Origin of the sequence: Citrobacter sp. Cb028 (assembly GCF_030336705.1) — a bacterium.
GTDB classification, from domain to species: domain Bacteria; phylum Pseudomonadota; class Gammaproteobacteria; order Enterobacterales; family Enterobacteriaceae; genus Citrobacter; species Citrobacter braakii.
Window position 1 is genome coordinate 634,387 of sequence record NZ_JAOWCZ010000034.1, and the last position, 56,365, is coordinate 690,751.

Consider the following 56,365-nt stretch of genomic DNA (forward strand, 5'->3'; position numbering starts at 1 on the left):
GGCGAAGCAGCCAGAAAAAACCGAACACTGACGCCGCCAGCATTAAAAAATGGGTCAGGGCATTGGTGAACGTTTGCGGGTTGAAGGTCTTGTGTGGTGCATCGGTAATATTGCGGTAAAGCTGAGCAAAGCGGCTGGAGAGCGCCTCACCGTAGTGGCGGGTGACATCCGTGACGTTTTCCAGCACCGTTTTTTCTTCCGTTAACGTGGGCGGAACAATGGTTGGCACCGGTTCGGCAGGGGGCGCTGTCGCCACTTTGCGTAACTGACCGATCAGTTCCTGGCGCGAGGCGTCATTTTCCAGCACATCAGCCAGTGCGCCGTAGGCCGCTTTCTTCTGTTCAACATTCGGCTCTTTCGCCGGCGCGGTTTGCGCGTTGGTTGACGTTGGCGTAGTGACGCCAGGTATCGTCACCGCCTGAGTCGGGAGACTCACCAGACAAACAAAGATGAACAGGATCCAGCGCATGACTCCTCCCATGAGAAAATAAATTCAAAAGGATAAGTATAGATGTCAGGGCGGGGGAGAAATGAAATGAGAGGATTCTGGTGAAAAACCTCCCTTCAGGCGAAGGGAGGGAGAGCTATCAGGAAACGTGCTGCAAGAATTCCTGTAAACGTTGGCTGGGCGGATTTTCAATCAGGGCCTGCGGATTACCGTCTTCGGCAATACGTCCCTTATCAATGAAAATCAGGCGTGAAGCCACTTTTTCGGCAAAGCCGATTTCGTGGGTCACAATGACCATGGTCATCCCTTCCTCCGCCAGATCCTGCATAACTTTCAGAACTTCGTGGCGCAGTTCCGGGTCCAGCGCTGAGGTTGGCTCATCAAACAGCATCATTTTCGGCTTCACCGCTAGCGCACGGGCGATCGCCACACGCTGCTGTTGACCGCCAGACAGCTCAGAAGGGTAGTGATGCGCACGCTCGGCCAGACCTACTTTCGCCAGCAGCTCTTTAGCCAGTTTCTCGGCCTGTTCTTTATTCGCCCCGCGTACGCGCTGTGGTCCGAACATGACGTTTTCCAGCGCCGTCAGATGCGGGAACAGGTAGAACTGCTGAAACACCATCCCGGCTTCCTGGCGGATTAACCGCTCGTCTACCTTTGGATCGTTTACCTTCAGACCGTCGACGATCAGATCGCCAGAGGTTATCTCTTCCAGTTTGTTAATGCAGCGCAGCAGGGTTGATTTACCGGACCCGGATGGCCCGATAATTACCACCACTTCGCCCTGCTGAATGTTCAGGTCAATATTGTGCAGCACCTGGGTTGGGCCAAAGTGCTTAGAAACGTTTTTAAATTCAATCACAGGATTTTCATCCTTCTTTCCAGACGACGCAGAATGAAGCTCAGCACCAGCGTAATGATCAGATAGAACACCGCAACGGCGCTCCAGATTTCCAGTGCGCGGAAGTTACCGGCAATGATTTCCTGGCCCTGACGGGTCAGTTCAGCGACGCCAATGACAATAAACAGCGAGGTATCTTTAATGCTGATGATCCACTGGTTGCCCAGCGGTGGCAGCATACGACGCAGCGCGAGAGGTAAAATAACGTGGCGGATAGTCTCTGTACGTGAAAGCCCAAGCGCCAGTCCGGCTTCACTGAATCCTTTATGGATTGAGAGCACCGCGCCGCGGGTGATTTCCGCAATATAGGCGCCGGAGTTGATCATGATGGTGACAACGGCGGCGCTAAAGGGATCAATGCGTAAATCGTTAAATGCCATTGGCAGGGCAAAGTAAATAAACATCACCTGCACAACGATTGGCGTACCGCGAATGACTTCGATAAACACCAGCGCTACGTGGTTGGCTATCCAACCGCCGAAAGTACGCGCAAACCCTGCTGCAAGCCCGATTATCAGACCGCCTGCCAGACCGAGGACCGAGATCCACAGGGTCATTTTGGCGCCTTCAATCAAAAGCGGGATGGCGGGCCAGATGGCACTCCAGTCAAACTGCATATTTCGTTCCTGTTACCGTGGTGAGAAAAGTAATGAGCCATAACGCGATGACTCAAAATTGCAGGCCCGGCGGCGCTGGCGCTACCGGGCGTTACAGAACGTTCTTGTTATTTAGGTTCGGTACCGAACCATTTTTTGTAGATTTCGTTGTATGTGCCGTTCTCTTTCAGCGTTTTCAGCGCGCCGTTCACTTTCTCACGCAGTTCATCGCTGCCTTTCGGGAAGGCGATACCGTACTGCTGGGCTTCCAGGGATTCGCCTACTGCTTTGAACTGACCGTTGCCAGCGGTTTTGATGAAGTAAAGAATGTTTGGCGTGTCGTGCAGTACGGCGTCTGCGCGGTTGGTGCCCAGTTCCATATATGCGTTATCGATATTCGGGAACTGACGCAGATCTTTGGTTTTGATGTTAGCTTTCGCGTAATCAACGGAACCCGTGCCGCTCTTCACAGCGACGACTTTACCATCCAGATCTTTCACGCTTTTCACGTCGTTATTATTCGCTTTGACCATCACTAACAGACCGCTTTTGTAGTAGCCGTCAGAGAAGTCGATCGCTTTTTTACGCTCATCAGTGATGGTGATACCCGCCAGCGCCAGGTCGATATTCTTGGTTTGCAGAGCCGGGATGATGCCGCTGAAATCCATTGGTTTCAGTTCATAATCCAGCTTCAGTTCTTTGGCCACGGCAGCCCACAGATCCACATCAAAACCAACGTATTTGTCACCCTGTTTGAATTCGAACGGTACAAATGCGGTGTCGGTTGCGACAACCAGTTTCTTATCTGCGGCATGGGAGGACACCGCAAAAGCCAGGGTAAGTGCAGCCAGTGAGACTTTTAATACAGACTTCATAGGATTTCCTTTTATATCCACGGGGCGATCCCCTGCGAGAACATATGGCTTAATGAAAAAATCGTGCCAGTTTTGCAACTCATTGTTTTAACAAGAGGGTGTCTCGTTTCTCTGCACAATAAGTAGGGCAAAGTGGGCAATCTGCACTGTTTTGGGGCACTCATTTGGTGCGTACCTGACACAGTGCAAACGGTATGACTATTTAGCGTAAAAATTGTTGATAAAACAATCTTTCGTTAACGATTGTGTGAAGTAATTATTACAAATAATTTACTTTGGAGTGACGAACGATCAATGTCATGCACCATAGATGTGCAAAACCCCCGCCAGGGCGAGGGTTATATAGGTAATTCTTATGTCTGCTGTTATTCAATGTTGGCTTCGATAAACCACAGGAATTTGTCGAGGTCGCGTGAAGCGGCGGTGAAGATATCTGCTGTATCTTCGTCTTTTGCTTCGCTAATGGCTTTACGGACGCTGTTAGCGACGACGGCATAACGATCGGCCAGCTCTTTTAAGTGGTCCTGTACGCTATGGATATCCAGCGGATAGCTTTTCAGAGGCGTTTTGCTGTTAATAACCTGGGTGGTACCCAATGCCACACCGCCTAACTGTACGGCGCGCTCAGCCATGGTGTCGAGGTGATCGGTCAGGGCAGTACGGAAGCCATCGAGCATTTCATGCACAGCAATGAAGTTCGCGCCGCGCATGTTCCAGTGAGCCTGTTTGGTGATCAAAGACAGGTCGATGAACTGGATCACTTGCTGATTCAGCAGCTCTACGGTCGCTTTCTTTTCGCTATCTGTTACATCGTTGCGGGTATAAAGGAGGGCAGATGCTTTTGTTTTTACCAGTTTTGCGGTACTCATATTTTCATATCCTCTTGATAATTATGTCCCAGCTCTTCAACGGGAATAAGTATAGCGTGAATTTTGGATTTATTTTTCTGGTGTTACCTATCACTTTAATAGCGAAGAGATGGGTGGATATGAAATAACTAATAAAATCATATGGATATAGTGGTTATTAATGGAGGTGTGTTATTTTTATGTTAATGTAAAAATTTCAAGAAATATGCAGATGAGAAAATTATATTTATTAGAATAATTATCACGCAGATTTACAATTGGATATTCTGCATGATTATGCAAACCATGCAGAATATTAAGTGGTTAATTCACGTCAACTTGCTTAATTTGTGGTTCTTTGCGAATAGTGAGCGTCGAACCCATTGATGCGACAATAATGGCGCCCAGAGCGAGCGTCTGGACAAGCGTCAGCGTTTCACCGAGGAAGATCATTCCTGAAACCGCAGCCAGTGCAGGTTCCATACTCATCAGAGTACCAAAAGTGCGTGTTGGCAGCCGCGTCAACGCAATCATCTCCAGCGAGTAGGGAAGCGCAGTGGAGAGGACCGCAATGGCCAGGCCTAACGGCAGAATGGACCAGTGCCACAAGGCATCCCCAGCCTGGAGCGCGCCGATGGGTACAAAAATCAGCGCCGCAATTAATGACCCTACCGCAACGGTCGCCGGACCATGTTCCGCGCCGGCACGCTGCCCGGTAAGAATATAGATTGCCCAGCAGGCGCCAGCGCCCAGCGCCAGCGCAGCACCGGTTAAATCCACGTGAGAAACGTCCTGACCTAACGGCAGCAGGAACCAAAGCCCGAGTACAGCCAGTGCAACCCAAATGAAATCCACCGGACGTCGGGATGAAAACAGTGCTACCGCGAGCGGGCCGGTGAACTCCAGCGCTACGGCAATTCCCAGCGGGACGGTCTGGATTGACAGATAGAAGAGATAGTTCATCCCGCCCAGAGACAGACCATAAAACAGCAGCGGCAGGCGTTGTTCTTTGGCGAATCGCAAACGCCAGGGTTTAAAGAAGGCAATAAGGATGAGGGTGCCCAGCGCAAGGCGCAATGCGGTAACGCCCGGCGCACCGACGAGTGGGAATAGCGATTTTGCCAGAGATGCTCCGCTTTGAATGGAGGACATAGCAATAAGCAAAACCAAAATAGGCAACCAGACTGGCGCTTTACGTGACGACCCCGGCATCCTTTCTCCTGTCAAATGATAATTACACGCCTTCATCTGCGTGACGTTGCAAATTTGCTACGACACGGATGACGTGATGTATAGAAAAGTAAAACAGCGAGTGTAATGGAAATACGCACCGCTGGTTGAGTATTCGTTGAAAAAAAAATTGCTCAGTTCCGTACAATGGCATGAAAGTGATGGATTAATAATCTGTGTGATTAGGAATATTCTGGATGAATGTGCCATATTGTGCGCGCAATAATGGCATTTTAGGTTAGAAAAGTGATGTTAATTGAAAGAGATAGCGGGTTTCTGAAACGTTCTGTTACATGAAAGACCCCGTTAGACATCGCGAATCGCAAAGAGTTTCCCATCAATTTTTGGTATATTTAAAACTTAGGATTTACTTGAAGCACATTTGAGGTGGTTATGAAAAAAATTGCATGTCTTTCAGCACTGGCCGCTGTTCTGGCTTTCTCCGCAGGTACTGCTGTAGCTGCGACTTCTACCGTTACCGGTGGTTACGCTCAGAGCGATGCTCAGGGCGCAGCGAACAAAATGAACGGTTTTAACCTGAAGTATCGCTACGAGCAGGACAGCAACCCGCTGGGTGTTATCGGTTCCTTCACTTACACTGAAAAAGATCGTACCGATGCGTCTGGCGACTACAACAAAACCCAGTACTACGGCATCACTGCTGGCCCGGCTTACCGTCTGAACGACTGGGCAAGCATCTACGGTGTAGTGGGTGTTGGCTACGGTAAATTCCAGAACGCTGCATCCCCGGCTGATAACCACACCACCAGTGACTACGGTTTCTCTTACGGTGCTGGTCTGCAGTTCAACCCGATCGAAAACGTTGCTCTGGACTTCTCCTACGAGCAGAGCCGTATTCGTAGCGTTGACGTTGGCACCTGGATCGCTGGCGTGGGTTACCGCTTCTAATCACTTCGGTGATACAAAAATCCGCCTCTCGGGGCGGATTTTTTTTGTGCGCAACTCAGAGATTAACGAGATTTGGTCTCAAAGATGTCGGTACCCAGATGGTTGTAGTCCACCTTCTGCAATTTGAAGTTGGTGATATACACCGGGCCAGCCTTTTTCTCTGAAATAAAGCGATAGCTGTTGGTGATTTCCTTCGCGCTTATCCCCGTCCACTGCGAGAAAAAGCTGAGGAAATCATTGGCGGAGCGACGGGCTTTAATCACCCGGTGCGCTTTATCATCGCTCGACAGCACCATAAATGGTACCTGGAAATTCTGCTGGAACTGATCGTCATGCGCCAGGTACTGCACCTCTTTCCCCCGCTCTTTAAACGCGAGGCCATGATCGGAGAAATAGACCATCGAGAAGCTGTTACCGCTGTTACGTAACTGATCGTAAAGCTGGCGCAGCAGGTCATCCGTCTGCGTCATGGTGTACAGATAGCAAGATGTCTCTTTCGACTGGACGAAAGTCTCGTATTTACCCTGCGTACGGTCGCAGGCCTGCGGATGCGAGCCCATTAAATGCAGCACGATAAGCTGTGGCTGAGTGCGCTCGGTTGCCAGCACCTGGGCGGTCATCTTCAACAACGCTTCGTCACGGGTATTTTTATCCGCTTCGAAATCACCACTTTTGAGGAACTGAACTTCATCAGCTCGCTTCGCAATGCTGGCGATGGCCGTATCGTATTCACCAATCTGTCCCTGATTGGAGAACCACCACGTCTGGAATCCCGCGCGGTTAGCCAGAGTGACAAAGTTATCCTGGAACTGGGGTTTATTGTCGACCACCCGATTTAACGTCAGGCCGAGTGATTTTTGGGTCGAACCGCTTGCCGCGATGTAATCCGCGAAGATGTAGCCGTTAACGGAACTGGCAAACGGCGTGTTATCCCAGTGACCACCAAAAGCGCCTAACGCATCGCGGCGGGCGCTTTCGCCGATGACCACCACGTAGGTATGATACTTCGGCTTCACGGCGGTTACCGTCCAGCTGTCTTTCACGCTCGCCAGCTTCGCCATACGCTCTTGTTCGTCGAGCACTTCGTTGTTATTAACGATAACGTCCTTGGCAAAGCGGAAAACCGGATAGCCAGTGTCTTTCAGCTTGAACACGCCGCCCCAGGCCAGGTTTTGCACCGGGGTTACAAAGAACGCGACAACGCTGAACAGCAAACAAATGCTGTCGAACTTGTTCCAGCTACGCTGCAGCACCTCTTTTTTACGGCGTACGGCGATAACACCGAGGGCGAAAATAAACACCCCAACCAGATAACTGTACCAGGGGAAGATGGTCAGGATTTCAGTAGACTCTTCCATATTGGTTGAGTGCAGCGCCAGCAAGGTATTGAAGTTCGGCGAACCGTAAGCCTGGCCAAACGGGAAGTACATTGCCGCTACCAGCGAGCAAATGCCAATCAGCACTTTCTGCGCACGCGGCGCGCTGCGCCACAGCAGCATCAATATACAGGTGAAAGCAACGCTATAGAGCAGGCTAAGCGGATAGCCCAGCGCAAGGTTGATCAGCAGAGACTGTAAGAAATAGAGGCCAGTCCACGGACTAATCGCCCGGCTACGAGCAATGATTGAATCTTTGAGGGTTAAATTCATATGCCACTGTTACAAAAACGCCATGTGCTTACCCTGGCGCTAAGGGTCATTGCCTGCCTGAGAGAGCGAGAAGGGGGATAGGGTCCGCATCCGCGAGCCGCAATATATGCAGGGCTGCGAAAAGATAGAGTGTGTGCAAGAGAAGGTCAACTACTACTAAGAAATTGTTTTGCGAGGGGCGTGGCAAAACTGACAAAAAGAAGGGTTATTGGCACGAAAACGATCACCGTATCCGAGTTACGGCAGGAAAATGAAGCGGCGTACCGCGACGCCGCATTATTTATCTGCAGGTTTATCCTGCTCTGGTTTGCTGTTAATCATGTCGCACAGCATAGAGATCAGCATTAACCGTACTTTAAAGGGAGAGTGGCTAAACACGCGTATACACCTCTTAAATTCATTCATATAAACCTCCTGACTTCACGATCCCATCAGTCCTTGAGGGATGTCTTTATTATATACAGATATAGCACAGGCTATATTATATAGCTATTGCTAAAACGTTAATTTTTTGTGCCCACGCAACTCTGGTTTACAATGAGCGTTCTCTAATCAGATGCCGTTAACGCGTCACAGTAACGAGGAAGCAGAATGAGTCGTCGCGCAGGTATGCCAACAACAAAAAAAGTGACGCAATTGGTGAATGTCGAAGAACACGTTGAAGGATTTCGTCAGGTCCGGGAGGCACATCGCCGTGAGCTGATTGATGACTACGTAGAGCTGATTTCCGATCTCATTATTGAGGTGGGTGAAGCGCGCCAGGTAGATATGGCAGCACGGCTTGGGGTTTCCCAGCCGACGGTTGCTAAAATGCTTAAGCGTCTTGCTTCAGTTGGGTTGATTGAAATGATCCCCTGGCGGGGCGTTTTTTTAACCGCAGAAGGTGAACGACTGGCTCTGGAGAGTCGGGAGCGTCACCAGATTGTGGAGAATTTCCTGCTGATGTTAGGTATCAGCCCGGAAATTGCCCGTCGCGACGCGGAGGGAATGGAGCATCACGTCAGTAAGGAAACGCTGGAGGCTTTTAGCCGGTTTACGCAACAGCAAGGCACAGGCTCTGAATGAGTTTTCCTTTACTACGCGCCTTACAGCGCGATCGCTTTTTTCAGCTGTTAATCATCGTCGGGGTTGTACTGAGCCTGTTCGTGCCATTTACGCCACGGTCGTGGCCGGGGGCGATAGACTGGCACACGATTATTACGCTTAGCGGCCTGATGTTACTGACCAAAGGCGTGGAGCTAAGCGGTTACTTCGATGTGTTAGGGCGCAAGATGACCCGGCGCTTTAACACCGAACGTCAATTGGCGATATTTATGGTGCTGGCGGCGGCGCTGCTGTCGACGTTTCTGACCAACGATGTTGCGCTGTTTATTGTTGTTCCGCTGACGATCACCCTGAAAAAATTGTGTGCCATTCCTGTAAATCGCCTGATTATCTTTGAGGCGCTGGCGGTAAACGCCGGATCGTTGCTTACGCCAATAGGTAATCCGCAAAACATTCTGATGTGGGGACGCTCCGGCTTATCGTTTACCGCGTTTACCTGGCAGATGGCGCCGCTTGCGGGGACCATGATGCTGACGCTGGTGGTGCTGTGCTGGTTCAGTTTCCCGCATAAAGCATTGCATTATCATACCGGTACGCGCGCGCCTGACTGGCAACCGCGCCTGGTGTGGAGCTGTCTGGGGCTGTATATCATTTTCCTGGCGGCACTGGAGTTAAAACAAGAGCTGTGGGGCCTGGCGATCGTCGCGGCAGGATTCATGGTGCTGGCTCGCCGCGTGATCCTCAGCGTGGATTGGACACTGCTGTTGGTGTTTATGGCGATGTTCATTGATGTGCACTTGCTGACGCAACTCCCGGCCTTGCAGGAGATTACCCACCAGATTGGCACGCTGTCAGCACCGGGGCTTTGGTTGACGGCCATTGGCCTGTCGCAGTTTATCAGTAATGTTCCCAGCACGATTTTGCTGCTGAACTACGTCCCGCCAACGCTGCTGCTGGCCTGGGCGGTCAATGTGGGCGGTTTTGGGTTGTTGCCGGGATCGCTGGCGAATCTTATTGCTTTACGGATGGCAAACGATCGACGGATCTGGTGGCGTTTTCATTGGTATTCGGTGCCGATGCTGATATGGGCGGCGCTGGTAGGGTATGGTTTATTGCAGGTGATGTGAGGATTGTGCCCGATGGGGCTGGCGCTTATCGGGCCTACAGGTTAAGTAGGCCCGATAAGGCGAAAGGACAGTTTTGATGCTTAGTTCAGACGAACCGGCATACCTGAACGGTTCTGTACCGCCTGCTCAACGACGGCCTGATCGACGTCAGACTGACCGGTGATGCTGGTAATGCTCTTGTTCAGCGTAATCGGTACGATTTCCCCGCCTTCGAACTGTGCTTCAGTGGTGGACAGTGGGTTGTGTACCTCGATGTAACGGCTGCCGTCTGGTTCAGTCGTGGCTTTTACCGGCTCATCGATAAACTGTACGCGGGTGCCGACCGGCACATTTTCAAACAGGAATTTGATGTCGTCGTTACGCAGACGCACGCAACCGTGGCTTACGCGTAAGCCGACGCCGAAGTTAGCATTGGTGCCGTGGATGGCGTACAGGCGACCGATATACAGCGCGTACAGGCCCATCGGGTTATCCGGACCTGCCGGAACAACGGCTGGCAGCGGTTCGCCCGCAGCGCGGTATTCCGCATGCATTTTTGCCGTTGGCGTCCAGGTTGGGCCCGCTTTTTTACGTTCTACTTTGGTGGTCCAGTTGATTGGCGTGTCTTTGCCCAACTGACCAATACCGATCGGCAGAACAATAACGGTGTTGGTGCCTTTCGGGTAGTAGTACAGACGCATTTCAGCGCTGTTAATAACAATACCTTCATGCACGGTATCCGGCAGGATCAATTGCTGAGGTATGTTCAGGACGGTGCCGCCCTTCGGCAGGAAGGTATCCACGCCCGGGTTGGCTTCCAGCATATTAGACAGACCCATCTGATACTCCGCCGCAAAATACTCCAGCGGTTGGGTGTTGCCTTCAGGAATAGTGATGACCTGGTTTTGGCCGATCAAACGGCTGCCATCGGTAGGCAGCGGGTACGTGACGGCAGAAGCGGTGTTACAAAAACCAACTATTGCGAGTGCCGCCGCGAAAAGCGTTGTTAATTTCATATTCATGTTCATGTATGCGAGATTCAGTGCCAGGCAGGCTAGTGGGTTGAGATTTATGTAGTGTTGGGCACGCATTATATGTGCAATCTGAGCAACAAGGAATTCGGATGTGTACTAAATCACATTTTTTTCCTTTTGCTTTCACTTTATCCCTTCAGCATCAAGGCGCGATCTTATTGCAGACTTATGGCATAATAAGCGGTTCGTCACATATTTCTTTCTCTTTCAGGATACGCCAGTGTTAGTTTCCAGCAACGTCACCATGCAGTTCGGCAGTAAGCCGCTGTTTGAAAATATTTCCGTCAAATTTGGCGGCGGCAACCGTTACGGCCTGATTGGCGCGAACGGTAGCGGTAAATCCACTTTTATGAAAATTCTCGGCGGCGACCTCGAACCGACGCTGGGCAACGTTTCCCTCGATCCGAACGAGCGTATTGGTAAGCTGCGTCAGGATCAGTTCGCCTTTGAAGAGTTCACCGTGCTTGACACCGTGATCATGGGTCACGGTGAACTGTGGGAAGTAAAGCAGGAGCGCGATCGCATTTACGCCCTGGCCGAAATGAGCGAAGAAGACGGCTATAAAGTTGCTGACCTTGAAGTTCAGTATGGCGAAATGGACGGCTACTCTGCGGAAGCGCGTGCGGGTGAACTGCTGCTGGGCGTAGGTATTCCGGTAGAACAGCATTACGGCCCGATGAGCGAAGTCGCCCCCGGCTGGAAGCTGCGTGTGCTTCTGGCACAGGCGCTGTTCTCTAACCCCGACATTCTGCTGCTCGACGAACCAACGAACAACCTGGATATCGACACCATCCGCTGGCTGGAGCAGACGCTGAACGAGCGTGACAGCACCATGATCATCATTTCGCACGACCGTCACTTCCTGAACATGGTCTGTACGCACATGGCGGATCTGGACTACGGCGAACTGCGTGTTTATCCGGGTAACTACGACGAATATATGACGGCGGCAACCCAGGCGCGTGAACGTCTGCTGGCCGATAACGCCAAGAAGAAAGCGCAGATTGCCGATCTGCAATCCTTCGTCAGCCGCTTTAGCGCCAACGCATCTAAATCTCGTCAGGCGACTTCTCGTGCGCGTCAGATTGATAAGATCAAGCTTGACGAAGTGAAGGCGTCCAGCCGTCAGAATCCGTTCATCCGCTTCGAACAGGATAAGAAACTGTTCCGTAACGCGCTTGAAGTGGAAGCGCTGACGAAAGGTTTTGATGAAGGTCCGTTGTTTAAAAACTTTAACCTGCTGCTGGAAGTTGGCGAGAAAATTGCCATTCTTGGTGCCAACGGCGTGGGTAAATCAACCATGCTGAAAACGCTGGTCGGCGAATTACAGCCGGATAACGGTACCGTGAAATGGTCTGAAAACGCCCAGGTTGGTTACTACGCTCAGGATCATGAGTACGAATTCGAAAACGATTTGACGGTCTTCGAGTGGATGAGTCAGTGGAAACAGGAAGGCGACGATGAGCAGGTAGTACGTAGCTTCCTTGGTCGCTTGCTGTTCAGCCAGGACGATATCAAGAAACCTGCTAAAGTGCTGTCCGGTGGTGAAAAAGGACGCATGCTGTTCGGTAAGCTGATGATGCAGAAGCCGAATATCCTGGTAATGGATGAACCGACCAACCACCTGGATATGGAATCTATCGAGTCGCTGAATATGGCGCTGGAAATGTACCAGGGCACGCTGATCTTCGTTTCTCACGACCGTGAGTTCGTCAGTTCATTGGCAACCCGCGTGATTGAAATTACGCCGGAACGCGTAATCGACTTCACCGGTAACTACGAAGATTACCTGCGTAGCAAGGGCGTCGAATAATTTTCCCGTCGTCTTTCGTGTTACAGGTGTGTTGGCTGCACCTGTACACCCCGGTCACTTACTTGTGTAAGCTTGCGGGGATTTACAGGCTGGCCGCCTTCCTGTAACGCGAAATACTTAGGGAAACTTGTGTAAGTTACAAATTAAATAATCCCCAGCGCACGCTTGCCATGGATATTCAAATCATCCAGCGTGAAGCGTCCTTCCCAGTGAGTTTCATAATCCTCGCGTGGGAAATCACCCGGCGATACGCCTTTTTCCAGCGCGGCCTTCACTTTATGGGCGTAGGCCAGATTCTTTTCGCACATCGGTGCGGCAGGGATGTACATCACGTTGCCCCAACCCTGCTGATTTTCTACCGGCGCGACGGAGTGGATCACATCGCAATGCCACCAGACGGAGTCTCCGGCGTCCAGTTGCGGAATGCTGGTTAACGCTTCAATCAGCAGCGGATGCCATTGCGCAGAAATCGGCAGAACTCTGCCGGGCGCTACGCCGCAAAGTTCATCTTCCGGCACATCGTCAAGCAATGGGCGTAACAGTACCCAGGCCATTGCTTCAGGGATAGGGACCACGTGCAACAACCCCTGACCTGGCAGCATATCAGAGAGTGCAGTCCAGCCCTGGAAGGTACGGAATACTGAACATTTGGTGGTGTTATCCACCGTGTACTCTTCTACTTCAGTGCGATGCGCGGCCTGCCACGGGTCGTAATCTTCCAGCTTACCATTGAAAACATTAGCAAAGACCTGCTGATATGCCGGTAGAAGCCAGCGTTCCAGCGCGCCGGAATCCGTATGCGCGCCCAGCCCTTTGGACGTCGTTCCCGGTGGACGACGGCGTATGCGGTCGGGGTAGATAACGCTGACATCCGGGTTAAACCATTGCTTACCTTCGCCTGCAAATGTCCAAAGACGGTTGAGAAATGACTGCGCATTTGCCATTTCTTCACTCTGACGGGCCTGCATCTGCGCCTGGGACCAGTAGATGGGGTAGATTTCAGGCCGCGATGCGCTCAGGGTACCAAAGAAATTATCGCCCGGTCCTTGGTAAACGTCGTCAAAATGGTTGCGGTCCAGATAGTCCAGCATTGACCTATCCCAATCGAGGGCTTGTTCGCGAGAGAAATGGCCTTTAATGACCGCGCATCCGCGACGCTTAATTTCTTCACGCTGCTCAGTACTCACGCGACCCGCCTTGATATCCGCATAGGACAACACAGGCCATACCGGAGAGCCTTGCGCTTTGAGGTCGTTGATTTCCGCCACGCGATTGGCAATGGCCTCGCTCAACTGATTGAAAATCAACTGAACATCTCCAAGCTGTTCACGCAATTGCTTTTTCATCTGCCGGATTGCCGCTTTGTGATCGGTGGGCAACGTGTCGCTGGTAAAAGTAAAAGCCATATCCACCTCGCATTAACTTTCATTCGAAACTAATTTAACTTACAGGTGATAATATAAGTTAAAATTTAGTTAACGCAAGTTTAAAATTTGATGGTGTGAGAAACATGAAAAAGCGTGGAAACCGGGGCAAGGGGATACCCCGGTTGGGCAGGATTAGCAATTAAAAGGGGAAGTGTTATCCAGCACCGCCTGAATCACGTTCAGCGCGCCCTGATGGTTATTGTCGTCGGTCTGATAGCGGGCAATCGATTTGATACTCTCTGCCGCATTGGCCATGGCGAAAGAGTAGCGCGCCATTTTCAGCATTTCTGCGTCGTTGCCGCTATCGCCAATGGCGACCACGTTTTGCGGGGACAGGTTCCAGCGCTTTAGCAGACGGCTGATTCCGTTGGCTTTATGCAAACCTGGAATGATCAGGTCGATAAACCCAAAGCCGCTGGTGACGGGCTTCATTATACCGTCAAGGGCAGAATGAAGGTGATCGATCACTAATGGGATTTGTTGGTCCGGTAAATTCAGCGAGAACTTGAACAGCACATCATCGATGTCCTGATAATCCTTCACGGGTTTCAGGCGATGGTAGTGTTTTGACATCAATGCGACAAAGGACTCGGGGGCATTTTCGCTAACGTAGGCGCTTTGCAGGCCACAAGCCACAAAGTTGAGATGCGTATTTTTGAGCAGTTCGCCAATGACAATGCGGGATTCGTGGCGGGTCAGCTCACCGTGAAACAGCTGTTTGCCATGTTCAAAGACTAACGCCCCGTTCTCGGCAACAAAAGAGATCTCATTTTTGAGTTCCGGGAAAAAGGAGATCAGTTGGTAATACTGATTGCCGCTGGCCACGACAAATTCAATATCTCGTTTTTTCAGTTCCTGATACTGCGCCATAAAACGTGCATGATCGTATTTTTTGGCGTCGTCGAGAAAAGTTCCGTCCATATCGGTGACGATAACTTTGATGGTCATACTTGCTCCTGGCTCATAACTGCGACCAGAAACATTTTAATAACAATGTGAGCTAAAGCACAAATTTATTTCATTCGAAAGAAGAATACCCGGCAAGCGAAATGCCGCCGGGTAAGGGGGATTACAGCATATGTTCAGTACGTGCGATGATATCGTCCTGCGCATCTGGAGACAGCGCGGTGAAGAAGGCCGAATAACCTGCTACACGGACCACCAGGTCACGATACTGATCCGGGTGCTTTTTGGCTTCCAGCAGCGTTTCACGGGAGACAATGTTGTACTGAATATGCCAGCCTTTGTGCTCTTCAAAGAAGGTACGCAGCAGGATCATCAGCTTTTGCTTATCGGATTCATTCTCCAGCGTGGCCGGGTTCAGCTTCTGGTTTAACAACACGCCGCCGAGGATTGAACCGGTCGGCAGTTTACCCACCGAGCCAATTACCGCTGTTGGGCCGAGATGGTCCGTTCCGGAAGCCGGGCTTGCGCCTTCTGCCAGCGGAGTGTGCGCTTTACGACCATCCGGCGTGGCCATCGTTGCCGCGCCAAACGGTACGTTTGCGGAGATAGACGAGGTACCCGCGTAGTAATTGCCGCCAACCGGGCCACGTCCGTAACGTGGATTATGATACTGTTTCAACTCATTGATATAGGTCTGATAAGCGCGGGCCAGCAGCGTATCAACGCTATCGTCATCGTTGCCGTATTTCGGTGCGCCGTTGATCAGCCGCTGGCGTAATTGTTCGTGGCTCAGACCGTCAAAATCGTCGGCCAGCGCGGCGGCCAGCTGTTGCTGACCGATAGCGCCTTGTTCAAAGACCAGTTTCTTCACCGCAGCCAGGCTGTTGCCGAGGTTGGCAATACCCACCTGCAAACCCGATACCCAGTCGTATTTCGCGCCGCCTTGTTTAATGCTTTTCGCGCGTTCAATACAGTCATCTACCAGCGCAGAGCACAGAATATCGTGTACGTTCTCTTCCAGCATGGTGTCGACGACATACTCAATTTCGATAGATTTACGCGTGTAGTAGCGAATCTGCGCATCCCAGGCATCCATCACTTCGTCGAAATTGTTGAAGTTACCAGCCGAGAGCGCTTTTTCCTGTGGCAGAAATACTTTACCGCTGGTGGCATCGCGACCACCTTCCAGCGCTGCCAGCATCACGCGGGCAAAGTTAATAAAGCTCATACCGGTACAGCGGTAGCCCCATTTGCCGCCAACAGCGGTTTCGATGCAACCAATGGCCGCATAGTCATAGGCGTCCTGCGGTTCAATGCCAAGCTTAATGAATTCAGGTATGACGATTTCGTCGTTATTAAAGGCAGGCATCCCGAAGCCGCAGCGGATCACCTGTACACAGGCATCCAGGAAATCATTACTCATCCCTGCATGATAACGCACGCTCAGGTTTGGCTGAGTAGAACGCAGGCGACCGCAGGATTCCAGAATAGCGTAGGAGAGCGGATTGACGGCATCCATTGCCTGACCGTTAACCAGGTTTTGGCCACCAATGGTCACGTTCTGATACAGCGGGCTACCCGCCGAGGCTTTCGAATGGGAGCCGGAGCGGATTTTGTTCACTTCCAGCAGTTTCAGCCAGCAGCTGTGCAGCAGCTCAATGGCGTGCTCACGATCGAGGCTCTGGTTCAGTTCTACGTCACGACGGTAGAACGGATAGAGGTACTGATCCATGCGACCAAACGACACTGAGTGACCATTTGATTCAATTTGCAGGATCAACTGGATGAAATAGCACAACTGTAGCGCTTGCCAGAACGTTTTTGGCGGCTCATGGGCGATAACATCGCAGTTGTCCGCCATGGTCAGCAGTTCATCACGACGACTGGCGCGAGTTTCCGTGGCCGCCATTTTACGTGCCAGCGCGGCAAAGCGCTCAATGTGCAGACTGACGGCCTCCAGCACGATATCAATCGCTTTCAGAAACTGATCGCCATGAAGGTCTTCCAGACATGTCAGATTGATGCGGGAACGACGTTCATCAACTTTGTGGCGCAGGCCGTCGAGACCTTTTTCCAGCAACAGCGGGAAGTTTACCGCCAGGTGTGCATCACCGGAGGTCATGTTACCTTCGGCTTTGATAATGCCGGTTTCCAGCAACCCTTTCTGCTCGTCAGTAAACATCCCGTAGCAGCGATCCTGCACGGTCTGACCACGCCACCATGGACACACCTCGTGCAACACGCGTTTGTTCTCTTCGCTTACCGCAAAGCCCGCGCCCGGCCTGTCGGCGAGGTCATCGATCTCTTTTTCAATCCACGACACGGTATATTCCGGGAAGATTGGTGCGGCACGCACTTCGCTTGCCTGGTTACCAATGATCAGTTCGTCATGCTTGATCCAGATGGTGCGTTCCGCCAGATGATGGGCCAGCGCCAGCGCGCGGCGAACCGGGATAGGTTTATCCAGATGCTGTTGATACATCTCGGTATAGTGCTGGGCGCGCTCGGTACAAACCGGCGGCTTCACGATGTGGATCAGGGCCGTTTTATGCGCTTTGATACGGTCGCTGAGTGTGTCCAGTTTCAGAGTGGTCATGGCGATTATCCTCGTAGGGTCGCGGTTAAACCTTTCAGGCTGGCGTACTGCTGGGCAAATTCGAGCAGCGCAGGCGCATCAAGCGGTTTATCCGGTGCGTTGTAGGGTTGACTGAGTAAGTGGTATTTGTTGATGCCCAACGTGTGGTAGGGCAAAAAATGGATCTCATCGACGTGAAGCTCGTCGGCAGCAAAATCGGTAATGGCCTGAATAGCGGCTTCGTCAGCGTTGAACCCCTGAATCAGGGGGACGCGGATAACCATTTTTTTACCGGCGGCGGCCAGTTTTTTCAGATTTTCCAGTACGCGAGAGGCGCTGCCATCGGTCCACTGTTTAAACGGCGCGTCGGCGACATGTTTTAAATCGGCCAGGAACAGGTCGACGTCAGGTAATGACGGTTCAATATACTTCCACGGGACATGCAGACAGGTTTCAACCGCTGTATGAATACCTGCATCGTGGCTGGCTTTGAGCAGCGCTGCCGCCAGTTCTGGCTGCATAAAGGGTTCACCGCCAGACAGGGTGAGACCCCCGCCGCTGCGATCGTAAAACGGTTTATCACGCACTACGGTCGCCATGATGTCGTCCACGCTTTTTTCCTCTCCGCAGACGGTCAGCGCCTGGGTTGGACAGCAGTGGGTCAGCGCCGTGAGCGCATCATCGGTCAGTTTTTCGCGATGAATCAGCAATCCGCTCAGCGCGCGTTCAATCACCTTCGGTGCGGCCTGAGCACAGAGATCGCAACCGTCGAGGCACAAACGTGCGTCATAGAGCAGATCCTGCGTGCGGGCGCGGCTTTCCGGATTCTGGCACCACCGACAGCCCAGTGAGCATCCCTTAAGGAACACCACAGTACGGATACCGGGACCATCATGTGTGGAATAGCGCTGGATATTGAAAATCATAAGCGGCCTCTCGTCTTTCGTATAAAGATTAAATTACTTTCGAATGAAAGTTATATTGACGTACGTCAACTAACCGTGAGGTTTCGCCGTGCTACCTTTTATTCATGCTAATTATTCGTTTGAGGAAAGGTTATGGAACTCTATTTAGATACGTCTGACGTTGACGCGGTAAAAGCTCTGGCGCGGGTTTTTCCGCTGGCAGGGGTGACCACTAACCCAAGCATTGTGGCGGCAGGTAAGCAGACGCTGGACGTGTTACTGCCGCAACTGCAGGAAGCGATGGGAGGGCAAGGACGCCTGTTTGCTCAGGTAATGGCGACCACCGCCGAAGGCATGGTCAGCGATGCGCGTAAGCTGCGGGCAATCATTGCGGATATCGTGGTCAAAGTGCCGGTCACGGCAGAAGGTCTGACGGCCATTAAATTGCTGAAAGAAGAAGGGATCCCGACGTTGGGTACCGCGGTATACGGCGCTGCTCAAGGGCTATTAGCTGCGCTTGCGGGGGCCGAATACGTTGCGCCATACGTTAACCGTGTGGATGCGCAGGGGGGGGACGGCATTCAGACGGTGACCGATCTGCAGACCTTACTGAAAATGCATGCCCCGCACGCCAAAGTACTGGCCGCCAGTTTTAAAACGCCGCGTCAGGCGCTGGATTGCCTGCTGGCAGGTTGCGAGTCCATCACGCTGCCGCTGGATGTCGCTCAGCAGATGATTAGCTCTCCGGCCGTGGATGCCGCCGTAGCGAAGTTCGAGCACGACTGGCAGAGCGCATTTGGACGCACTTCTCTGTAAGTCTGTTTTGCCGGATGGCGGCTGACACCTTATCCGGCCTACACAATGCGCTGTTGTAGGCCTGATTGGAGGCGTTAGCATCGCTCTCTGGCAATAGTGTGGTGCCGACGATTTCTCTGCTAACTCCCGCAGACCTCACAGGTGGGATTGCGCATCAGCTTCATTTCGCGAAACTGGCAGGTCATGGCGTCGTACATGACGATTTTTCCTGAAGCTGGTTTACCGTAGTTAGCCAGTAGCTTAATGGCTTCCATCGCCTGTAACGAGCCGATCACGCCGATCAGCGGGGCCATCACTCCGGCCTCTACGCAGGTCAGGGCGTTTTCACCGAACAGACGGCTCAGGCAACGGTAGCAGGGCTCTCCTTCCTGGTAGGTAAATACGGTAATTTGTCCTTCCATGCGAATTGCCGCACCAGAAACCAGCGGAATCCTGGCGGCGAAGCATCCGGCATTCAACTGATTGCGGATGCTGACATTATCCGTACAGTCCAGCACCAAATCGTGTTCAGTAATAAGCGTGTGAATCTCGCTCTCGTCCAGCAGGGCATTCACCGGCGTAATGGCGATATAAGGGTTAATCCGCGCCAGTGCGTCGCGGGCGGATAGCACTTTTGGCTGTCCAACGGTCGCATCGCTGTGCAGCGTCTGGCGCTGGAGGTTCGACACGGAGACCGTGTCAAAGTCGAGCAAGGTTAAATGCCCGACGCCAGCGCCTGCAAGGTACTGAGTTGCTGCGCATCCCAGTCCCCCCACACCAACGACCAGTACCCGCGCCTCCTTGAGCGCTTCCTGACCTTCGAAATCGAAGCCGCGCAGAATGATTTGCCGGTTATAGCGCATCATCTCCTGGTCGCTGAGTTCTGCCATTACAGGCCTCCAAACAGTGCGTTAAACGGCTCGACCTCAACCCATTCGCCGGCTTCGACGTTACCGCGATCGCGCTCCAGCACGATAAAACAGTTACCCTGGCTAAAAGAGCTAAAAATATGCGAGCCCTGGTGCCCGGTAGTGGTGACTTCCAGTTCGCCTTCAGCGGTACGCTGCAATACGCCGCGCTGAAAATCCAGACGGCCAGGTGTTTTCTTCAGGCGTGAGGCGGTGCGCACGCGCTGGCGAGGCGGCAGTCCACAGGCGGTGTTGCCGCTGAGTTTCGCCAGGAGCGGTTGTACCAGTTGATAGAAGGTGAGGGCCGCAGACACTGGATTACCCGGCAGACCGCAAAACCAGCTGTTGCTCAGTTTGCCAAACGCGAACGGTTTGCCCGGTTTGATAGCCAGCTTCCAGAAGGCAATTTCTCCCAGCTCTTCCAGAATAGTTTTAGTGTAATCCGCTTCGCCTACTGAAACGCCGCCGGAACTGATGACGACATCGGCCTGGCTGTCGGCTTCGATAAACGCGGCACGAAGCGCGTTGGGATCGTCGCGAATAATCCCCAGGTTGATCACTTCGCAGCCCAACTGTTGCAGCATCAGGTGAACGGTCAGACGGTTAGTGTCATAAATCTGCCCGTCTCCCAGCGGCTGACCTGGCAACTGCAGTTCATCACCGGTGGAGAACAGCGCCACGCGGACTTTGCGCACTACGGGAGCATCGGCAACACCGAGCGAAGCCAGAACGGGAAGCTCGCCGGTTGTCAGGCGAGTCCCGGCGGGAAACACCACCGCGCCGTTTGCAATATCTTCACCGCGCAGACGAATATTTTGCCCGCGGCGGACTTCGGCGGTAAAACGCACCCCGTCGTCAGTTTGTTCCGTTTGCTCCTGCATCACCACCGCTTCACAACCAGCAGGCACCGGGGCGCCGGTCATAATACGGATGCAGGTTCCCGCAGGCCACTCGCCATGGAAAGGCTGACCGGCAAAGGCTTTACCCGCCACCGCAAGCGGCTGATCAGATTGTAAATCGGCTAATCGTACCGCATAGCCATCCATTGCTGAGTTATCGAATCCCGGTACATCAATGGGGGAGACAACGTCGGTGGCCAGAATGCGGCCAAAGCATTGAACCAGCGGCAGCGTTTCGACGGCGGTGAGCGGGGTAATACGCGAAAGCATCTGAGAGAGAGCCGTTTCAAGCGGCATCAGTCCGGCGGTAAATTCCATGAGAAGACTCCTGCGGGGCAAAATCGAATCTGCTCATTATGTCAGAAAATGGACGCGGGCAGTATGCTACCTCAGGCTTAGAATCAGATCTGGTAAAGGTTTTGTGTCAGGGATAGCGCAGCAAGAAGAATGCAGTATAGACTCAATATTTCCGCTCTTTTTTCCCTGGGGGCTAAATGGCTAATATTATTCCAGACGCAATTCGACGACAGGTGGAGGCCGCCAGTGCGTGCATCCGTCAGATTTTCGAGGGGAATCTCATTGCTCTTCATTTGTATGGCTCTGCGGTTGAAGGCGGCTTAAAACCCCAAAGCGACATTGATTTATTGGTCACCCTGCGTGAACCCATAAATGCCCGACAAAGAAAAAAACTGATGCAGGATTTGCTGACCATTTCAGCGCCTCCCGGCACCTCCGGGCCATATCGTGCGCTGGAAGTGACCGTGGTTCTGCACTCGCAGATCGTGCCGTGGCGATTCCCTCCGGCGAGAGAAATGCAGTTTGGCGAATGGTTGCGTGATGATATTCGCGCTGGCGTGTTTGAACCGGCAATGGTGGATCCTGATCTTTCTATTCTGCTGACCCAGGCCCGGCGCGCCAGCGTACCGCTGTTCGGTGAACCGGCTGAGACGTTATTTAACGTCATTCCGTTTAGCGATGTATTGCAAACATTTCGGCATATCCTTGAGATGTGGCAGAAACCGGCTGATTTAGAGGGGGATGAGCGTAATATCATCCTTGCTCTGGCACGTATCTGGTATAGCGTGGTTACGGGTAATATTGTCGCTAAAGATGAGGCCGCATCCTGGCTTCTGCCGCAATTACCCGCTGAGCATGCTGATTTGCTGCAAGCGGCGCGTGCGGAATATCTGGGGTTAACCAAACATAACTGGGCAGCGTGTATGCCGTCTGTAGAACGCTTTGTGTTTTATGCAAAAAAACAGATTACCGATCGGCTTGAATGATTTAGCAACAATGTCGAGAGATGACCTTTCCGTTAAACACATCTGAATGACCTGATGGGACGGGGTGTGAGGTGCGGGCCTTTACCTTTACATGACGTCTGCATCTTTCTATATTCAAAAATCGAATCAATAAGTCACCGAAATTCTGATATTTATAACCCCCCGGTACCCGCCACCTAATGGACGAATAAAATGGGTAAAGCAGTCATTGCAATTCACGGCGGCGCAGGGGCTATCACCCGCGCGTTACTGAGCCAGGAGCAAGAATTGCGTTATATACAAGCGCTGTCGGATATCGTTGAAACCGGCCAACGGATGCTTGAAGACGGTCGTAGCGCACTGGATGTGGTCACCGAAGCCGTGCGTTTGTTGGAAGAGTGTCCGTTGTTTAATGCCGGAATTGGCGCGGTGTATACCCGTGATGAAACCCATGAACTGGACGCCTGTGTGATGGACGGTAATACGCTAAACGCGGGAGCCGTCGCCGGGGTTAGCCATCTGCGCAATCCAATTCTCGCGGCTCGCCTGGTGATGGAGCACAGCCCCCACGTCATGATGATAGGTGAAGGGGCTGAAAACTTTGCCATTGCGCAGGGTATGGAGCGCGTTTCGGCGGATATTTTCTCGACGCCAGAACGCTACGCTCAACTGCTGGCAGCGCAATCGGCGGGTGAAACGGTGCTGGATCATAGCGCGACCCCGCTGGATGAAAACAACAAAATGGGTACTGTGGGTGCGGTCGCGCTGGATATGTTTGGCAATCTGGCGGCGGCAACATCGACCGGCGGGATGACCAACAAATTACCGGGTCGGGTAGGTGACAGTCCGCTGGTCGGCGCTGGCTGCTATGCCAATAACGCAAGTGTGGCCGTTTCCTGCACCGGAACCGGTGAAGTCTTTATTCGTGCGCTGGCGGCCTATGACATTGCGGCGTTGATGGACTATGGCGGCCTGAGTTTATCGGAGGCGTGCGAACGCGTAGTAATGGAAAAATTACCGGCGCTCGGCGGTAGCGGCGGTTTAATTGCCGTCGATCACGAGGGCAACGTCGCCTTGCCGTTTAACAGCGAAGGCATGTACCGTGCCTGGGGATATGCAGGCGATACGCCAACCACCGGTATTTATCGGGAAAAAGGAGATACCGTTGCCACACAGTGATGAGCTTGACGCCAGCGACGTGCTGGCAGTCAGCAACCTGAACATTGTCTTTGAGCAGGAGCAGCAGCGCATCAGTGCGGTGCGTAATCTGTCATTTCGCCTGAAGCGTGGTGAAACGCTGGCGATAGTGGGCGAATCCGGTTCAGGAAAGTCGGTAACAGCCTTGTCGCTGATGCGTTTGATTGAACAGTCAGGCGGCGAGGTGAGCTGCGATGAAATGCTCCTTCGACGCCGTAACCGACAGGTTATTGAGCTGGGTGAACAGAGCGCGTCGCGGATGCGTCACGTGCGTGGCGCAGATATCGCCATGATCTTCCAGGAGCCCATGACATCGCTTAATCCGGTATTTACCGTGGGTGAGCAGATTGCTGAGTCAATCCGTTTGCATCAGGGGGCCAGCCACGAAGAGGCGATGGTGGAAGCGAAACGGACGCTCGACCAGGTGCGTATCCCCGAGGCGAAGGCTATTTTATCGCGCTATCCGCACCAGCTTTCTGGCGGCATGCGCCAGCGGGTAATGATCGCCATGGCGCTATCGTGTCGCCCTGCGGTTTTAATTGCCGATGAACCGACTACCGCGCTGGATGTCACTATTCAGGCACAGATCCTGCAACTGATAAAAGTGTTGCAGCAGGATATGTCGATGGGAGTGATCTTTATTACCCACGATATGGGCGTCGTAGCGGATATTGCCGATCGCGTGCTGGTGATGTATCAGGGCGAGGCGGTAGAAACCGGCAGCGTTGAGCAGATTTTTCACGCTCCCCAGCATCCTTACACCAAAGCGCTGCTGGCAGCCGTGCCGCAGCTTGGGGCGATGACCGGACAAGCGTATCCGCGCCGGTTTCCACTCATTTCGTTACACGATCCCAGCCATGTAGAACCACAGACTGAACAGGATACCGTGGTTGAAGGCGAGCCTATTTTGCAGGTACGTAATCTGGTGACGCGTTTTCCGCTGCGCAGCGGCATTCTTAATCGGGTGACCCGCGAGGTGCATGCGGTGGAAAACGTTAGCTTTGACCTGTGGCCCGGAGAGACGCTCTCGCTGGTGGGGGAGTCAGGCTGCGGGAAATCCACCACCGGTCGGGCGCTGCTACGTCTGGTAGAGTCTCAACGCGGGGAGATTGTTTTCAACGGACAGCGTATCGATACCCTGGCCGCCAGTAAGCTACAGCCGCTGCGTCGGGATATTCAATTTATCTTCCAGGACCCCTATGCTTCGCTCGATCCGCGTCAGACCGTGGGATATTCCATTTTAGAACCGCTGCGGGTGCATGGGCTACTGCAAGGCGATGCGGCGGCAAAACGGGTTGCATGGCTGCTGGAACGCGTAGGATTGCTCCCTGAGCATGCCTGGCGCTATCCGCATGAGTTTTCCGGTGGTCAGCGTCAGCGGATCTGTATTGCCCGGGCGCTGGCGCTCAATCCCAAGGTGATTATTGCCGATGAGTCAGTCTCGGCGCTGGATGTCTCAATTCGCGGGCAAATTATCAACCTGTTGCTCGACCTCCAACGAGAAATGGGGATTGCGTACCTGTTTATTTCCCACGATATGGCGGTGGTGGAGCGGATCAGTCATCGGGTGGCGGTGATGTATCTTGGGCAAATCGTCGAGATCGGCACCCGACGCGCGGTGTTTGAAAATCCGCAGCATCCGTACACCCGCAAACTGATGGCGGCAGTCCCGGTCGCCGATCCCTCACATCACCGGCCCCAGCGCGTGCTGCTGTCGGATGATATCCCCAGTAATATCCGCAAACGCGGTGAAGAGATTTCCCCCGTTTCACTACAGCTAGTTGGTCCGGGGCATTATGTTGCGCGTCCGCAACCAGAAAATGCGCTTTCGCGTTTATAACAGGCAGGCAGGGTTTAAGGAGAATAACATGACAAAAATTGTTGCTCGAAAATGGCTGGTTGCTGTGGGAGTAGCCTCTGCGCTGGCCGCCACACCTGGCTGGGCCGCCAAAGATGTAGTAGTGGCGGTAGGATCCAATTTCACCACCCTCGATCCCTACGACGCAAACGACACGTTGTCGCAGGCGGTAGCGAAGTCGTTTTACCAGGGGCTGTTTGGCCTTGATAAAGAGATGAAGCTGAAAAATGTGCTGGCGGAGAGTTATACGGTTTCTGATGATGGCCTGACTTATACCCTTAAGCTGCGACAGGGCGTGAAATTTCAGGACGGCACCGACTTCAACGCCGATGCGGTTAAAGCTAACCTCGACCGGGCCAGCAACCCGGAAAACCATCTGAAACGCTACAACCTGTATAAGAATATCGATAAAACCGAGGTCGTCGATCCGTCGACGGTGAAGATAACGCTGAAGCAGCCGTTCTCTGCATTTATCAATATTCTGGCGCACCCGGCTACGGCGATGATCTCTCCCGCCGCGCTGGAGAAATACGGCAAGGAGATCGGTTTCCATCCCGTGGGGACCGGGCCGTATCAGCTTGAGACCTGGAATCAGACGGATTTTGTAAAGGTTAAGAAGTTCGCGGGTTACTGGCAGCAAGGGCTGCCAAAGCTGGATACGATTACCTGGCGTCCGGTGACCGACAACAACACGCGTGCGGCAATGCTGCAGACCGGGGAAGCGCAGTTTGCCTTCCCGATCCCTTACGAACAGGCGGCGCTACTGGCGAAGAATAAAAACCTGGAACTGGTGGCCAGTCCGTCTATTATGCAGCGTTACATCAGCATGAACGTCACGCAAAAACCGTTCGATAACCCGAAGGTGCGTGAAGCGCTGAATTATGCCATCAACCGTCAGGCGCTGGTGAAAGTGGCGTTTGCCGGTTACGCGACGCCAGCAACCGGCGTTCTCCCTCCGTCGATCGCCTATGCGCAAAGCTATACGCCATGGCCATACGACCCGGCAAAAGCGCGCGAACTGCTGAAAGAAGCGGGTTATCCGAACGGTTTTACCACCACGCTATGGTCTTCTCATAACCATAGTACCGCGCAAAAAGTGCTGCAATTTACCCAGCAGCAACTGGCTCAGGTGGGCGTTAAGGCTCAGGTGACGGCGATGGATGCCGGTCAGCGCGCGGCGCAAGTCGAAGGTAAAGCGCAGAAAGAGAGCGGGGTACGCATGTTCTACACCGGCTGGTCTGCCTCTACGGGTGAAGCAGACTGGGCGCTGTCACCGCTGTTTGCATCTCAAAACTGGCCGCCAACGCTGTTTAATACGGCGTTCTACAGCAATAAGCAGGTGGACAGTGATTTAGCGGCAGCGTTGCAAACCAACGATCTGGCCCAGAAAGCGAAGCTGTACAAGGATGCGCAGGATATTATCTGGAAAGAGTCGCCGTGGATCCCACTGGTTGTGGAACAACTGATTTCGGCGCACAACACCAGATTGACCGGGTTCTGGATCATGCCGGATACCGGATTTAGCTTTGATGATGCGGATTTAAAATAAGCTATTCATCCGGCCCCGCCACACAGGGGCCGGCGAAGGGAGTGTGATGCTTAACTATGTTTTCAAGCGCCTGCTGGGGTTGATTCCAACTCTGTTGATTGTAGCGGTGCTGGTATTTTTATTTGTTCACCTGCTACCCGGCGATCCGGCCCGGCTGATTGCCGGACCGGAGGCTGATGCTGAGGTTATCGAACTGGTGCGTCAGCAGTTGGGTCTGGACCAGCCGCTGCATATTCAGTTCTGGCATTACATTACTAACGTGTTGCAAGGCGATTTTGGAACCTCAATGGTTTCTCGTCGCCCGGTTTCCGAAGAGATAGCCAGTCGTTTTATGCCATCGCTATGGCTGACCATTGCCAGCATGGCGTGGGCGGTGTTATTCGGCATGACGGCAGGGATCATTGCTGCTGTATGGCGTAATCGTTGGCCGGACAGATTGAGTATGACGCTCGCCGTCACCGGGATCTCTTTCCCGGCGTTTGCGCTTGGCATGCTGCTCATGCAGATATTCTCCGTTGAGCTTGGCTGGTTGCCCACCGTTGGCGCTGATACCTGGCGGCACTATATCCTTCCGTCTATTACCCTGGGTGCGGCGGTGGCTGCGGTGTTAGCCCGGTTTACCCGCGCTTCGTTTGTCGATGTGCTCAGTGAAGACTATATGCGTACAGCGCGGGCCAAAGGGGTGAGTGAAACCTGGGTGGTGTTAAAACATGGTTTGCGCAATGCGATGATCCCGGTGGTCACCATGATGGGGCTACAGTTTGGCTTTTTGCTTGGCGGCTCGATTGTGGTTGAGAAGGTGTTTAACTGGCCAGGGCTTGGGCGGCTGTTGGTGGACTCAGTCGAAATGCGCGACTACCCGGTGATTCAGGCCGAGGTGCTGTTGTTTTCTCTGGAGTTTATTCTTATTAACTTAGTGGTGGATGTGCTCTATGCCGCCATTAATCCGGCTATCAGGTACAAGTAAGGATGCGATTTTTTAACTGGCGCCGACAGGCGATTTTAAATGCGATGCCCCTTGTTAAGCCTGAGCAGATACGCACGCCGTGGCATGAATTCTGGCGTCGTTTCCGTCGCCAGCGCATGGCGATGTTAGCGGGGTTATTTGTCGTGCTGCTGATAATGGTGGCGATTTTTGCTCGCTGGTTAACGCCATTTGATGCCGAGAATTACTTCGATTATGACCGTCTGAATGACGGACCGTCGATGCTGCACTGGTTCGGCGTTGACTCGCTGGGGCGGGATATTTTTAGCCGCGTGCTGGTGGGGGCGCAAATCTCGCTGGCGGCGGGGGTCTTTGCCGTATTTATTGGCGCGGCGATTGGCACCGTGCTGGGTCTGCTGGCGGGATACTACGAAGGCTGGTGGGATCGACTGATTATGCGTATCTGCGATGTGCTGTTCGCCTTTCCGGGCATTTTGCTGGCGATAGCCGTGGTCGCCGTGCTGGGCAGCGGCATTGCAAACGTGATTATTGCCGTGGCCATTTTCTCCATTCCGGCCTTCGCGCGGCTGGTGCGCGCAAATACGCTGGTGCTAAAGCAGCAGACCTTTATTGAATCCGCGCGCAGTATCGGCGCCAGCGATGCGACCATCATCTTCAACCATATCTTGCCGGGTACGGTTTCATCGATCGTGGTCTTTTTTACCATGCGAATTGGCACGTCGATTATCTCTGCCGCGAGCCTGTCATTTCTGGGATTGGGTGCGCAGCCGCCGACCCCGGAGTGGGGGGCAATGCTCAATGAAGCCCGCGCTGATATGGTGATCGCGCCGCACGTGGCGATTTTCCCGGCGGTGGCGATATTCCTGACGGTACTGGCGTTTAACTTACTGGGAGATGGTCTGCGCGACGCGCTGGACCCGAAAATTAAAGGATAAATCACAGGCCGGATAAGACGTAACGCTTATCCGGCCTACTGTTGGGTTGCGCTTATTTAAACGCGGGTGCCCCACAGATCGTATTCATCAGCGTTTTCGACCTTCACGCGGATGATATCGCCAGGTTTCACCTTGGTTTCGCCATTCAGGTATACCGCGCCGTCGATTTCCGGGGCGTCAGCCATGCTGCGGCCAATCGCGCCTTCTTCGTCAACTTCATCAACGATAACCAGAATTTCGCGGCCCACTTTTTCCTGCAAACGTTCAGCGGAGATTTGCTGTTGCAATTGCATAAAGCGGTTCCAGCGTTCCTCTTTCACCTCTTCCGGGATTTGGTCCGGCAGGTCATTGGCGCCAGCGCCTTCTACCGGGCTGTATTTAAAGCAGCCCACGCGGTCCAGACGCGCTTCCTTCAGGAAGTCGAGCAGCATCTGGAAGTCTTCTTCCGTTTCACCCGGGAAACCGACAATGAAGGTTGAGCGCAGCGTCAGTTCAGGGCAGATTTCACGCCACTGCTTGATGCGTGCCAGTTGTCTGTCCACGGAGCCTGGGCGTTTCATCAGCTTAAGAATACCCGGGCTGGCATGTTGCAGCGGGATGTCCAGGTACGGCAGGATTTTCCCTTCCGCCATCAGTGGGATCACGTCATCAACATGCGGGTAGGGGTAGACGTAATGCAGACGAGTCCAGATCCCCAGTTTTGATAACTGCTCGCACAGATCAACCATGCTGGTTTTGACCGGCTCGCCGTTATGGAAACCGGTGCGATGCTTCACATCCACGCCGTACGCGGAGGTATCCTGAGAAATAACCAGTATCTCTTTTACGCCCGCATCCACCAGACGTTTGGCTTCGCTGAGGACATCGCCAATCGGACGGCTCACCAGATCGCCACGCATCGACGGAATAATGCAGAACGTGCAGCGGTGGTTGCAGCCTTCAGAAATTTTCAGATAGGCATAATGACGCGGAGTAAGCTTGACGCCCTGTTCAGGAACCAGGCTCAGGAACGGGTTGTGCTTTGGTTTGGGCACATAGTGGTGAACGTGCTCCAGAACCTGTTCGTAGCTATGCGGCCCGGTGATTTCCAGCACCTTCGGGTGGACTTCACGGATCTGATCGACTTTCGCGCCCAGACAGCCGGTGACGATCACCTTGCCGTTTTCGTTCAGCGCTTCGCCGATTGCTTCCAGCGACTCCTGAACCGCGCTGTCGATAAAGCCACAGGTGTTAACGATAACCATATCCGCGTCGTCGTAGCTTGGCACAACATCATAGCCTTCGGTACGAAGTTCGGTCAGGATGCGTTCAGAATCGACGAGGTTTTTCGGGCAGCCGAGGGAGACAAAGCCGATTTTCGGCTGGTGGGTTACATTGCTCATAGCGTAAAAATTGTTCAGTTATTGGAATATTCAGGGCACGGATTCTACAGAGTTCTGAATAAAAATTGTATCGCAATCTCATACCATCAGTCGCCACGCCCGGCGTGGAATTAAAGATTATTTGTAAATTATGTTAATTTTAGGTGATGGATTGATCCTGGACACGACTTTGTTCAAAAAATGACCATACTATTAAGTTGCACCATAGTTGGAAAGAGGAGGAACAAAGTATGGTTGTTGACAGACTGAGAACCGATCTTCTCAACAAATTGATAAACGCCCGTGTCGAACTTGCCGCTTATCTGCTGTTGAGAAAAGCGAAAGGCTACATGTCAGTCAGCGAGAGCGATCGTCTGCGTGATAATTTTTTTGTACTGAATCGCGAATTGCACGAGCAATCACAGCTTCACGGTATGCATCTTGATCAGGAAGAGTGGAATGCCCTTCATCGTGCTGAAGGGGCGTTAGCCGCCGCCGCTGTTTGTCTTATGAGTGGACATCACGATTGTCCAACCTTTATCGCCGTTAACGCAGAGAAACTGGAAAACTGCCTGACAACGCTGACGCTAAGTATCCAGTGTTTGCAATCTTATCCAACGCTGGAACACGTCTGAATCAGGGGGGAGGGCGCTCCCCCTTTTCGTTAAGATTATGTAAATGTGGCGGGATAATTCCCCTTGCTGGCTACGCTTTATGCAGAGCCATTAAGGAGGTGTTATGCGTCGACTCTTTCTCTGTGCTGCCCCACTCGCGCTATTTTCCTCTTATGCCGGCGCGGTAGAGGTGGAAGTGCTGCAAACGAAACTCGATCATCCGTGGTCGCTGGCGTTTTTACCCGACAATCGCGGTATGCTCATTACGCTCAAAGGCGGCCAGCTTCGCCTTTGGCAGTCAGGGAAGGGGCTTTCCGACCCGCTAACCGGCGTACCCAAAGTCTGGGCGAATGGTCAGGGGGGATTGCTTGATGTGGCATTAGCTCCAGATTTTAAACAATCTCGCCGGGTGTGGCTTAGCTTTGCTGAAGCTGACGGTGAAGGTAACGCCGGGACAGCGGTTGGTTACGGACGATTGAGCGACGATCTCAAACATCTGCAAGGGTTCCAGACCATTTTTCGCCAACAGCCGAAGCTCTCCAGCGGAAACCATTTTGGCGGACGTATGGTTTTTGATGGCAACGGTTATCTGTTTATTGGCCTTGGTGAAAACAATCAACGTTCTACCGCACAGGATCTGGATAAGCTGCAGGGCAAGGTCGTACGACTGACCGATGAGGGAAAAATTCCGCCGGATAATCCGTTTGTGAAGAGGGCCGGAGCGCGGGCAGAGATTTGGTCATATGGTATCCGCAACCCGCAGGGGATGGCGATGAATCCCTGGAGCGATACGCTATGGCTCAATGAGCATGGTCCACGCGGGGGCGATGAAATCAATATCCCGGAGAAAGGGAAAAACTATGGTTGGCCGCTTGCGACCTGGGGCGTTAACTACAGTGGTCTTAAAATTCCCGAAGCAAAAGGCCCAATTGTTGCTGGAACAGAGCAACCCATCTTTTACTGGGAAAAGTCACCGGCGGTCAGCGGAATGGCTTTTTATAATAGCGATACCTTCCCACAGTGGCGGCAGAAGTTGTTCATTGGCGCGTTGAAAGATAAAGAAGTGATCGTGCTGAGCGTCAAAGGGAATGCCGTCACCGAAGAGGGTCGTCTGTTGCAGGAAAGGGGACAACGGATCCGTGATGTGCGCGTCGGACCAGACGGGTACTTATACGTACTAACCGACGAGTCCGACGGGGAATTACTGAAAGTGAGTCCCTGATTTAGTTAGCTGACCGGGATCATTACGACTTTTTGAAACGCCGGACGTTCGGTCAGTTGCTGATACCAGTTCTCCAGATGTGGGCGCGGGGTCCAGCTCAGGCCAACGTTGAACAGGTTATAGATGAACGGCGCAACGGCGATATCGGCAGTGCCAAATTCAGCCCCGGAGAACCATGGCTGGTCCGCCAGCGCGTTATCCAGAATGGCAAACAGGTTATCGCACACCTGGCTACCCGCCTCGATTGCCGCCATGTCGCGTTTCTCGGCAGGGGTTCTGACCAGGCCAAACAAGATAACCCGATGCGCAGGGCTCAGCGTCTGGTTTGCCCAGTCCATCCATTTTTCACCGACGGCGCGCGCGGCCGGGGCGTCAATCCACAAACGCTTTTGTCCGTACTGAGCTGCCAGATAGCGGACAATGGTATTGGATTCCCACAGAACAACGTCCGTTTCATCATCACGTAGTAGCGGGACCAGTCCGTTCGGGTTGAGTGCCAGATAGTTGGCATCGCGGTTACCGCCATGCTGTCCGCCCGCCAGAATTTGGTTATACGGCAGTTCCAGTTCCTCGAGCGTCCACAATACTTTTTTTACGTTGGTCGAGTTATTGCGACCCCACAGTGTAATCATAGTAACCCCGCAAATTAATTGAGCAGCTTTATGGCTGCTGATGCCATCTGACTAGCCCACATGGTGGGGTAAACCTAATATTTACGCAACAAAGTCTAAAAAAATCGTGCCAGGAGCAGCGCAGCGCGGTGTTATTGCATAAACTTTAAAAACTTTACCAACTTACGGTTTCTTTAAGCTCGTTAGTGCGTTATTACTCACCGCACTTATTTTACACGTCATCCATCAGACCTTTTCTGCATGGTTTGGCCAGGGTCGCCTGGCTGGTTTTGTGTAAACACGGTGTGGTATGACGTGGTTTTTTGGAATGGATACTCGGGTGGCATTTATGACGCAATACTTCTCTTCACTTCGCAGCTTTGCTGCAGGTTCTGCACTCTTAATCCTTTTGGCGCCGAGCGTACAGGCGGCGGAGCAACCAACGGCCCCACCGAGCGTCGACGCGCGCGCGTGGATCCTAATGGATTACGCCAGCGGTAAGGTACTGGCGGAAGGTAATGCTGATGAGAAACTGGATCCTGCCAGTCTGACTAAGATCATGACCAGCTATGTGGTCGGTCAGGCGCTGAAGGCCGGGAAAATTAACCTCAACGATATGGTCACCGTGGGCAAAGACGCCTGGGCGACCGGTAATCCGGCCCTGCGCGGTTCGTCTGTTATGTTCCTCAAGCCCGGCGATCAGGTTGCAGTGTCCGATCTGAACAAAGGCGTTATCATCCAGTCTGGTAACGATGCCTGTATCGCACTGGCTGATTACGTTGCTGGCAGCCAGGAATCCTTCATTGGTCTGATGAACGGCTACGCGAAAAAACTGGGGCTGACCAATACCACTTTCCAGACCGTGCATGGCCTGGATGCGGCAGGACAGTTCAGTACCGCACGTGATATGGCCCTGCTCGGGAAAGCGCTAATCCACGATGTACCGGAAGAGTACGCTATCCACAAAGAGAAAGAATTTACCTTTAATAAAATCCGCCAGCCGAACCGCAACCGTTTGTTGTGGAGCACCAACCTGAACGTGGACGGTATGAAAACCGGTACTACGGCCGGGGCGGGATACAACCTGGTCGCTTCTGCGACCCAGGGGGATATGCGCCTGATCTCCGTGGTGTTGGGGGCGAAAACCGACCGCATTCGTTTTAATGAGTCAGAAAAGTTGCTGACCTGGGGCTTCCGCTTCTTTGAAACCGTTACGCCGATTAAACCGGATGCCACTTTCGTGACGCAGCGCGTCTGGTTTGGCGATAAGAGTGAGGTTAATTTGGGCGCCGGAGAAGCGGGCTCGGTGACTATCCCGCGTGGTCAGCTCAAAAACCTGAAGGCCAGCTTTACCCTGACCGAACCACAGTTAACCGCGCCGCTGAAGAAAGGCCAGGTTGTGGGGACTATCGACTTCCAGTTGAACGGGAAATCCATCGAGCAGCGTCCACTGATGGTGATGGAGGCCGTGGAAGAGGGGGGATTCTTTAGTCGCATGTGGGACTTTGTGATGATGAAATTCCACCAGTGGTTTGGCGGCTGGTTCTCTTAATCTTAGCGTTTGCCGGATGACGCTATCGCCATCCGGCAGTATCGCTTAATACATCAGTTTGATACGTTGCGCTTTCGCGTGCTCAACAAACGCCTCGTCAGGACGGCTATCGCTGACGATGGTATTAAAGCGTTTTACTTCACCCATCCGCGCAGGACGCACCTTACCAAATTTGCTGTGATCGACCACCAGCACGTGATGCTGCGCCATCGACATCGCCCAGTGTTTCACCGGTAGCTCTTCCAGGTTAAAACAGGTCGCGCCTTTCTCAATATGAACGCCAGCTGCGGAATAAAAAGCGATATCCGGGCACAGGTTGTTCAGCGTTTCCTGGAAATCAAGCGGTTTGAAAATTGCGTTGCTGGCATGGAATTCGCCACCACACAGAATGACGCGGCACTGCGGTTTTTCCTGCAGCACCAGAAACGTATTCAGCGAGTAGCAGATTGCGGTGAAAGGCAATTCATTTTCGATAGCCTCAATGATCCACGGCGTGGTGGTACCACAGTCGAAAAAGATAGTCTGATGTGCCTGCACGAGGCTTGCCGCCATCTGGGCGGCACGGCGCTTTTCATCAACCAGTCGGGATTTTTGATCGCTGATTAAATAGTGATTGGCGCTGCGGGGTTCCAGAACAATATAGCCCCCGAGCAAGACGACGGGAGCATCGTGATTATTCAGGTCGCGACGAATGGTCATCTCAGATACGCCCAGCAGCGTCGCGGCTTCTTTGAGGTGTAATTTATCGCTGCGTTTCAGCGCCTGCAGTAATTGACCAATACGCTCGTCGCGTCGAGTTTCCATAGTTCCCCTGGAGAGTAGAATAAGTGCTCAGTATCGCGCTTAATACTACTCTTTTTACCGTGGGTTAGTCACGCACCCAGCCTTTACGGATGGGCAGAGCGAAGCAGGCGCGATAGCCATTTTGCAAGCCGAGGTACAGGGGCGTGCCAAACCGCTGCCAGATCATCTGGGCGCTCAGGCAGCCAATCAGCCCGGCGAGTAATCCTCCCAGCATATCCAGCGGCCAGTGTACGCCAAGGTAGACCCGCGACCAGGCAATCGCCACAGCAACGACCATCAGCAGAGCGCCCGTCCACAGCCGATGCCAGAACAGGAAAGCCAGTGCAAAGGTAAAGATAACCGTACCGTGATCGCTCGGGAAAGAGTCATCCGCCGCATGATGCAGGAAGTTGTAACCGATGTGGTTAACAAACGGACGATCGTGAGGGAACAGATGCCCCATCAGCCATGAAATCGTCAGACCGACGATCAGCGCAATCGCCATTTTTATAACTAACTGGCGCTGGAGAGTAACCTGGGCCCGCGGCCCCCAAAGCCAAAGCACAACGGCTAACAGCGGTACGATGTTAATCAGGTCTTTGGCAATAAAAATGGCAAGCGATATCATCCATTGCGCAGAGTCCGGCGTGGCATTGATGAGATAAAAAAGTGAATTGTTCAGATTTTCCAGCATATCGTCCAGACTCAGTGTAATCGTTAAAAAGGCCCATGAGGGGAGAGCATAAAATTGCTTTCACGGGATAAAAAGCGGTCTTGTCTTATTTGTCTGTTAAATGACTATTTTTCAGACAATTAATGAGACTTAATGAACATGATAGCGGCCTCAACTTAAATTAACCTTAACGCAAAATGTTCCTGAGCAAATGAGTGTAAAAATGTGCGCAATTTGCTTTCAAATCACATAATTCACTATCACCAGTACGGCGCATTTATTACACTTTGCGCGATTTTTCTATAGTTAAGAGACTGCATGCAGAACCGTTTATCTTCAGGCGCCCGTTTGGGGCGTCAGGCATTACTTTTCCCTCTCTGTCTGGTGCTTTACGAATTCTCTACTTATATCGGCAACGATATGATCCAGCCCGGAATGTTGGCGGTGGTGGAGCAATATAATGCCGGATTAGATTGGGTGCCCACATCCATGACCGCCTATCTGGCTGGCGGCATGTTTTTGCAGTGGTTATTAGGACCGCTGTCGGATCGAATTGGACGTCGCCCGGTGATGTTAACCGGCGTGCTCTGGTTCATTGTGACCTGCCTTGCAACCCTGCTTGCGCAGAATATTGAGCAATTTACCTTCCTGCGTTTTTTACAAGGGATAAGCCTGTGCTTTATTGGCGCGGTGGGTTACGCCGCAATTCAGGAATCCTTTGAAGAAGCGGTGTGCATAAAAATTACCGCGCTGATGGCAAACGTAGCGTTGATTGCGCCCCTGCTGGGGCCGTTGGTCGGCGCAGCCTGGGTACATGTTCTGCCGTGGGAAGGGATGTTTATCCTGTTTGCCGCCCTGGCCGCCATCTCTTTTTTTGGTCTGCAACGCGCGATGCCGGAGACGGCAACCCGGCTTGGTGAAAAGCTGTCGATTAAAGAGCTGGGCAAAGATTATAAGCTGGTGCTGAGGAACGTGCGCTTTGTTGCAGGCGCGCTGGCATTGGGTTTTGTCAGCCTGCCGTTACTGGCGTGGATTGCGCAGTCCCCGATTATTATCATCAGCGGTGAACATCTCAGCAGTTACGAATATGGCCTGTTGCAGGTGCCGATTTTTGGCGCGTTGATTGCCGGTAACCTGGTACTGGCGCGCCTGACCTCGCGAAAAACCGTACGTTCGCTGATTATCATGGGCGGCTGGCCAATCGCCGTCGGGCTGGTGATTGCCGCTGCGGCCACGGTGGTGTCATCCCATGCGTATCTATGGATGACAGCGGGTTTAAGCATCTATGCGTTTGGTATTGGCGTGGCGAATGCGGGACTGGTACGTCTGACGCTGTTTGCCAGTGAAATGAGTAAGGGCACGGTTTCTGCCGCCATGGGTATGTTGCAGATGCTGATTTTTACCGTCGGTATTGAGCTGAGTAAACACGCTTATCTGCTCGGAGGAAACGGCTTGTTCAGCCTGTTCAATCTGGCAAGCGGCGTACTGTGGGTGATTCTGATGGTTATCTTTCTGAAAGATAAACGGGTAGGGGATTCACGGGAAGGTTAAAGCCCGGTTGCCCGGGCCAGGCAAAAACTTAGTGGTGATCGTCAATCTGGTGTTCGATGATCATTCCTTCACCGACGCTGGCAACATGTCGCGCATAAGGATGTGCGCGATAGACAGGGGCCGGGGCAGGCGTCGGAGCAACATACACCGTTTGTGGCGCGGTGGTAACGCTGACCGCTTGCGGAACGCTGACGGAAGAGGGCACTACCACCACCTTATAACCGCTTGGTACATCAACGGTAACGCTTTGCGCAAATGTTGTCCCCGCAAAACCCAGCAACAATGTCGCTATCAGTACACTTTTCTTCATAATCCGCTCGTCTGAATATTCACTGGAGGTAATAATCCAGCGGGTTAATTTGAGGCGGATTATGAATAGATCATGCCATCATTTTGTTGCCGTCTGTGCTGAGGCGTTATTGCGTAAACGGTGCTTCATTCTTTAACACGCGGTCGATAATATCCAGCACGCCCTCTTCGTTGTTCGACCCTGCGCGATATTTTGCCGCCTGGATAACCGGCTCATGGGCGTTCGCCATTGCAAAACTAAATCCTGCCTGACGCAGCATCTCAATATCATTGCCGCCATCGCCAAACACAACAACCTCATCGTCGGTAATATTCCAGCGTTGTTGCAGCAGACGCAGACCGTTTGCCTTATGCACTCCGGGTATAATTAAATCGATGCTGCCGTAGCCGGTATGTACCGGTACCATAATGTCGCCAATCGCCTCATGGAGGTCAGCCTGCACCTGGGGGATACGATCGTCTGAAATATTTAGCCCGAACTTGAAGAAAACGTCATTGAGGTTGTCAAAATTATCCACAAATTCAAGACGATGATAATACATGGCGGAGACCGTCTTATGCTCATCGCTGTACCGCTTCAGGGTATAAGCGCTATTTTTACCGCAGGCGATAATGTCGGTGTCCGTACGGGTCAGCAGATGTTCCACGATGGCCTGGAAATCGTCTTTTGCCAGCTCGCCGTTAAAGACATCTTCCCCTTCACTGACCACCCATCCGCCGTTTTCGGCAACAAATGAGATTTCACTGGCCAGTTCAGGAAAAAAGGAGATGAGCTGGTAATATTGGTTGCCGCTGGCGACCACAAAGCGGATCCCTTGTTCTTTCATCTGGCGATATTGCGCCATAAAGCGCTCACGATTATAGGTTTTTTGGTCGCTTAAAAATGTGCCGTCCATGTCGACTGCAATCAGTTTGATACGCATTAGCTGTTCTCCATCACAGTGGTATTTTTGAGATCCGGTTTTGCCACCGCTTTCGCGACGATGGCGGCGACAAGCACCAGCGCCAGCACCACCAGCATAGCGCTACGCAGGCCGTAGTGTTCACCCAGGTAGCCCAGCAGCGGTGGTCCAACCAGGAACGCCAGATAGCCGGTAGTGGCGACAACGCTGACGCGGGTTGGCGCATCGGGGCCGGTGTCGCTGGCAGCCGAAATGGTCAGTGGGAAGCCCAGTGATGCGCCGAGTCCCCACAAAATAACGGAAACACCCGCCACCCAAGTGCTGTCGACAAAAATAATCAGGCTAATCCCAAGAGCACCCATTAGCGCACTGGCGCGCACTACCGCGACGCGGCTGTAGCGGTCGATGAACCAGCCGCCAGTAAATCGTCCAACGGTCATACCCAGCGTAAATCCGGCATAAATCAGCGAGCCTGATGTCGGGCTAAATCCATGTCCGTCCACCATCAGCAGCGGAAGCCAGTCGTTGGCGGAACCTTCAGCAAATGCCATTGCGAGCACCACGACGCCAATCAGCAATAGCTGAATATCGCGATAAAAAGGCAGTCCTTTTTCGCCGGAGTGAGACCCGTCAGCGGCATTTTTACCCGTGCCGTCAGGAATGGCTTTGATGGCGATGAAAATAGGGGTGATAGCCACCATCGCCGCCAGCAAGATATGCGCGGTCGCCGGTACGCTGAAGGCGGTAAGCATCATCCCGACTCCGGCACCCGCCAGCGTTCCCAGGCTGTAAAAACCGTGCATCATCGGCAGTACGGTTTTATTCATTTCGCGCTCAACAGCCGCACCTTCGACGTTGATGGCAACTTCTGCTGCGCCAAAGCTGGCGCCGAACACGCCCAGACCAAATGCGAAAAGCCATGCGGAATGCAGCCAGAGTGCCACGCTGAGGATTGCCATTCCGAGGACAGCGCAAGACATGGTGGTACGGATCACTTTACGCGTGCCAAATCGTTTCACCAGCCAGGCCGAACAAAGAATGCCACTCATCGAACCAATTGAGAGTCCAAACAGCACCGCGCCCATTTCGGCGGTTGAGATGGAGAGGATATCTCTGATGGCAGGGGTACGCGTTGCCCAGGAAGCCATTAATAATCCTGGTAAAAAGAAGAACGTGAACAGTGCCCAGGTGCGACGTCTTAAGGCTTTGCGTGATGAGATGCCAGTCATGAATTCGAGCCGAAGAAAAGAGGAAAGAAGACAACCTTAGCAAGGTTGTGTACATTTGTACACAAATGCAAGAAGAGGTAATGCAGTGCGACGTGCGAACGATCCGCAGCGGCGGGAAAAAATAGTTCAGGCGACTCTGGATGCGGTAATAGCCCATGGTATTCATGCGGTTACACATCGGAAGATTGCGACAATTGCTCAGGTGCCCTTGGGTTCTATGACCTATTACTTTTCGGGAATTGATGAGCTTTTAATGGAGGCGTTTGAGCATTTTACTGACAGGATGATGCTGCAGTATCAGGCTTTTTTTGCCGACGTTGCGGATGCGTCGCAGGCTTGCCATGCGATTACCGATATGATTTACAGCTCCCAGGTCACGACACCCGATAACATGGAACTCATGTATCAGCTGTATGCCTTCGCCAGCCGTAAACCGGCACTAAAAACGGTGATGCAAAACTGGATGTTACGCAGCCAACAAACGCTGGAGCAGTGGTTTGCTCCGGTTACGGCGCGGGCGCTGGATGCGTTTATTGAAGGGATGACGCTGCATTTTGTCACGGACAAAAAACCACTGCGGCGAGAAGATATCTTGCTGATGGTGGAGCGTATTGCGGGGTTGCCCGCGACGGTCAGCTGTGCGTAGCGCCGCCGGTTATATTCACCACCGTTGCGGTGATTGCTCCGGCATGGTCTGAAGCCAGAAAGGTCATTACCTCAGCGATTTGTGCAAGCGTAGGTAGGCGCCCAAGCATGGTACTTTGCGCCGCACCAGCTAACCATTGTGCGACGGTAATACCCATTGACTGCGCTTTAGCAGTAAAAATTTCCCCGGTATAGGAACCGGCCTGAACGGCATCCACAATCGCATGCGAGCGCACGCCGACGACCCGAATATTCGCCGGCCCCAGTTCGCTGGCAAGCGCTTTAATAAAGGCCTCTGTTCCCGCACAGCCAACGATGTGTCCCAGATGTCCAGGCATCGCCATCGGGGCCGCGGGCGCAACAACGGTGAGAATGACGCCAGCACGATTGCCGCCCATGTGTGGTGTTACGGCTTTTGCGATATTGAACTGCGCCGAGAGGAAAGGGGTGATACCGCTCATAAACTCAGAAAGGGATAATGCCTCGATGCGTTTGCCCTGTTCATGCATAAAGCCGGTTGCGTTAACCACCACATCTATTCCACCGGTTTGCTGCGCAAGGTGAGTAACTTGTTTTGAGGTACCGTATTCGTCGAGGACATCGGTGACAAAGGTTTCGACGGCACCGCCCGCGGTTCGAATGCTACTGGCCGCCCAATCCAGCTTTTCCTGACTGCGCGCGCCCAGATACACATGAGCGCCTTCACGCGCCATAGCATGCGCAACTGCACTGCCTATAGCGCCGCTGCCACCGAAAATTACCGCGACTTTGCCTGCGAGTAACATAGCAACCACCTATTACCTTTAGCTCTGACTAAAAGTATGCGTCATAACCGGCATGCTGCAAATGTGAGAGAGTTTCGGGGGAGGGAGTCAGCGAACGCAAAATTCAGGCAACAAAAAACCCATTTATGTAAATGGGTTAGTGAAAACAATGAGTTGCAGGATAATCAATAAGTTGGGTTGGTGGTGAGAAGTGACGATTACGGGGGATTGTCAACCGCTGTCGCCACTTTATCGCCACTTGGCAATGTTGCCAACGGGTTAAAGCGAAGGGCCGTTTCAAGGTGGTCGGGGGCCAGATGAGCATAGCGCATGGTCATTTTTATATCGTGGTGGCCTAGGATTTTCTGGAGGGCAAGAATGTTTCCACCAGACATCATAAAGTGTGCTGCGAACGTATGACGCAGAACGTGGGTAAGCTGCCCGCGTGGAAGTACAATAGAGGTTTTCTCCATCACAGATAAAAACTGGAAGTAGCAGTCAGTAAAGAACTTGAAACCATCCAAGGTTATTATTTCCTCATACAGCTCTTTGCTGATCGGTATGCTGCGGTTCTTTTTGCCTTTGGTCCTGACGAAAGTAATGCGGTACTTAGTTACCTGGGAGCGTGTGAGGTTTACAGCTTCGCGCCAGCGTGCTCCGGTACTCAGACAGATTTTAACGACCAGAGCGAGAAGGGCGCTTTGGCGTTGGCAGTCATTCAGAAGTTCTGTGATTTGTTCATGCGTCAGCCAGGCCATTTCCTTTTCCGATATAGTGAACTTGCGCATGTTTTCCAAAGGGTTTGGTGCTGTCCATTCACCGAGTCGGGCCAACTCGCTAAAAACACCACTCAGATAACTTTGCTCCAGATTGATAGTGACTGGGCTGGCACCTTTCTTCCACTTCTCGCTAAAGTAGATTTCACCCGTCAGGCGTTTGTCGCGGTAATGAGCGAATAATTTCGAGTTGAGATCAGTAGCGAGAGGGTTTCCGAGTGCATCGACCATCAGGACCAACTTGTCGTAAACATGCTCACCAGCAGTCAGGGATTTGCCGTGCAGTTTGAACCAGAGTTCAACGACGTCTTTCAGAGTTCGGCGATCTACCGATTCACCCAGCCAGGGCTTAGCTTCAGTTTCCTCCATTGTGTGCCGTTCAAATGCTAACGCTTCACCTTTAGTGGCGAATTGTTTACGTACGCGGCGTCCGCTGCGGCCCGCAGGGTAGCATTCACAAATCCATTTTCCAGTGTTGAGTTTTCGTACAGTCATAAAAAAGCCCTCATATCTGAGGGCTAAATTTAACTGTATATTTAAACAGTAATCAATGTATGATTAACGTAAATCATACATGCTACGCAACTATTAGTTCTTCATTTTCTTTGGTAACTAAATTGCGTTCATTTTCGATGGCTAAAGATTCTCTGTATTCTTTAGCTTCAGCAAACATTGTCCAATGTGCATTGATGTTCATACTATCAATCGTGGATTTAATATCCTTAATGCCAACATTGAAAAATTCTTTACGGGAGTTAACTTTGTTCAATTGCTTGTCATTGAACACTTTGTGCAAGTGATTTTCTAATGATGGTGCGTCTTCACTGTAAATCATTGCATGTACATCGAATGAGAATGGAACACTAGCATCACCAAGTTCACGTACACGATCCAATGGTTCAAGACGGCGTGTCATGCCGATTTTGTATACGTCTTCGCCGAAGGACCCGATGTTACTAATTACGTAAACATGACCTGAGCGTGTTTGTTGCGCCATGGAAATAGCTCGTTGGTTTTTGGCTTCAGCTTCTTCATATTTAGCTTGCAGTTCAGCTAGTTTTTGCTCCAGGACTAAGCGTTGCTCTTCGCCTGCGAGCATTAATTCTTTGGTCGCTTTATCAATAGCCTGTTGAATTGCTTTCTCTTCTTTTTCTGCTTCTTTTATCGCTTTTTCATACTCCCTGCGCGCTTTTTCTTCTTCGCGCAATTGTTCTTTAATTCGCCTTTGCTCCTCCTTTTCTTCAAGCATAATTTCATTTACCGCAACACCCCATTTTAGTTCATTTAGGCGGGATTGAAGGTAGATATCGGTAATCTGAGCAGATCTAAAAGCTGAACCGTTATAGTTCACCAGTTGAAAAGCGTCCTTAATCTCTTGAGAAAGCTTCCCGAAATTGTTGTGCTTGATTTTAGAGAGGACACTATCAACTTTTCCATTAAAAGCATCCAGTACAAAATTAATTGCAGTATTTCGTCTGTTAGTCTCAACGTAGTCACAGCTTGCTGCCTTGCCTGTTTTGATAAGAGATTTAGTTAACTCTCTGGCTTTTTGAAGCTCCTTGCCCGCTTCGGTAAATTCATAATTGTCTGCTAGTTCATCTAGTACGCTACGGTTTGGAACTATCCATTCATCACCATACCCCTCAATTTTATTTTTCATGGACTTGGCTACCGCCTGATAGGTTTCAGCAAATTCTTTTGCTTCGTATGCAGAGCCTGCAATTTCTTTTGCCCTAATTTCTGCATCTGAAATTATCTTCATGGCATTATCATTGGCATTTGATATTAGTTCATTTGCTTTGCTATTTGCATTATCCAATCGTTCTTTTGCTTTTAATCGAGTCTCTCGAGCATCTTTTGTTATGGATACCGCTTCACTATTTGCATTGCTTATTGTTAAACGGGCTTGATTGTTTGCTTCGATGATAAGTTTATTTGCTTTGGTTTGAGCTTCGTTAATTTTATCTTTTGCTTCTGCATCAGCTGTTTTTATCTTTTTCTCAGCATCTAACACAGCATTATGCAACTCTTCATATTGCCATAATGGAGCTGCTCTACCTTCCAACTCTGAGTAATCACGTATAGCTTGGGCTAAATTTTCTTGACTTTCACTCAATTGATTCGAAAGAGCTACATTGCTAACGGTAAGAGTATCAATCTCTGCTTTGTGTCTTTTGCTCTTCTTGAATAAAATGACAGCAAGGATAGGAGTTAGTATAGCTAACAAGAAAACTACAATAAGAAATAAATCCATTTCTAAATCCTTTTACTTAATCAATGTGAAACAGTTGTGCTTCTTACCTTGGCAATCACTTCTATATCAGAAAATGCACATTCAAAACTATTTTCAGTAGTAGAAACTTTAATCATGCCTTTTGGTAGCCTTGTAATTAATCTTACTGAATAGGTTCCATCAATATCGATCAACCAGTGACCATCCAGAACATCAGTAAATGTCTGCTCGCAAATATAGGTGTTTGAGCCATCAAGAACAGCAATCGGAGATGAGAGACCGTGTGGAAGGAATGACGAGTCAAAAACGTATGAGCCATCTTCAACCATTTTTCCTGCAGTAAGGCGGAACTTTGCGATCTCTTCAGTACATGCTTTTTGAAAAATTTGCTTAGGACCTTTCCCGGTAGTTAACCAATTGAGTGAAATCCCTGTTTCAATAGCGCATTGGATTATCCAGTCTGCAGGAAAGGTATCCCGCATATATCTGTTAGCTAAGGTGCTTTTTGACACTTCTAAGTGATCAGCTAAAGCCTGCCGTGTTGTAAATCCATAAGCTTCTACCAATCTTTCAATCGCAGCCTTACCACCCTGATTGGGATTTATTTTGATCTCACTTGGGTACTTTGATGTTGACATATCTCTTATGCGATCCTAGTATCAGTTTTGTTCTCATTTGGGTACTTGTCACGATTACTACCGGCTCACCACAAGCCAATAGGAGATGTTGCATCATGACCCCTAACATTTCAATCACTCTGAATACACCCCACGTCACAATTGAACGCTACAGCGAGCTAACAGGACTGCCTGTAGACACCATTAACGACATGCTTGCTGATGGTCGTTTGCCTCGCCACCGTCTGCGTAAGGACAAGAAGCGAGAGAAAGTGATGATTAACATCGTCGCACTGACCGTAGATGCGCTCTCAGATTGCAATGTAACCATTAATTAGTTCCATTCTGAGATATAGCGGAGCATTTGACTATGTTTGACTATCGCATTTCTAAACATCCACATTTCAGCGAAGCCTGTCGGGCTTTCGCACTGCGTCACAATATGACGAAACTGGCGGAGCGTGCAGGAATGAACGTCCAGACGCTACGCAATAAGCTGAACCCGGAGCAACCGCATCAACTCACGCCGCCGGAGATCTGGCTGCTGACTGATATCACAGAGGACTCAACGCTGGTTGACGGTTTTCTTGCTCAAATCCATTGCCTGCCGTGCGTGCCATTGAATGAAGTGGCAAAAGAGAACCTGCCGCATTACGTCATGAGTGCAACTGCGGAGATTGGGCGTGTAGCTGCAGGCGCAGTTTCCGGTGATGTAAAAACCAGTGCAGGCCGCCGCGATGTAATCAATAGCATCAACTCTGTTACGCGCCTTATGGCACTCACAGCAGTTTCATTGCATGCGCGTTTGCAGGCGAATCCGGCGATGGCAAGCGCGGTAGATACCGTGACGGGCCTGGGCGCTTCGTTCGGTCTGATCTGAGGTGGCTATGCTGACTAAAGAACCATCTTTTGCATCACTGCTCGTTAAGCAAAGTCCTGCAATGCACTGCGGTCATGGCTGGATTATGGGGAAGGATGGCAAGCGCTGGCATCCGTGCCGCTCTCAGGATGCGTTGCTGGCTGAGCTGTCCACTAAAAAGCAGGGGAAACCATGGCTATTGAAGGCGATGCTGCGACTGTTCCGCTAAGCGCTGGCCTCCGCCTTAATGGGTTAAACCACATCGCGGAATTAAGGGCGAAAGTGTTTGGCTTAAATATTGATTCAGAACTGGAGCGCTTTATTAGCGATATGCGGGACCAACGGGATATTAACCATGAGCAGAATAAACGCGCACTAGCCGCAATATTCTTTATGGCAAAGATTCCGGCGGAACGTCATAGCGTCAATGTTAGTGAGCTGACGACTGACGAAAAGCGGGAGCTGATTAAAGCAATGAACCATTTCCGTACAGTGGTGAGTTTATTTCCAAATCGGCTAGCCATGCCGAACTAATTCACAACCGAAATTAAAGGCGTAAACCCGCCGGGCATCTTATTGCCCAAATTCAGGAGAAACAACAATGCGAAATATTGAAACCCGAATCACCAAAACAGGACCAGATGATGCTGGCCTTAACCAGATGCTGACTGATGCGCGCATGGAAGAACGCCGTGCACGTGCTGCGGTAATGGCAGCCCGTCTTGATAGCCTGGCTTGCCATATCACGTCACGCCAGCTTAATCACGTTGAAGCGGCGGAGCTGCTGCGTATTGCGGCTGAAAACATTCAGAACGAAGCGCAGGAGATCCACTGATGGCTGATTCAATGGACCTTGTACAGCAGCGCGTTGAAGAAGAACGTCAGCGCCACATCCACACCGCCCGCAATAGAACGCCGGGCGTTTCCCGTGTGCTTTGCATTGATTGTGATGCACCGATCCCGCCAGCACGCCGTCGCGCCATTCCAGGCGTGCAGTGCTGTGTCACTTGTCAGGAAATCGCAGAGCTGAAAGGCAAACACTATAACGGAGGTGCAGTATGACTATGCGCATCCATCAGATAAAAATTGCACCTAAGTATTTTAATGCCGTAGTCGCTGGCAGCAAAAAGGCAGAGCTTCGCAAAGATGATCGCGGCTACAAAGTAGGTGATGTCCTTTCTCTCTGCGAATGGAAACACGGTTCATATACTGGTCGGGAATGGGCCGCTGTTATTACCCACACTTTGCCGATTAATGAAGTTGTGGCAGTGGAAGGGCAATGGGTAATTCTTTCTATTCGCTCATTAACGCCGCTTGAGGCTCTCTCCTATGTCATTTCAGGGGGAGCTATATGACCACTATCCTGAAATGGGCGGGAAATAAAACCGCTATCATGCCGGAATTGATTAAGCACCTTCCTGCTGGCCCGCGGCTGGTTGAACCTTTCGCGGGTTCCTGTGCTGTGATGATGGCGACAGACTATCCTCATTATCTTGTCGCGGATATTAATCCAGACCTGATAAGTCTTTACAATGCCATTAAAAGCGGACCTGAATTATTAATCTCAATTGGCAAGGATTTATTTGCTAAAAATAAATCGGCAGAAGATTACTACGATATTCGAAAAGAATTTAACCATAGACGTGATTGGCCTGTGGATTGCCGCGCTGCCATGTTTATTTATCTTAATCGCCATTGTTATCGCGGACTGTGCCGCTATAACTTGAGCGGTCACTTTAATGTTCCTTACGGTAATTATAAAAATCCGTACTTCCCCGAAAACGAAATACGCGCTTTTGCAGAAAAGGCACAACGTGCAACGTTTATCTGTGCCAGCTATGACGAAACACTGGCACTGCTGAAGACTGGCGATGTGGTTTATTGCGATCCGCCATATGACGGAACGTTTACCGGTTATCACACCGCCGGATTTACTGAGGATGATCAGTATCATCTGGCGTCTATTCTTGAGCGTCGTTCATCAGAAGGTCATCCGGTCATTGTGTCCAACAGTGATACATCTTTGACCCGTTCTCTTTATCGCAATTTCTCCCGCTATCGGCTGACGGCAAAGCGCAGCATGGGTGTGTCTGCCGGTGATGGTAAGTCCGCAGTGGAAATTATTGCTACTTCGAAACCCCGTTATTGGATTGGTTTTGACCCTGCAGGCGGTCATGACTGCTGCGTTAAACATGAGGTGCGGGTGTGAGTGCGTGGGCTTATTACAACGAGATAGACCCGTTTGCAGCTGCGCGGTTGCGTGTACACATGGCTGCCGGTCGCATTATGCCGGGTGTCGTAGATGAAAGGAGTATTGAAGATGTCAGACCCGATGACTTACGAGGATTTGTTCAGGTCCATTTCTTTGCAGGGGTTGGTATTTGGTCATATGCCTTGCGCCGTGTGGGCTGGGAAGACAGCAGGGAGGTCTGGACAGGTTCCTGCCCATGCCAGCCTTTCAGCGCGGCAGGCAAAGGAAAAGGGTTTGCTGACGAGCGGCACTTATGGCCCGCCATGCATTGGTTGGTCGGGCAGCGTCGCCCTGTCGTTGTCTTTGGCGAGCAATCTGCAAGTGCTGACGCAAATGACTGGATCGACCTTGTACAGACTGACGTGGAAGCCCTGGGTTATGCCTTCGGGGCGAGTGCGTTTCCGGCTGCGAGCGTCGGTGCCCCGAACATCCGGGACAGAACTTATTGGGTGGCCCACACCCACAGCGAATGCCTGGAAGCATCCCAGCAACGCGGGCCGTCAGGGAGGATTGAACTTGCAGACAGCTGCGCAGCTTTCGGGCTGGACAACTCCGAGCGCCAGCGACAGCAGGCGGGGAGGGCGGGGGATTACCGAGGGCATGTCCGGCAGCAGCCTTGCGCAACAGGTAAAAATGGCTGGCTGGCCCACGCCAACAGCCAGCGACCACAAGGGGGGATATCCTGGGGGGAGGATTCGCAACGGGAAAATATCGACAGATCGTCTGGATGTGGTGGCACAGATTGCAGGCCCGGTCCGGTTAACGGCTTCTGGAAAGATGCTGACTGGCTCAAATGCACAGATGGAAAATGGAGGCCAGTTAAATCCGGCCTTGAGCCTTTGGTTAATGGGGCTGCCTCCAGAGTGGGACGAATTCGAACCTACGGAAACGCCTTAAACGCAGAGGCGGCAGTAGTATTCATCAAGTCTTACATGATGGGGGCTGGCCTGTGAAGTTGACCAGCTTCGAAATGGTGGCGACCGGCGGCTCGAATGAGGCCGCCGCAGCCTTTCCATGGAATACCCCAAAAAAGGCGGTTAACCCGTATCTGGAACCGGCGGAAGTAGCGCCGGAGTCTGCGCTTTCAAACCTCATCACTCTGTACGCTACGGATAACGAGCAGGAGCATCTGCGGCGTGAGGCGCTGAGTGATAAGGTTTGGGAACGTTATTTCTTCAATGAATCCCGCGATCCTGTCCAGCGTGAAATAGAGCAGGATCAGCTGATTAGCCATGCAAAAATGGCCCGCGAACAGCAGCGCGTTAATCCCGATTTGGTGATTATTGCCGATGTAAGCGCCATGCCTGCCCATATCAGCAAGCCTCTGCTGGAGCGGATTAAATACTTCCATAGCCTGGGCAGGGCTAAGGCTTATTCCCGCTATCTGCGCGAAACAATCAGACCGTGTCTTGAGCGGCTGGAGCGCATGCGTGACAGCCAGGTGTCTGCGTCTTTCCGGTTCATGGCGAGTCAGGACGGGCTGGAGGGGCTACTGGTACTGCCTGAAATGAGTCAGGATCAGGTCAAACGTCTGTCCACGCTGGTTGCGGCACATATGAGCATGTGCCTTGATGCTGCCTGCGGTGATCTGTTTGTTGCTGAAGATGTAAAACCAGAAGAAATCCGCCAGGCATGGGAAAGGGTTGCTGCAGAAGCCATGCGCCTTGAGGTCATCCCGCCTGCCTTTGATAAGTTGCGCCGCAAAAAGCGCCGCCGCAAGCCGGTGCCTTATGAGCTTATCCCGCCGTCGCTGGCGCGCATGCTGTGCGCGGACTGGTGGTATCGCAAATTGTGGCAGATGCGCTGTGAGTGGCGGGAGGAACAACTGCGCGCCGTCTGCCTGGTCAACAAGAAAGCGTCCCCGTATGTCAGCTATGAAGCCGTGATCCACAAACGCGAGCAGCGCCGCAAATCGCTGGAGTTCTTCCGCTCACATGAGCTGGTCAACGAAGACGGTGACACGCTGGATATGGAAGATGTGGTGAACGCCAGCAACAGCAACCCGGCGCACCGCCGTAATGAAATGATGGCCTGTGTCAAAGGGCTGGAGCTGATCGCGGAAATGCGCGGAGACTGCGCAGTGTTCTATACCATCACCTGCCCGTCACGCTTCCACGCAACCCTCAACAACGGCAGACCTAATCCGAAGTGGACCAGTGCTACCGTCCGGCAGAGCAGTGACTATCTGGTTGATACGTTCGCTGCTTTCCGCAAGGCAATGCACAAGGCGGGTCTGCGCTGGTATGGCGTCCGCGTGGCAGAGCCGCACCATGACGGCACCGTGCACTGGCATCTTCTGTGCTTCATGCGCAAAAAAGACCGCCGTTCCATCACTGCGATGCTGCGCAAGTTTGCCATTCGTGAAGACCGCGAGGAGCTGGGCACCAATACCGGACCGCGCTTCAAGTCCGAGCTAATCAACCCGCGCAAGGGTACACCGACCAGCTACATCGCCAAATACATCAGCAAGAACATCGACGGGCGCGGGCTGGCTAAAGAAATCAGCAAAGAAACCGGCAGATCACTGCGTGACAGTGCCGAGCATGTCACCGCCTGGGCGTCACTGCACCGTGTTCAGCAGTTCCGTTTCTTTGGTATTCCGGGGCGTCAGGCATACCGCGAGCTGCGCTTGCTGGCTGGTCAGGCGGCGAGAGTGCAGGGTGAACGCAAAGCGGGTGCGGCGGTACTGGATAACCCGCGTCTGGATGCGGTACTGGCAGCTGCAGATGCGGGTTGCTTTGCCACCTACATCATGAAGCAGGGCGGTGTACTGGTGCCCCGCAAACATCACCTTGTCCGCACGGCTTATGAGCTTAACGACGAACCGAGCGCCTACGGCGATCATGGTATCCGTATCTATGGCATCTGGTCCCCGATTGTAGAGGGCAAGATTTGCACGCACGCGGTGAAGTGGAAAAAGGTTCGCAAGGCCGTTGACGTTCAGGAGGCGGCAGCCGACCAGGGCGCTTGCGCCCCTTGGACTCGTGGCAATAACTGTCCCCCTGTTGAAAATCTGAACAAATCAGGGGGTGATTTACCCGATATTAAAACCATGGATGAGAAGGAGCTGCAGGAATATCTCCACAACATGGGCCAGAAGGAACGGCGGGAGCTGACAGCCAGGTTGAGACTGGTAAAACCGAAGCGGAAAAAAGCATACATACAGAGTATTTCGGAGCAGCAGCGCCTGCAGCTTGAGGCAGAACTGACTGCCAGAGGGTTTGAAGGTAGTGCACCTGAGATTGATTTGCTTCTGCGTGGCGGCAGCATTCCATCCGGTGCCGGTTTACGTATTTTTTACCGTAACCAGAGGCTGCAGGAAGATGACAAATGGCGTCAATGGTACTAAGGATGCTGTTTAACATTTCGTGCTTTATTGACTGGCGTCAGTACATCCAATTAACTGACAAAAAAGAGTTTTACATTTTTTCTTTCCTACTATACTGTTTATATAAACAGTGGATATATATACAGTATTTGTGTATCCGTGTAATGATAGGAGGGAAGATGCAGGACTATCTTTTGGAGTCATTGAAGCTCCAGCGTATTGATTTTTTTATCAAGCTTGTAGCGGCTAGTGAGTGCAGCGACGAAGAAAAGCGGCTGGCTATCCAGTGGGTGTCCGAACTGACAGACGAGTTGATGGCGAAAATTCGCAGCCATGAATACAGCCGGTCAATGGACGTTACCAGTTAAAGGGAATCTGTATGCGCATTGAAATAATGATCGATAAAGAGCAGAAGATTAGCCAGGCCACACTGGAAGCCCTTGAATCCGAGCTTTACCGTAATTTGCGCCCTCTGTATCCCAAAACAGCAATTCGTATCCGTAAGGGCAGTGCCAATGGTGTTGAACTGAGCGGGTTAAAACTGGATGAAGACAAAAAGCGAGTGATGGAAATTATGCAGCAGGTCTGGGAGGACGACAGCTGGTTACATTAGATAACGTTGTGAGAGGCAGAACGTAGTTCTGGCGCTCGCAAGGTTGAACAACGAGCTATGCGAGGCGTTAGCTATGGGGTCTAAAGACAACAAGTATCAAATTGTATATCGCGGTCAAACGCTGGAAACAATCATTCCAGGTCAGTGGGTTTTCTTTCAACGCCCAAAAGAGTGCGGCGGCGGATACTGGATGGGAAGAACTTATGATGACTGTTTCTGGCTTGAGCTGGAGTATCCGGTGTCTTTATCTGATGGACTTGGTTACTTGATAGTTATTACGAAAGTCGAAGCCACAAGTCATGAATTTGATGCAAATTATTCTCTGTTTGACTGATTTCGTCGTAGTGCATGACTATGCCGCATGAAAACGCATGATCGTTTAAGGATCGTTTATGCTGAGGCCCGCCAGAACTGGCGGGCTTTTGCCTGTCTCATGCAGGTGCATGAAAACCACTACATAAAGCGGGCAGGCGTGGCGGGGATACGAGCGCGCGCAATGGGGTGAAATGGTGAAAATCCGGCACAATATCAGGCACGCTGGCGGATTCAATCTCTAAGGGAAAGGGAGCAGCAGCAAAAAAGAAGCGCCCCGCAGAATGCTGCCGGGGCGCTGTGAATGGGCATATATTTGAAGTGGTGTTGAAGTAGGTTAGTTGCGCTTGCTTTTTAAACCCAGGTCGTAAGGCTCAAAGCGGATCACTTCTTCGCCCAGCCAGTCGTTAAGCTCCTGCAGTCGCTTCTGCAGCGGCATCAGCTCGTTGCGAACAAAGACACGGCTGGCCTTTTCCACATCACCAAAGCCGCCGGTATTGTTGGGAATAATACCCATCATCTGCGGCGGTACGCGGTGCGCTGCCATCATGTCATCGCGGCTGACGTTCTTGATGTTCAGAAACTCATCCTTTGCAGCAACCTCCGATAACGGGATGATCTGGATGCCGTCCTTTTTACCGTTGGGTGAATACATAAACAGGTTGCGGAAGTTACCCGGTCCTTTGGCGCTTTTCATTGCCTGGCGGATATTGTTCACGTCCTCCTGGTTCTGTGCTGCGTCGGTCATGTACATGATGAAACCCGCGTGGCTGCCGTTGATGTAATACTTCCGGCGGAACAGCGTGGCGGACTCGTTGAGCAAGGTTGACGGAATGGCGGAGAGATAGCCGGGCAGCCCGTAAATCTCCTGGTTAATATCCGGCTCCATCAGGTGAAAAATGTTGCCCTGTGTAAATTCATAGGGCTGCGTGGTCAGGCCGTACTGCACAAACCAGTAGGTGTCGAGGTCCACGCCACGGCGTGTGTACTTCGCCAGTGCTGGCTCCAGTGAGAGAACGCCGCCGAGCCGGTTGGTGCGCTTTTCCAGATAGGCGTTACCGAACACCAGATAATCCTGGACGAAACGGGCAAAAGCCTGCTGGCTGAGCAGGCGGTGCGGGATGTACGTACTGCTGAGAATGTCACGTTTAACCGCTATCGGTGAGCTGTGATGCACAGCGGCGCGGTAGGTTCGCGCCAGCCCGTCAAAGCTTACTGGCGGCTCATACCATCTGTCCATCTGTACGCATTCCACATAATCCAGCAGCTCGCGGCGGTCCAGCACCGGGATCGGATCGCCAAAGCTGAAAGCCTCGGCAGTGACGCCTGCGTTTTTAGGCGCCGTAGCTTCTGTTGGCGTTGGGCTGGTTAAGGCTTCGGGTTCACTCATCAAAAAATCTCCACAATATTGCTGGTATTGGCGGATTCGCCCTGCAGCGGTTCGTTAAACAGTGCGTGCATCGTTGCCCAGGCCAAATCTGCGTGGCTGGCTTCTTCGCTGCGGCTGGCTTCGTAGGTAGGGCGGTTGCCGCTGGCGGTGGTGGCCCGGCGGATAGCCATAAAGGACTGCGCAATGTCAGTGTGTCCGGCATCAAACTCCAGACGGCGGTGGCTGATGATGTCGTAGGCCTTGAGCACCAGGGCGTTTTTGACGTTGGGGTTGTAGACAAACTCCCGCACGGCAGGAAAGAACGCTTTCACGTTCTCGTAGACACCGTGACCGACGCCGGTCGAGTCGATGCCGATATAGGTCACGTTGTACTGCTGCGTCAGTTTTTTAATGGCGTCAGCCTGGGCGCGGAAGTCCATCCCGCGCCACTGGTGTCGCTCCAGAATGCGGAACTTGCCGCCCGGCACGGTTGGCGGTGCCACCACCACGCACCCGGCGCTGTCACCGTTCTGCGTGCCTTTCGCCGGGTCGTATCCGATCCAGACTTCGCGCCAGCCAAACGGGCGCAGCGCCAGAGCCTGAAAATCGGTCCAGACTTCCCAGCTGTCCACCATGCACGCCTGCAGTTCGCTGAGCGGGAATACTGACGCCAGATCGTCAATAAATTCGCACATCAGCAGGTTCTGGTATTCGTCCGGGCTGTACTCCATGCGCAGCTGGTCGAGGTCGAACAGGTTACAGCCGCCGCGCACCGCATCCTCCACGGTGACGATCTGGCGGTACTGTCCGTCAGGGCAGAGCAGGCCGCGCGCAAGGTTGCTGTGGGTCAGGTCAATATCCACTTTGTCCGCTTTGGCACGGCCCCGGTTAAACAGCGCGCCGGACCAGAACGGATAGGCACTGTGGGTCAGGCTGGACGGCGTGGAGAAGTAGGTTTGTCGCCATTTCTTGTGAATGGCCATACCGGAGGCAACCTTGCGCAGCTCCTGGAATTTCGGTATCCAGAAATATTCATCAAGGTACAGGTTGCCGTGGTAGCTCTGCGCCGTGCGGGCGTTGGTGCCGAGGAAGTACAGGCACGCGCCGTTGCTGAGCGTCATCGGGTCGCCTTTCAGCTCAACATCCACCTCTTTTGCAAAGTCGATGATGTACTGCTTAAAGACGTGCGCCTGCGCCTTACTGGCTGAGAGGAAGATCTGGTTGCGCCCGGTGGTGATGGCATCAATCAGCGCTTCGCGGGCAAAAAAGTATGTTGCCCCAATCTGACGTGATTTAAGCAGGTTGCGAATGCGGTGTTTTACGCCTGCCTGCCACCAGTGGCGCTGATATTCAAACATGCCGTTGCGGAAGATTTCTTCCAGCTTTTCGGTCTGTTCATCGGTGAAAACATTCTTTTCGGGCTGGCGGCGCGGCCCTTTGTTACGGTTGGCAACTTTCGGGTTTAAGTCTGCTTCGTTGCCGCCATCGTTAAATTTACCGATCCGGGCGTGGCGCTCTGACTGGCGCGCCAGCAGGTCAATTTCCTTGAAGTCTTTCCCTTCTTTCTGCTCCTTCATAATGAGCTGGCAGTAACGTGCGGCGGTGGTGAGCTGCATCTGATCCAGCGGCCCATAGTCGCCCCACTTGTCGCGTTTCTTCCAGCTGTGAACGGTTGCAACTTTCTCGCCCAGCATTTCAGCAATGCGGGCTACGCGGTATCCCTGAAAGTACAGCAGCATGGCCTGCCGACGGGGATCGAGGTCTGCGGGGGTCAGTGTCGTGTTCATGGCCCAAACATACGGCCTTGGATGGAGGCTTTCCCCGGCTGCGGTTTGTGTGGTTTACCGTACAAATACAGCGCGTTGTCTCACTCCCCCCATCACCGCAAACATAAGGCTCCAGTAAGTTATTTCTAACGGAGCACGGCTCATGACAGTGAAAGCAAAGCGTTTCCGTATCGGGGTGGAAGGTGCCACCACTGACGGGCGCGAGATCCAGCGTGAATGGCTGGTACAGATGGCTGCCAGCTACAACCCGACGGTCTATACCGCGCTGATTAACCTTGAGCACATCAAGTCTTATCTGCCGGACAGCACCTTTAACCGCTACGGCAGGGTGACGGGGCTGGTTGCAGAAGAAATCCAGGACGGCCCGCTGGCGGGCAAGATGGCGCTTTATGCCGATATCGAACCCACGGACGCCCTGGTGGAACTGGTGAAGAAAGGCCAGAAGCTTTTCACCTCCATGGAGGTCAGCACGAAGTTTGCCGACACCGGCAAAGCCTATCTTGTGGGGCTGGGTGCGACGGACGATCCTGCGAGCCTGGGCACCGAAATGCTGGCTTTCAGCGCCAGTGCAGCACATAACCCGCTGGCAAACCGTAAGCTGAACCCTGAAAACCTGTTTTCGGAAGCGGTTGAAACGCTGATTGAACTGGAAGAAGCCCAGGACGAAAAGCCGTCCCTCTTTGCCCGCGTCACCGCGCTGTTCACCAAAAAAGAGCAGACCGACGATGCGCGATTCTCTGATGTGCATAAAGCCGTGGAGCTGGTCGCTACTGAGCAGCAGATCCTGAGCGAGCGCACTGATAAATCCCTGTCCGATCAGGACCAGCGCCTTTCTGAGCTGGAGTCCTCCCTGCAGGAGCAGCAGACCGCCTTTGCCGAGTTACAGCAGCAGCTGAGCCGTGAAGACAGCCGCAAAGATTACCGCCAGCGCGCGCCGGGCGGTGACGCACCGGCAGGCACCCTGACCAATTGCTGATGGAGCATAAAACCCGATGAAAAAGAAAACCCGCTTTGCCTTTAACGCTTACCTGCAGCAACTGGCGCGCCTGAACGGTGTGGAAGTTGAAGAACTGTCCAGCAAGTTTACCGTGGAGCCGTCCGTGCAGCAGACGCTGGAAGACCAGATCCAGCAGTCCGCCGCTTTCCTGACGGTTATTAACATCACGCCGGTCACTGAGCAGTCCGGTCAGTTGCTGGGGCTGGGCGTTGGCAGCACCATTGCCGGAACCACCGATACCACCACCAAAGAGCGCGAGCCTACCGATCCGACGCTGATGGAAGACGTGGAATACAAATGCGAGCAGACCAACTTTGATACGGTGCTGACCTACGCAAAACTGGACATGTGGGCGAAATTCCAGGACTTCCAGGTGCGTATTCGCAACGCCA

General features: G+C 52.4%; 59 protein-coding genes (2 of these 59 running past the window's edge). 31 read left to right on the forward strand and 28 right to left on the reverse strand.

Going from position 1 to position 56,365, the window contains the following annotated elements; genetic code table 11:
* The 6 genes from ybiO to rhtA form a co-directional block, all read right to left on the reverse strand.
* A protein-coding gene (gene ybiO, locus OGV75_RS12535) for a mechanosensitive channel protein (RefSeq protein WP_286480724.1) crosses the window boundary here: on the reverse strand, positions 1-469 show its start. It extends 1,769 nt beyond the left edge of the window; 469 of the gene's 2,238 nt are visible here — the first part of the coding sequence; the start codon lies at positions 467-469; its stop codon lies beyond the left edge, outside the window.
* Between the two features lie 118 nt (positions 470-587).
* A complete protein-coding gene (glnQ, locus tag OGV75_RS12540; RefSeq protein ID WP_003035246.1) occupies positions 588-1,310 on the reverse strand; it encodes a glutamine ABC transporter ATP-binding protein GlnQ in 723 nt (240 codons plus the stop codon).
* On the reverse strand, positions 1,307-1,966 hold the full coding sequence (glnP, locus tag OGV75_RS12545; protein WP_003035248.1) for a glutamine ABC transporter permease GlnP: 660 nt from the start codon (positions 1,964-1,966) through the stop codon (positions 1,307-1,309). Before glnP ends, glnQ begins: the two co-directional genes overlap by 4 nt.
* A gap of 107 nt (positions 1,967-2,073) precedes the next feature.
* Positions 2,074-2,820 carry a glutamine ABC transporter substrate-binding protein GlnH gene (glnH, locus tag OGV75_RS12550; protein ID WP_016152370.1) on the reverse strand — a complete coding sequence of 249 codons (747 nt, stop codon included), beginning with the start codon at positions 2,818-2,820 and terminating at the stop codon, positions 2,074-2,076.
* A gap of 365 nt (positions 2,821-3,185) precedes the next feature.
* Positions 3,186-3,689: a DNA starvation/stationary phase protection protein Dps gene (dps, locus tag OGV75_RS12555; protein WP_006685362.1), complete on the reverse strand. Its 504-nt coding sequence runs from the start codon at positions 3,687-3,689 to the stop codon at positions 3,186-3,188.
* A 303-nt stretch (positions 3,690-3,992) separates the two neighbouring features.
* Positions 3,993-4,880, reverse strand: coding sequence for a threonine/homoserine exporter RhtA (rhtA, locus tag OGV75_RS12560; RefSeq protein WP_016156069.1), 888 nt, complete (start codon positions 4,878-4,880; stop codon positions 3,993-3,995).
* Between the two features lie 411 nt (positions 4,881-5,291).
* On the opposite strand from rhtA, the gene ompX reads away from it, so the two are divergent.
* On the forward strand, positions 5,292-5,807 hold the full coding sequence (gene ompX / locus OGV75_RS12565) for an outer membrane protein OmpX (RefSeq protein ID WP_016152372.1): 516 nt from the start codon (positions 5,292-5,294) through the stop codon (positions 5,805-5,807).
* 62 nt (positions 5,808-5,869) lie between these two features.
* On the opposite strand, the gene OGV75_RS12570 is transcribed toward ompX, so the two are convergent.
* Positions 5,870-7,456 (reverse strand): phosphoethanolamine transferase, encoded by a 1,587-nt coding sequence (locus OGV75_RS12570; protein WP_286480725.1) that lies wholly within the window; start codon positions 7,454-7,456, stop codon positions 5,870-5,872.
* Positions 7,457-7,732: 276 nt separating this feature from the next.
* On the reverse strand, positions 7,733-7,861 hold the full coding sequence (gene mntS / locus OGV75_RS12575; protein WP_016152374.1) for a manganase accumulation protein MntS: 129 nt from the start codon (positions 7,859-7,861) through the stop codon (positions 7,733-7,735).
* 186 nt (positions 7,862-8,047) lie between these two features.
* Between mntS and mntR the strand changes: the two genes are divergently transcribed.
* A complete protein-coding gene (mntR, locus tag OGV75_RS12580; RefSeq protein ID WP_275395117.1) occupies positions 8,048-8,521 on the forward strand; it encodes a manganese-binding transcriptional regulator MntR in 474 nt (157 codons plus the stop codon).
* The gene (locus OGV75_RS12585; protein ID WP_016152375.1) at positions 8,518-9,627 is read left to right on the forward strand and encodes an anion transporter; all 1,110 of its coding nucleotides are present in this window, start codon (positions 8,518-8,520) and stop codon (positions 9,625-9,627) included. Before mntR ends, OGV75_RS12585 begins: the two co-directional genes overlap by 4 nt.
* Positions 9,628-9,707: 80 nt before the next feature.
* Here the strand turns inward: OGV75_RS12585 and ldtB are convergent, their stop codons facing one another.
* Positions 9,708-10,628, reverse strand: a complete 921-nt coding sequence (gene ldtB, locus OGV75_RS12590; RefSeq protein WP_003035268.1) for a L,D-transpeptidase — start codon at positions 10,626-10,628, stop codon at positions 9,708-9,710.
* 232 nt (positions 10,629-10,860) lie between these two features.
* Here ldtB and OGV75_RS12595 point away from each other — a divergent pair, with 232 nt between their 5' ends.
* Positions 10,861-12,453: an ABC-F family ATPase gene (locus tag OGV75_RS12595; RefSeq protein WP_016156073.1), complete on the forward strand. Its 1,593-nt coding sequence runs from the start codon at positions 10,861-10,863 to the stop codon at positions 12,451-12,453.
* 143 nt (positions 12,454-12,596) lie between these two features.
* Here the strand turns inward: OGV75_RS12595 and OGV75_RS12600 are convergent, their stop codons facing one another.
* The 4 genes from OGV75_RS12600 to OGV75_RS12615 all read right to left on the reverse strand — a co-directional run bounded on the left by OGV75_RS12600 (position 12,597) and on the right by OGV75_RS12615 (position 18,287).
* Positions 12,597-13,859, reverse strand: a complete 1,263-nt coding sequence (locus OGV75_RS12600) for a DUF1479 domain-containing protein (RefSeq protein WP_131352007.1) — start codon at positions 13,857-13,859, stop codon at positions 12,597-12,599.
* Positions 13,860-14,012: 153 nt separating this feature from the next.
* Positions 14,013-14,828 carry a Cof-type HAD-IIB family hydrolase gene (locus tag OGV75_RS12605; protein WP_286480726.1) on the reverse strand — a complete coding sequence of 272 codons (816 nt, stop codon included), beginning with the start codon at positions 14,826-14,828 and terminating at the stop codon, positions 14,013-14,015.
* Positions 14,829-14,949: 121 nt separating this feature from the next.
* The gene (locus OGV75_RS12610) at positions 14,950-17,382 is read right to left on the reverse strand and encodes a glycyl radical protein (protein ID WP_053388805.1); all 2,433 of its coding nucleotides are present in this window, start codon (positions 17,380-17,382) and stop codon (positions 14,950-14,952) included.
* Between the two features lie 5 nt (positions 17,383-17,387).
* Positions 17,388-18,287: a glycyl-radical enzyme activating protein gene (locus tag OGV75_RS12615; protein ID WP_016152383.1), complete on the reverse strand. Its 900-nt coding sequence runs from the start codon at positions 18,285-18,287 to the stop codon at positions 17,388-17,390.
* Positions 18,288-18,419: 132 nt separating this feature from the next.
* Between OGV75_RS12615 and fsa the strand changes: the two genes are divergently transcribed.
* The gene (fsa, locus tag OGV75_RS12620; RefSeq protein WP_019076360.1) at positions 18,420-19,082 is read left to right on the forward strand and encodes a fructose-6-phosphate aldolase; all 663 of its coding nucleotides are present in this window, start codon (positions 18,420-18,422) and stop codon (positions 19,080-19,082) included.
* A gap of 119 nt (positions 19,083-19,201) precedes the next feature.
* Here the strand turns inward: fsa and moeB are convergent, their stop codons facing one another.
* On the reverse strand, positions 19,202-19,951 hold the full coding sequence (gene moeB / locus OGV75_RS12625) for a molybdopterin-synthase adenylyltransferase MoeB (protein ID WP_016152385.1): 750 nt from the start codon (positions 19,949-19,951) through the stop codon (positions 19,202-19,204).
* Entirely contained in the window at positions 19,951-21,186 is a 1,236-nt protein-coding gene (gene moeA, locus OGV75_RS12630) for a molybdopterin molybdotransferase MoeA (RefSeq protein WP_115190784.1), read from the reverse strand. The genes moeB and moeA overlap by 1 nt, the downstream gene beginning before the upstream one ends.
* Positions 21,187-21,362: 176 nt before the next feature.
* On the opposite strand from moeA, the gene OGV75_RS12635 reads away from it, so the two are divergent.
* From OGV75_RS12635 to gsiD, 6 genes are all read left to right on the forward strand, one after another.
* On the forward strand, positions 21,363-22,151 hold the full coding sequence (locus OGV75_RS12635) for an aminoglycoside adenylyltransferase family protein (RefSeq protein ID WP_094168569.1): 789 nt from the start codon (positions 21,363-21,365) through the stop codon (positions 22,149-22,151).
* 192 nt (positions 22,152-22,343) lie between these two features.
* Positions 22,344-23,309, forward strand: a complete 966-nt coding sequence (iaaA, locus tag OGV75_RS12640) for a beta-aspartyl-peptidase (RefSeq protein ID WP_016156081.1) — start codon at positions 22,344-22,346, stop codon at positions 23,307-23,309.
* Complete coding sequence (gsiA, locus tag OGV75_RS12645; protein ID WP_286480727.1) at positions 23,296-25,167, forward strand: glutathione ABC transporter ATP-binding protein GsiA; 1,872 nt, start codon at positions 23,296-23,298, stop codon at positions 25,165-25,167. Before iaaA ends, gsiA begins: the two co-directional genes overlap by 14 nt.
* 28 nt (positions 25,168-25,195) lie before the next feature.
* Positions 25,196-26,734, forward strand: coding sequence for a glutathione ABC transporter substrate-binding protein GsiB (gene gsiB / locus OGV75_RS12650; RefSeq protein ID WP_115190782.1), 1,539 nt, complete (start codon positions 25,196-25,198; stop codon positions 26,732-26,734).
* 46 nt (positions 26,735-26,780) lie between these two features.
* Entirely contained in the window at positions 26,781-27,701 is a 921-nt protein-coding gene (gsiC, locus tag OGV75_RS12655) for a glutathione ABC transporter permease GsiC (protein WP_016152391.1), read from the forward strand.
* Positions 27,702-27,703: 2 nt separating this feature from the next.
* The gene (gene gsiD, locus OGV75_RS12660) at positions 27,704-28,615 is read left to right on the forward strand and encodes a glutathione ABC transporter permease GsiD (protein ID WP_016156084.1); all 912 of its coding nucleotides are present in this window, start codon (positions 27,704-27,706) and stop codon (positions 28,613-28,615) included.
* A gap of 56 nt (positions 28,616-28,671) precedes the next feature.
* On the opposite strand, the gene rimO is transcribed toward gsiD, so the two are convergent.
* A complete protein-coding gene (gene rimO, locus OGV75_RS12665) occupies positions 28,672-29,997 on the reverse strand; it encodes a 30S ribosomal protein S12 methylthiotransferase RimO (RefSeq protein WP_142417736.1) in 1,326 nt (441 codons plus the stop codon).
* 230 nt (positions 29,998-30,227) lie between these two features.
* Between rimO and bssR the strand changes: the two genes are divergently transcribed.
* Complete coding sequence (bssR, locus tag OGV75_RS12670) at positions 30,228-30,611, forward strand: biofilm formation regulator BssR (protein ID WP_016152394.1); 384 nt, start codon at positions 30,228-30,230, stop codon at positions 30,609-30,611.
* A 103-nt stretch (positions 30,612-30,714) separates the two neighbouring features.
* The gene (locus OGV75_RS12675; RefSeq protein ID WP_149381098.1) at positions 30,715-31,812 is read left to right on the forward strand and encodes a PQQ-dependent sugar dehydrogenase; all 1,098 of its coding nucleotides are present in this window, start codon (positions 30,715-30,717) and stop codon (positions 31,810-31,812) included.
* Positions 31,813-31,817: 5 nt separating this feature from the next.
* On the opposite strand, the gene OGV75_RS12680 is transcribed toward OGV75_RS12675, so the two are convergent.
* A complete protein-coding gene (locus OGV75_RS12680; RefSeq protein ID WP_181545952.1) occupies positions 31,818-32,444 on the reverse strand; it encodes a glutathione S-transferase family protein in 627 nt (208 codons plus the stop codon).
* 328 nt (positions 32,445-32,772) lie between these two features.
* On the opposite strand from OGV75_RS12680, the gene dacC reads away from it, so the two are divergent.
* Positions 32,773-33,975, forward strand: a complete 1,203-nt coding sequence (gene dacC / locus OGV75_RS12685) for a serine-type D-Ala-D-Ala carboxypeptidase (protein WP_016156089.1) — start codon at positions 32,773-32,775, stop codon at positions 33,973-33,975.
* A gap of 45 nt (positions 33,976-34,020) precedes the next feature.
* Here the strand turns inward: dacC and deoR are convergent, their stop codons facing one another.
* Positions 34,021-34,779, reverse strand: coding sequence for a DNA-binding transcriptional repressor DeoR (gene deoR, locus OGV75_RS12690; RefSeq protein ID WP_286480730.1), 759 nt, complete (start codon positions 34,777-34,779; stop codon positions 34,021-34,023).
* A gap of 64 nt (positions 34,780-34,843) precedes the next feature.
* On the reverse strand, positions 34,844-35,452 hold the full coding sequence (ybjG, locus tag OGV75_RS12695; RefSeq protein ID WP_016156091.1) for an undecaprenyl-diphosphate phosphatase: 609 nt from the start codon (positions 35,450-35,452) through the stop codon (positions 34,844-34,846).
* A gap of 297 nt (positions 35,453-35,749) precedes the next feature.
* Between ybjG and OGV75_RS12700 the strand changes: the two genes are divergently transcribed.
* Entirely contained in the window at positions 35,750-36,982 is a 1,233-nt protein-coding gene (locus OGV75_RS12700; protein WP_047501216.1) for an MFS transporter, read from the forward strand.
* Between the two features lie 28 nt (positions 36,983-37,010).
* Here the strand turns inward: OGV75_RS12700 and OGV75_RS12705 are convergent, their stop codons facing one another.
* The 3 genes from OGV75_RS12705 to OGV75_RS12715 form a co-directional block, all read right to left on the reverse strand.
* Positions 37,011-37,292, reverse strand: coding sequence for a hypothetical protein (locus OGV75_RS12705; RefSeq protein ID WP_047415290.1), 282 nt, complete (start codon positions 37,290-37,292; stop codon positions 37,011-37,013).
* Between the two features lie 106 nt (positions 37,293-37,398).
* Positions 37,399-38,214, reverse strand: coding sequence for a Cof-type HAD-IIB family hydrolase (locus OGV75_RS12710; protein WP_220221566.1), 816 nt, complete (start codon positions 38,212-38,214; stop codon positions 37,399-37,401).
* On the reverse strand, positions 38,214-39,422 hold the full coding sequence (locus OGV75_RS12715) for an MFS transporter (protein ID WP_029139467.1): 1,209 nt from the start codon (positions 39,420-39,422) through the stop codon (positions 38,214-38,216). Before OGV75_RS12715 ends, OGV75_RS12710 begins: the two co-directional genes overlap by 1 nt.
* Before the next feature lie 85 nt (positions 39,423-39,507).
* Between OGV75_RS12715 and OGV75_RS12720 the strand changes: the two genes are divergently transcribed.
* On the forward strand, positions 39,508-40,068 hold the full coding sequence (locus OGV75_RS12720; protein ID WP_222186544.1) for a TetR/AcrR family transcriptional regulator: 561 nt from the start codon (positions 39,508-39,510) through the stop codon (positions 40,066-40,068).
* Here OGV75_RS12720 and OGV75_RS12725 read toward each other — a convergent pair.
* The 4 genes from OGV75_RS12725 to OGV75_RS12740 form a co-directional block, all read right to left on the reverse strand.
* A complete protein-coding gene (locus tag OGV75_RS12725; RefSeq protein ID WP_080859048.1) occupies positions 40,055-40,852 on the reverse strand; it encodes an SDR family NAD(P)-dependent oxidoreductase in 798 nt (265 codons plus the stop codon). The genes OGV75_RS12720 and OGV75_RS12725 overlap by 14 nt on opposite strands.
* Before the next feature lie 197 nt (positions 40,853-41,049).
* Entirely contained in the window at positions 41,050-42,102 is a 1,053-nt protein-coding gene (locus OGV75_RS12730; RefSeq protein ID WP_286480732.1) for a phage integrase, read from the reverse strand.
* Positions 42,103-42,184: 82 nt separating this feature from the next.
* Positions 42,185-43,861, reverse strand: coding sequence for an SNIPE associated domain-containing protein (locus OGV75_RS12735; protein ID WP_286480733.1), 1,677 nt, complete (start codon positions 43,859-43,861; stop codon positions 42,185-42,187).
* A gap of 20 nt (positions 43,862-43,881) precedes the next feature.
* Positions 43,882-44,478: a phage repressor protein CI gene (locus tag OGV75_RS12740; RefSeq protein WP_286480734.1), complete on the reverse strand. Its 597-nt coding sequence runs from the start codon at positions 44,476-44,478 to the stop codon at positions 43,882-43,884.
* Between the two features lie 95 nt (positions 44,479-44,573).
* On the opposite strand from OGV75_RS12740, the gene OGV75_RS12745 reads away from it, so the two are divergent.
* The 13 genes from OGV75_RS12745 (at position 44,574) to OGV75_RS12805 (ending at position 51,842) form a co-directional block, all read left to right on the forward strand.
* Positions 44,574-44,795, forward strand: a complete 222-nt coding sequence (locus OGV75_RS12745) for a MerR family transcriptional regulator (protein ID WP_012016743.1) — start codon at positions 44,574-44,576, stop codon at positions 44,793-44,795.
* 32 nt (positions 44,796-44,827) lie between these two features.
* Positions 44,828-45,337, forward strand: a complete 510-nt coding sequence (locus OGV75_RS12750) for a phage regulatory CII family protein (protein ID WP_130997526.1) — start codon at positions 44,828-44,830, stop codon at positions 45,335-45,337.
* Positions 45,338-45,344: 7 nt separating this feature from the next.
* Positions 45,345-45,545 carry a phage filamentation protein Fil family protein gene (locus tag OGV75_RS12755; protein WP_000956168.1) on the forward strand — a complete coding sequence of 67 codons (201 nt, stop codon included), beginning with the start codon at positions 45,345-45,347 and terminating at the stop codon, positions 45,543-45,545.
* Positions 45,509-45,850 carry a DUF5347 family protein gene (locus OGV75_RS12760; protein ID WP_000963480.1) on the forward strand — a complete coding sequence of 114 codons (342 nt, stop codon included), beginning with the start codon at positions 45,509-45,511 and terminating at the stop codon, positions 45,848-45,850. The genes OGV75_RS12755 and OGV75_RS12760 overlap by 37 nt, the downstream gene beginning before the upstream one ends.
* Positions 45,851-45,917: 67 nt before the next feature.
* Positions 45,918-46,151, forward strand: a complete 234-nt coding sequence (locus OGV75_RS12765; protein WP_076009140.1) for a DUF2732 family protein — start codon at positions 45,918-45,920, stop codon at positions 46,149-46,151.
* Positions 46,151-46,378 (forward strand): TraR/DksA family transcriptional regulator, encoded by a 228-nt coding sequence (locus OGV75_RS12770; RefSeq protein WP_000785513.1) that lies wholly within the window; start codon positions 46,151-46,153, stop codon positions 46,376-46,378. The genes OGV75_RS12765 and OGV75_RS12770 overlap by 1 nt, the downstream gene beginning before the upstream one ends.
* Positions 46,375-46,671, forward strand: coding sequence for a DUF3850 domain-containing protein (locus tag OGV75_RS12775; RefSeq protein WP_000178747.1), 297 nt, complete (start codon positions 46,375-46,377; stop codon positions 46,669-46,671). Before OGV75_RS12770 ends, OGV75_RS12775 begins: the two co-directional genes overlap by 4 nt.
* Positions 46,668-47,525: a DNA adenine methylase gene (locus tag OGV75_RS12780; RefSeq protein WP_286480736.1), complete on the forward strand. Its 858-nt coding sequence runs from the start codon at positions 46,668-46,670 to the stop codon at positions 47,523-47,525. The genes OGV75_RS12775 and OGV75_RS12780 overlap by 4 nt, the downstream gene beginning before the upstream one ends.
* Positions 47,522-48,520 carry a DNA cytosine methyltransferase gene (locus OGV75_RS12785; protein ID WP_240389486.1) on the forward strand — a complete coding sequence of 333 codons (999 nt, stop codon included), beginning with the start codon at positions 47,522-47,524 and terminating at the stop codon, positions 48,518-48,520. The genes OGV75_RS12780 and OGV75_RS12785 overlap by 4 nt, the downstream gene beginning before the upstream one ends.
* 17 nt (positions 48,521-48,537) lie before the next feature.
* Entirely contained in the window at positions 48,538-50,916 is a 2,379-nt protein-coding gene (locus OGV75_RS12790) for a replication endonuclease (RefSeq protein WP_286481014.1), read from the forward strand.
* 158 nt (positions 50,917-51,074) lie between these two features.
* Entirely contained in the window at positions 51,075-51,263 is a 189-nt protein-coding gene (locus OGV75_RS12795; protein WP_001154444.1) for a hypothetical protein, read from the forward strand.
* An 11-nt stretch (positions 51,264-51,274) separates the two neighbouring features.
* Complete coding sequence (locus OGV75_RS12800) at positions 51,275-51,508, forward strand: DinI family protein (protein ID WP_019077494.1); 234 nt, start codon at positions 51,275-51,277, stop codon at positions 51,506-51,508.
* A gap of 73 nt (positions 51,509-51,581) precedes the next feature.
* A complete protein-coding gene (locus tag OGV75_RS12805; RefSeq protein WP_019077493.1) occupies positions 51,582-51,842 on the forward strand; it encodes a hypothetical protein in 261 nt (86 codons plus the stop codon).
* Positions 51,843-52,157: 315 nt separating this feature from the next.
* Here OGV75_RS12805 and OGV75_RS12810 read toward each other — a convergent pair whose 3' ends face one another.
* Positions 52,158-53,210 carry a phage portal protein gene (locus OGV75_RS12810; protein WP_001528593.1) on the reverse strand — a complete coding sequence of 351 codons (1,053 nt, stop codon included), beginning with the start codon at positions 53,208-53,210 and terminating at the stop codon, positions 52,158-52,160.
* Positions 53,210-54,976, reverse strand: a complete 1,767-nt coding sequence (locus tag OGV75_RS12815; protein WP_001528644.1) for a terminase ATPase subunit family protein — start codon at positions 54,974-54,976, stop codon at positions 53,210-53,212. Before OGV75_RS12815 ends, OGV75_RS12810 begins: the two co-directional genes overlap by 1 nt.
* 142 nt (positions 54,977-55,118) lie before the next feature.
* Here OGV75_RS12815 and OGV75_RS12820 point away from each other — a divergent pair, with 142 nt between their 5' ends.
* Together OGV75_RS12820 and OGV75_RS12825 are read left to right on the forward strand one after the other, a co-directional pair.
* Positions 55,119-55,952, forward strand: coding sequence for a GPO family capsid scaffolding protein (locus tag OGV75_RS12820; protein WP_001528599.1), 834 nt, complete (start codon positions 55,119-55,121; stop codon positions 55,950-55,952).
* A gap of 16 nt (positions 55,953-55,968) precedes the next feature.
* Positions 55,969-56,365: the start of a phage major capsid protein, P2 family gene (locus OGV75_RS12825; protein WP_048232602.1), read on the forward strand. It continues 668 nt past the right edge of the window; 397 of the gene's 1,065 nt are visible here — the first part of the coding sequence; it begins with the start codon at positions 55,969-55,971; the stop codon falls past the right edge of the window.

Coding starts and splice junctions, on each gene's coding strand:
- moeB (WP_016152385.1), bottom strand. CDS start 19,951: ATGGCAGAACTCAGCGACCAGGAGATGATGCGCTATAACCGGCAAATC.
- OGV75_RS12615 (WP_016152383.1), bottom strand. CDS start 18,287: ATGATTTTCAATATCCAGCGCTATTCCACACATGATGGTCCCGGTATC.
- OGV75_RS12715 (WP_029139467.1), bottom strand. CDS start 39,422: ATGACTGGCATCTCATCACGCAAAGCCTTAAGACGTCGCACCTGGGCA.
- rimO (WP_142417736.1), bottom strand. CDS start 29,997: ATGAGCAATGTAACCCACCAGCCGAAAATCGGCTTTGTCTCCCTCGGC.
- dacC (WP_016156089.1), top strand. CDS start 32,773: ATGACGCAATACTTCTCTTCACTTCGCAGCTTTGCTGCAGGTTCTGCA.
- iaaA (WP_016156081.1), top strand. CDS start 22,344: ATGGGTAAAGCAGTCATTGCAATTCACGGCGGCGCAGGGGCTATCACC.
- moeA (WP_115190784.1), bottom strand. CDS start 21,186: ATGGAATTTACCGCCGGACTGATGCCGCTTGAAACGGCTCTCTCTCAG.
- OGV75_RS12750 (WP_130997526.1), top strand. CDS start 44,828: ATGTTTGACTATCGCATTTCTAAACATCCACATTTCAGCGAAGCCTGT.
- OGV75_RS12635 (WP_094168569.1), top strand. CDS start 21,363: ATGGCTAATATTATTCCAGACGCAATTCGACGACAGGTGGAGGCCGCC.
- ybjG (WP_016156091.1), bottom strand. CDS start 35,452: ATGCTGGAAAATCTGAACAATTCACTTTTTTATCTCATCAATGCCACG.
- OGV75_RS12790 (WP_286481014.1), top strand. CDS start 48,538: ATGGTGGCGACCGGCGGCTCGAATGAGGCCGCCGCAGCCTTTCCATGG.
- OGV75_RS12810 (WP_001528593.1), bottom strand. CDS start 53,210: ATGAGTGAACCCGAAGCCTTAACCAGCCCAACGCCAACAGAAGCTACG.
- OGV75_RS12775 (WP_000178747.1), top strand. CDS start 46,375: ATGACTATGCGCATCCATCAGATAAAAATTGCACCTAAGTATTTTAAT.
- OGV75_RS12740 (WP_286480734.1), bottom strand. CDS start 44,478: ATGTCAACATCAAAGTACCCAAGTGAGATCAAAATAAATCCCAATCAG.
- OGV75_RS12820 (WP_001528599.1), top strand. CDS start 55,119: ATGACAGTGAAAGCAAAGCGTTTCCGTATCGGGGTGGAAGGTGCCACC.
- OGV75_RS12765 (WP_076009140.1), top strand. CDS start 45,918: ATGCGAAATATTGAAACCCGAATCACCAAAACAGGACCAGATGATGCT.
- OGV75_RS12800 (WP_019077494.1), top strand. CDS start 51,275: ATGCGCATTGAAATAATGATCGATAAAGAGCAGAAGATTAGCCAGGCC.
- glnH (WP_016152370.1), bottom strand. CDS start 2,820: ATGAAGTCTGTATTAAAAGTCTCACTGGCTGCACTTACCCTGGCTTTT.
- OGV75_RS12705 (WP_047415290.1), bottom strand. CDS start 37,292: ATGAAGAAAAGTGTACTGATAGCGACATTGTTGCTGGGTTTTGCGGGG.
- gsiB (WP_115190782.1), top strand. CDS start 25,196: ATGACAAAAATTGTTGCTCGAAAATGGCTGGTTGCTGTGGGAGTAGCC.
- mntR (WP_275395117.1), top strand. CDS start 8,048: ATGAGTCGTCGCGCAGGTATGCCAACAACAAAAAAAGTGACGCAATTG.
- OGV75_RS12755 (WP_000956168.1), top strand. CDS start 45,345: ATGCTGACTAAAGAACCATCTTTTGCATCACTGCTCGTTAAGCAAAGT.
- rhtA (WP_016156069.1), bottom strand. CDS start 4,880: ATGCCGGGGTCGTCACGTAAAGCGCCAGTCTGGTTGCCTATTTTGGTT.
- OGV75_RS12710 (WP_220221566.1), bottom strand. CDS start 38,214: ATGCGTATCAAACTGATTGCAGTCGACATGGACGGCACATTTTTAAGC.
- OGV75_RS12570 (WP_286480725.1), bottom strand. CDS start 7,456: ATGAATTTAACCCTCAAAGATTCAATCATTGCTCGTAGCCGGGCGATT.
- dps (WP_006685362.1), bottom strand. CDS start 3,689: ATGAGTACCGCAAAACTGGTAAAAACAAAAGCATCTGCCCTCCTTTAT.
- OGV75_RS12780 (WP_286480736.1), top strand. CDS start 46,668: ATGACCACTATCCTGAAATGGGCGGGAAATAAAACCGCTATCATGCCG.
- gsiC (WP_016152391.1), top strand. CDS start 26,781: ATGCTTAACTATGTTTTCAAGCGCCTGCTGGGGTTGATTCCAACTCTG.
- OGV75_RS12680 (WP_181545952.1), bottom strand. CDS start 32,444: ATGATTACACTGTGGGGTCGCAATAACTCGACCAACGTAAAAAAAGTA.
- OGV75_RS12605 (WP_286480726.1), bottom strand. CDS start 14,828: ATGACCATCAAAGTTATCGTCACCGATATGGACGGAACTTTTCTCGAC.
- OGV75_RS12815 (WP_001528644.1), bottom strand. CDS start 54,976: ATGAACACGACACTGACCCCCGCAGACCTCGATCCCCGTCGGCAGGCC.
- OGV75_RS12725 (WP_080859048.1), bottom strand. CDS start 40,852: ATGTTACTCGCAGGCAAAGTCGCGGTAATTTTCGGTGGCAGCGGCGCT.
- ompX (WP_016152372.1), top strand. CDS start 5,292: ATGAAAAAAATTGCATGTCTTTCAGCACTGGCCGCTGTTCTGGCTTTC.
- ldtB (WP_003035268.1), bottom strand. CDS start 10,628: ATGAATATGAAATTAACAACGCTTTTCGCGGCGGCACTCGCAATAGTT.
- fsa (WP_019076360.1), top strand. CDS start 18,420: ATGGAACTCTATTTAGATACGTCTGACGTTGACGCGGTAAAAGCTCTG.
- glnP (WP_003035248.1), bottom strand. CDS start 1,966: ATGCAGTTTGACTGGAGTGCCATCTGGCCCGCCATCCCGCTTTTGATT.
- OGV75_RS12760 (WP_000963480.1), top strand. CDS start 45,509: ATGGCTATTGAAGGCGATGCTGCGACTGTTCCGCTAAGCGCTGGCCTC.
- OGV75_RS12610 (WP_053388805.1), bottom strand. CDS start 17,382: ATGACCACTCTGAAACTGGACACACTCAGCGACCGTATCAAAGCGCAT.
- mntS (WP_016152374.1), bottom strand. CDS start 7,861: ATGAATGAATTTAAGAGGTGTATACGCGTGTTTAGCCACTCTCCCTTT.
- gsiD (WP_016156084.1), top strand. CDS start 27,704: ATGCGATTTTTTAACTGGCGCCGACAGGCGATTTTAAATGCGATGCCC.
- OGV75_RS12805 (WP_019077493.1), top strand. CDS start 51,582: ATGGGGTCTAAAGACAACAAGTATCAAATTGTATATCGCGGTCAAACG.
- OGV75_RS12795 (WP_001154444.1), top strand. CDS start 51,075: ATGCAGGACTATCTTTTGGAGTCATTGAAGCTCCAGCGTATTGATTTT.
- OGV75_RS12730 (WP_286480732.1), bottom strand. CDS start 42,102: ATGACTGTACGAAAACTCAACACTGGAAAATGGATTTGTGAATGCTAC.
- OGV75_RS12675 (WP_149381098.1), top strand. CDS start 30,715: ATGCGTCGACTCTTTCTCTGTGCTGCCCCACTCGCGCTATTTTCCTCT.
- OGV75_RS12600 (WP_131352007.1), bottom strand. CDS start 13,859: ATGGCTTTTACTTTTACCAGCGACACGTTGCCCACCGATCACAAAGCG.
- OGV75_RS12735 (WP_286480733.1), bottom strand. CDS start 43,861: ATGGATTTATTTCTTATTGTAGTTTTCTTGTTAGCTATACTAACTCCT.
- deoR (WP_286480730.1), bottom strand. CDS start 34,779: ATGGAAACTCGACGCGACGAGCGTATTGGTCAATTACTGCAGGCGCTG.
- OGV75_RS12700 (WP_047501216.1), top strand. CDS start 35,750: ATGCAGAACCGTTTATCTTCAGGCGCCCGTTTGGGGCGTCAGGCATTA.
- OGV75_RS12770 (WP_000785513.1), top strand. CDS start 46,151: ATGGCTGATTCAATGGACCTTGTACAGCAGCGCGTTGAAGAAGAACGT.
- OGV75_RS12585 (WP_016152375.1), top strand. CDS start 8,518: ATGAGTTTTCCTTTACTACGCGCCTTACAGCGCGATCGCTTTTTTCAG.
- OGV75_RS12745 (WP_012016743.1), top strand. CDS start 44,574: ATGACCCCTAACATTTCAATCACTCTGAATACACCCCACGTCACAATT.
- bssR (WP_016152394.1), top strand. CDS start 30,228: ATGGTTGTTGACAGACTGAGAACCGATCTTCTCAACAAATTGATAAAC.